Source organism: Edaphovirga cremea (genome assembly GCF_003332275.1).
Classification (GTDB): domain Bacteria; phylum Pseudomonadota; class Gammaproteobacteria; order Enterobacterales; family Enterobacteriaceae; genus Edaphovirga; species Edaphovirga cremea.
On the sequence record NZ_QOVA01000018.1, the window covers coordinates 1 to 57671 of the forward strand.

General features: G+C 54.4%; 30 protein-coding genes (1 of these 30 running past the window's edge). 18 read left to right on the top strand and 12 right to left on the bottom strand.

What is annotated here, in order from left to right; all coding sequences use genetic code 11:
* Nucleotides 1-310: 310 nt before the first annotated feature.
* From DRI82_RS18375 to menE, 8 genes are all read left to right on the top strand, one after another.
* Nucleotides 311-814 (top strand): DUF1097 domain-containing protein, encoded by a 504-nt coding sequence (locus DRI82_RS18375; RefSeq protein ID WP_114195411.1) that lies wholly within the window; start codon nucleotides 311-313, stop codon nucleotides 812-814.
* Nucleotides 815-1011: 197 nt separating this feature from the next.
* Nucleotides 1012-1326 carry a stress response protein ElaB gene (gene elaB / locus DRI82_RS18380; RefSeq protein WP_114195363.1) on the top strand — a complete coding sequence of 105 codons (315 nt, stop codon included), beginning with the start codon at nucleotides 1012-1014 and terminating at the stop codon, nucleotides 1324-1326.
* A gap of 197 nt (nucleotides 1327-1523) precedes the next feature.
* The gene (menF, locus tag DRI82_RS18385) at nucleotides 1524-2852 is read left to right on the top strand and encodes an isochorismate synthase MenF (RefSeq protein WP_114195364.1); all 1329 of its coding nucleotides are present in this window, start codon (nucleotides 1524-1526) and stop codon (nucleotides 2850-2852) included.
* Nucleotides 2853-2964: 112 nt separating this feature from the next.
* Entirely contained in the window at nucleotides 2965-4638 is a 1674-nt protein-coding gene (gene menD / locus DRI82_RS18390) for a 2-succinyl-5-enolpyruvyl-6-hydroxy-3-cyclohexene-1-carboxylic-acid synthase (RefSeq protein ID WP_114195365.1), read from the top strand.
* On the top strand, nucleotides 4635-5405 hold the full coding sequence (menH, locus tag DRI82_RS18395; protein ID WP_114195366.1) for a 2-succinyl-6-hydroxy-2,4-cyclohexadiene-1-carboxylate synthase: 771 nt from the start codon (nucleotides 4635-4637) through the stop codon (nucleotides 5403-5405). The genes menD and menH overlap by 4 nt, the downstream gene beginning before the upstream one ends.
* Nucleotides 5406-5417: 12 nt before the next feature.
* The gene (gene menB, locus DRI82_RS18400) at nucleotides 5418-6275 is read left to right on the top strand and encodes a 1,4-dihydroxy-2-naphthoyl-CoA synthase (protein ID WP_114195367.1); all 858 of its coding nucleotides are present in this window, start codon (nucleotides 5418-5420) and stop codon (nucleotides 6273-6275) included.
* Nucleotides 6275-7249: an o-succinylbenzoate synthase gene (menC, locus tag DRI82_RS18405; RefSeq protein WP_114195368.1), complete on the top strand. Its 975-nt coding sequence runs from the start codon at nucleotides 6275-6277 to the stop codon at nucleotides 7247-7249. The genes menB and menC overlap by 1 nt, the downstream gene beginning before the upstream one ends.
* 1 nt (nucleotide 7250) lies before the next feature.
* Nucleotides 7251-8609 (top strand): o-succinylbenzoate--CoA ligase, encoded by a 1359-nt coding sequence (gene menE, locus DRI82_RS18410; protein ID WP_114195369.1) that lies wholly within the window; start codon nucleotides 7251-7253, stop codon nucleotides 8607-8609.
* A gap of 57 nt (nucleotides 8610-8666) precedes the next feature.
* Here the strand turns inward: menE and DRI82_RS18415 are convergent, their stop codons facing one another.
* Nucleotides 8667-10103: a catalase gene (locus DRI82_RS18415; RefSeq protein ID WP_114195370.1), complete on the bottom strand. Its 1437-nt coding sequence runs from the start codon at nucleotides 10101-10103 to the stop codon at nucleotides 8667-8669.
* A gap of 343 nt (nucleotides 10104-10446) precedes the next feature.
* On the opposite strand from DRI82_RS18415, the gene DRI82_RS18420 reads away from it, so the two are divergent.
* Nucleotides 10447-10989 (top strand): YfaZ family outer membrane protein, encoded by a 543-nt coding sequence (locus DRI82_RS18420; protein ID WP_114195371.1) that lies wholly within the window; start codon nucleotides 10447-10449, stop codon nucleotides 10987-10989.
* 53 nt (nucleotides 10990-11042) lie between these two features.
* Here the strand turns inward: DRI82_RS18420 and tyrP are convergent, their stop codons facing one another.
* The gene (gene tyrP / locus DRI82_RS18425) at nucleotides 11043-12251 is read right to left on the bottom strand and encodes a tyrosine transporter TyrP (protein ID WP_114195412.1); all 1209 of its coding nucleotides are present in this window, start codon (nucleotides 12249-12251) and stop codon (nucleotides 11043-11045) included.
* A gap of 238 nt (nucleotides 12252-12489) precedes the next feature.
* Here tyrP and DRI82_RS18430 point away from each other — a divergent pair, with 238 nt between their 5' ends.
* Nucleotides 12490-13683 (top strand): nicotinamide mononucleotide deamidase-related protein YfaY, encoded by a 1194-nt coding sequence (locus DRI82_RS18430; RefSeq protein WP_114195372.1) that lies wholly within the window; start codon nucleotides 12490-12492, stop codon nucleotides 13681-13683.
* 1069 nt (nucleotides 13684-14752) lie between these two features.
* On the opposite strand, the gene yfaE is transcribed toward DRI82_RS18430, so the two are convergent.
* From yfaE to ubiG, 4 genes are all read right to left on the bottom strand, one after another.
* A complete protein-coding gene (gene yfaE / locus DRI82_RS18435; protein ID WP_114195373.1) occupies nucleotides 14753-15037 on the bottom strand; it encodes a class I ribonucleotide reductase maintenance protein YfaE in 285 nt (94 codons plus the stop codon).
* 2 nt (nucleotides 15038-15039) lie between these two features.
* Nucleotides 15040-16170: a class Ia ribonucleoside-diphosphate reductase subunit beta gene (gene nrdB / locus DRI82_RS18440; RefSeq protein WP_114195374.1), complete on the bottom strand. Its 1131-nt coding sequence runs from the start codon at nucleotides 16168-16170 to the stop codon at nucleotides 15040-15042.
* 88 nt (nucleotides 16171-16258) lie between these two features.
* Nucleotides 16259-18544 carry a class 1a ribonucleoside-diphosphate reductase subunit alpha gene (nrdA, locus tag DRI82_RS18445; RefSeq protein ID WP_114195375.1) on the bottom strand — a complete coding sequence of 762 codons (2286 nt, stop codon included), beginning with the start codon at nucleotides 18542-18544 and terminating at the stop codon, nucleotides 16259-16261.
* A 487-nt stretch (nucleotides 18545-19031) separates the two neighbouring features.
* Nucleotides 19032-19754, bottom strand: coding sequence for a bifunctional 2-polyprenyl-6-hydroxyphenol methylase/3-demethylubiquinol 3-O-methyltransferase UbiG (gene ubiG / locus DRI82_RS18450; protein WP_114195376.1), 723 nt, complete (start codon nucleotides 19752-19754; stop codon nucleotides 19032-19034).
* 252 nt (nucleotides 19755-20006) lie between these two features.
* Here ubiG and gyrA point away from each other — a divergent pair, with 252 nt between their 5' ends.
* Both gyrA and rcsC read left to right on the top strand, forming a co-directional pair.
* Entirely contained in the window at nucleotides 20007-22685 is a 2679-nt protein-coding gene (gene gyrA / locus DRI82_RS18455; RefSeq protein ID WP_114195377.1) for a DNA topoisomerase (ATP-hydrolyzing) subunit A, read from the top strand.
* A gap of 158 nt (nucleotides 22686-22843) precedes the next feature.
* The gene (gene rcsC, locus DRI82_RS18460) at nucleotides 22844-25708 is read left to right on the top strand and encodes a two-component system sensor histidine kinase RcsC (protein ID WP_114195378.1); all 2865 of its coding nucleotides are present in this window, start codon (nucleotides 22844-22846) and stop codon (nucleotides 25706-25708) included.
* A gap of 100 nt (nucleotides 25709-25808) precedes the next feature.
* Here the strand turns inward: rcsC and rcsB are convergent, their stop codons facing one another.
* The 3 genes from rcsB to DRI82_RS18475 are packed head-to-tail and all read right to left on the bottom strand — an operon-like array spanning nucleotide 25809 to nucleotide 30332.
* Entirely contained in the window at nucleotides 25809-26459 is a 651-nt protein-coding gene (gene rcsB / locus DRI82_RS18465) for a response regulator transcription factor RcsB (RefSeq protein WP_114195379.1), read from the bottom strand.
* Nucleotides 26452-29154, bottom strand: a complete 2703-nt coding sequence (gene rcsD, locus DRI82_RS18470; protein ID WP_114195380.1) for a phosphotransferase RcsD — start codon at nucleotides 29152-29154, stop codon at nucleotides 26452-26454. The genes rcsB and rcsD overlap by 8 nt, the downstream gene beginning before the upstream one ends.
* Nucleotides 29155-29177: 23 nt before the next feature.
* Nucleotides 29178-30332, bottom strand: a complete 1155-nt coding sequence (locus DRI82_RS18475; RefSeq protein ID WP_114195381.1) for an MFS transporter — start codon at nucleotides 30330-30332, stop codon at nucleotides 29178-29180.
* Nucleotides 30333-31111: 779 nt separating this feature from the next.
* Between DRI82_RS18475 and DRI82_RS18480 the strand changes: the two genes are divergently transcribed.
* The 4 genes from DRI82_RS18480 (at nucleotide 31112) to DRI82_RS18495 (ending at nucleotide 53818) form a co-directional block, all read left to right on the top strand.
* Nucleotides 31112-48751 (top strand): Ig-like domain-containing protein, encoded by a 17640-nt coding sequence (locus DRI82_RS18480; protein ID WP_114195382.1) that lies wholly within the window; start codon nucleotides 31112-31114, stop codon nucleotides 48749-48751.
* A gap of 250 nt (nucleotides 48752-49001) precedes the next feature.
* Entirely contained in the window at nucleotides 49002-50297 is a 1296-nt protein-coding gene (locus DRI82_RS18485; protein WP_245956880.1) for a TolC family outer membrane protein, read from the top strand.
* 183 nt (nucleotides 50298-50480) lie between these two features.
* Nucleotides 50481-52637, top strand: coding sequence for a type I secretion system permease/ATPase (locus tag DRI82_RS18490; protein ID WP_114195383.1), 2157 nt, complete (start codon nucleotides 50481-50483; stop codon nucleotides 52635-52637).
* An 11-nt stretch (nucleotides 52638-52648) separates the two neighbouring features.
* Nucleotides 52649-53818, top strand: a complete 1170-nt coding sequence (locus DRI82_RS18495; protein WP_114195384.1) for a beta-barrel domain-containing protein — start codon at nucleotides 52649-52651, stop codon at nucleotides 53816-53818.
* A 112-nt stretch (nucleotides 53819-53930) separates the two neighbouring features.
* Here the strand turns inward: DRI82_RS18495 and DRI82_RS18500 are convergent, their stop codons facing one another.
* Nucleotides 53931-54776: a DMT family transporter gene (locus tag DRI82_RS18500; RefSeq protein ID WP_114195385.1), complete on the bottom strand. Its 846-nt coding sequence runs from the start codon at nucleotides 54774-54776 to the stop codon at nucleotides 53931-53933.
* Between the two features lie 408 nt (nucleotides 54777-55184).
* Between DRI82_RS18500 and DRI82_RS18505 the strand changes: the two genes are divergently transcribed.
* Together DRI82_RS18505 and DRI82_RS18510 are read left to right on the top strand one after the other, a co-directional pair.
* Entirely contained in the window at nucleotides 55185-55586 is a 402-nt protein-coding gene (locus DRI82_RS18505) for a DUF2541 family protein (RefSeq protein WP_114195386.1), read from the top strand.
* Nucleotides 55587-55735: 149 nt separating this feature from the next.
* Nucleotides 55736-56428: a hypothetical protein gene (locus tag DRI82_RS18510; protein WP_114195387.1), complete on the top strand. Its 693-nt coding sequence runs from the start codon at nucleotides 55736-55738 to the stop codon at nucleotides 56426-56428.
* Nucleotides 56429-56716: 288 nt separating this feature from the next.
* Here the strand turns inward: DRI82_RS18510 and DRI82_RS18520 are convergent, their stop codons facing one another.
* A complete protein-coding gene (locus DRI82_RS18520) occupies nucleotides 56717-57571 on the bottom strand; it encodes a tagatose bisphosphate family class II aldolase (protein WP_114195389.1) in 855 nt (284 codons plus the stop codon).
* 9 nt (nucleotides 57572-57580) lie between these two features.
* Nucleotides 57581-57671, bottom strand: the final stretch of a protein-coding gene (gene agaF, locus DRI82_RS18525) for a PTS galactosamine/N-acetylgalactosamine transporter subunit IIA (RefSeq protein WP_114195390.1). Its footprint extends 344 nt past the window's final position; the window shows 91 of its 435 coding nt (coding positions 345-435); the start codon falls outside the window, past its right edge — the gene reads right to left on this strand; it ends in the stop codon at nucleotides 57581-57583.

The window sequence follows — 57671 nt, forward strand, 5'->3', positions numbered from 1 at the left end:
CCGGGTAGCCCGTTTACGGGCCGTAAGTAATCCATAGATGCAAATGTCAGATCGCGATGCGCCTGTTAGGGCGCGGCTGGCAAGAGAGCCTTATAGGCGCATATGAAAAACCTCCGGCTATGCCGGATGATATTTATTATGCGTGGAAGAATTTTAAGCGCAAAAAATCAGCAAAGTTGCTTTTAAATGTGATTTATATCTCGTTTTTATGAATGTGAATGAAATCGTCAATCATAAATTGTGATCCGTGTTGTTTAAATTTTCTCTGCAAGGGGTACACTGCGCGCTTTCATTTTTACAGGTCAGACTGATGAACGTACTTTTGATGATCGCGATGACTACCGGTCTCCTTTCAGGCGTATGGGGATGGGTTGCGGTGAGCCTGGGTTTATTGAGCTGGGCTGGTTTTCTCGGCTGTACGGCCTATTTTGCCTGTCCGCAAGGCGGGTTACGCGGGTTGCTAATCAGCACGCTGACGTGTTGCAGTGGTATTTTTTGGGCGATGGTGATCATTGCTGGCAGTGCGATACGCCCGGAATGGGCGATCGGCGGCTATATGATCACCGGGGTGATCGCATTCATGATGTGTATCCAGGCGCGTCAGCAATGGCTGGCTTTTGTACCCGGCACCTTTATTGGCGCCTGTGCAACGTTCGCGGCTGATGGGAATTGGCGGTTGGTGCTGGCCTCGTTGCTATTGGGTCTGATCTTCGGTTATGCAATGAAAAACAGCGGGCTTTGGCTGGCTGCCAAATTTGGCAAGGCGTCGATCAGCAAACCAGCTCTGGCGGAATCCGTAAAACCTTTGCGCTGATCGTCACACCTATCTGTTAAAACGACGGGATGAATAAACGAAAACGGCGACAACAGTAGGCTGCAAAAAGTGAAATCGGCTCGGAAGGTTCTTAAAAAGGAGGGGATAGATCAGGTTTAGGGCGGATAAAGAGCAGAGCGACGGAATATTGACTATGGTTAACGGGACACCACGTTTAACCACTTAGGGAGACAGCCATGTCCGACCATACGGAACCGCAACCACAACAAACGACGCTCGATGATGATTTGAAGATGCTGTCCGATACGCTGGAAGAAGTGCTCAAGTCATCCGGTGACAAATCTGATCAGGCCTATTTAGAGATAAAAGGCCGTGCCGAGCATGCCTTGCATCAGGTCAAAACGCGCCTGAGCCATGCCTCTGATACTTACTACATCAAAGCCAAACACGTCGCCTGCAAAGCTGATGGTTACGTGCGTGAAAAACCGTGGCACAGCGTAGGCATTGGTGCGACAGCGGGTTTGATTGTCGGCCTGCTTTTGCGCCGTTAATCCGCTAACGTGCTGCAAAGCCGCCGCGACAACCGTTGTGGCGGTTAGCTTTTCCTGCCAATATCTCCAGTCTGCACAAATATTTTGTCAATCTTCGTGATTGAGTCCACTGAAATCTAAGAAATGTTTCTCGCTTCTTTTCTTATTAATCTGGCGACGTATAATTCCCCACACTAGTTTTGGTTATTGAGGTGTGGGTGAAGTACATTTCAGGCTTATTGCGGGAAGTCAGGCAATTGTTGTGCACAGATATGCCCGCTACAGCTGGACTGCGGCAGTTCACGGTGAGTTCACCGGCGATGGTCAGCGACAATATGCTGGAATGGCTGGCCACCCAGTCGCTGTTCCCCAAGTTTTTTTGGCACCAGCGCGAAGGAAATGAAGAGGTCGCAGCTTGCGGCCAGATAAAAGTCTTTGATGACATCAAACAGGCTAATGACTTTATTTCGAGGTACTCAGCGGTTCTGGACGATACCTTCCGTATCTGGGGGCTAAATGCTTTCGATTCGGTAGTGGTCGAGGGGCAGCCGAGATCCTGCTATCTGTTCTTACCCCGCTTGATGCTATGCCGACGTGATGGACAGGTAACCATTACGCTGACCTTGTTCAGTGAAAATTCGCTGCGTGATGATGCCCATCAGGCGCTGCTGTTTATTGATGAGTTGAACGCCCGAAAGCCTTTGCTTGCGCATCATCCCGCCGTTATCCACAGTCACCACTTGCCAGACTATAATGGCTGGCGCCAACGAATTGAATTGGCACTGGATGCGATAGCACAACAACAATTCGAGAAAGTTGTTCTGGCGCGCAAAACCGTCCTGACGCTGGAATCTCCGCTCAATGCGGCTAATTTTATGGCTTCGAGCCGGGCCGTTAACCACCATTGCTATCATTTCATGCTGGCGCTAAATCCGCACTACGCTTTTCTGGGATCCAGCCCGGAGCGACTCTTTTTGCGAGAGACGCGGCAATTGTTAACCGAAGCGCTGGCAGGAACTGCCGCAAATGCTGATGATGATTTGCAGGCGCATGAGTTAGCCGAGTGGCTATTGCATGACAGCAAGAACCAGCGGGAAAATCTGTTGGTGGTTGATGATATTTGCCAACGTTTACAAGGGCTGGTTGAGGCGTTGGATGTTATGCCTGCCGAGATCCTGCGATTGCGCAAGGTGCAGCATCTGCGCCGGGTGATCAATGCCAGTCTGCGTCGTACGGACGATGCCGACTGCCTGATGCGCCTACAGCCTACCGCCGCTGTGGCGGGTCTGCCGCGCAAAGAGGCGCGCGACTTTATTCTGTCCTGCGAACCTTTTTCCAGGGACTGGTATGCGGGCTCGGCAGGCTATCTTTCTGCCGTTCGATCTGAATTCACGGTCGCCCTGCGTTCAGCCTGCGTGACTGGCAATCAGTTACATCTTTATGCCGGTGCGGGAATTGTTGCCGGGTCAGATCCAGAGCAAGAGTGGCAGGAGATCGAGAACAAAGCCGCAGGATTACGCACGCTTTTGGAGCGCGCTGATGACTGATAACACTTTTTATAGTGTCAGGTCAAAGCAGCATCAATATACTTAAATGAAATGCGACGGCTAGACATCGCTTTTCTTATTTCTGCCAACCGTACTGAAGAGTGGGCGAATCATGTCAATCAGTGTATTTAACCGCCGCTGGGCTGCCCTGTTACTCGAAGCATTGACGCGCCATGGCGTTCAGCACATATGTATCGCCCCCGGTTCCCGCTCAACACCCTTGACCCTGGCGGCGGGCGCAAACAACGCCCTGATTTGTCATACGCATTTCGATGAGCGGGGGTTGGGGCACTTGGCGTTGGGCCTGGCAAAAGCCAGCCGTCAGCCAGTTGCCGTGATTGTCACTTCCGGTACGGCTGTGGCCAATCTTTATCCTGCGTTGATCGAGGCGGGGCTGACCGGTGAGAGGCTAGTCTTATTGACAGCCGATCGTCCGCCAGAATTGATCGATTGCGGTGCCAACCAAGCCATTCGCCAACCCGGCATGTTTGCTTCCCACCCTCGCCACAGTCTCGATTTACCGCGTCCTACGGTGGATATTCCGGCCCGGTGGCTGGTATCCGCAGTGGATAACACCATGTCAGAGCTGACTTATGGGGCATTGCATATCAATTGCCCCTTTGCCGAGCCGCTGTATGGCGGTGATGAGCAACAGCATCATGAATGGTCAGACGCGCTGGGTGATTGGTGGCATTCGCAGAAGCCCTGGTTAACCCAGGCGCAGCCACAACATTTTGCCGAACAACATGACTGGTTCACCTGGCGGCAAAAGCGCGGGGTCGTGATTGCGGGCAGGATGTCAGCGGAAGCCGGGAGTAAGCTGGCGCAGTGGGCGGATGAACTGGGTTGGCCATTGATCGGTGATGTTCTCTCGCAAACCGGCCAACCTTTACCGTGTGCCGACTTATGGCTGGCAAACCCGCAAGTGGCTGAAATACTCAATCAGGCACAACTCGTGATTCAGTTTGGCGGGAGCCTGACGGGTAAGCGTCTGTTGCAGTGGCAGTCCCAGTGCCAGCCGCAAGAATATTGGCTGGTTGATGAACTTCCCGGGCGCCTTGATCCGGCTCATCACCGTGGAAGGCGCTTACAGTCAGATATTACTGCCTGGTTGCAACAACATCCGTCGCAACCCAGCGCGCCTTGGGCTGAAGCGCTCAGTGACTTTGCCGGAAACGCCTGGGTATTAGCGAATGATACGTTGAAAAACCATTTTGGTGAGGCCAGTCTGGCGCATCGATTGGCGGAGTTGCTGCCAAAGCAGGGGCAGTTGTTTGTCGGTAACAGCCTCATCGTGCGTCTGATTGATGCCTTGGCGCAGCTTCCTGTTGGCTATCCGGTTTACAGCAATCGCGGTGCGAGTGGGATTGATGGGCTGATTTCGACGGCGGCAGGGGTGCAACGCGCCCGTGCCATACCCACGCTGTTTATATTGGGCGATATTTCTGCCCTGTACGATCTCAATGCGCTGGCATTGATGAGGCATTGCCCGGCTCCGATGGTAATACTCGTTGTGAATAATAATGGCGGGCAAATTTTTTCTCTCTTGCCGACCCCGGCGCAAGAGCGCGAGCGTTTTTACTGTATGCCGCAAGACGTTGAATTCAGCCATGCAGCAGCGATGTTTGGTTTGCGCTATGCCGCGCCGACCAACTGGGAACAACTGACAACTGCCGTGAACGAGGGCTGGCGACAGGCGGGAGCAACGCTAATTGAACTGAACGTTGCGTCAAGCGAAGGCGCTGAAACGCTCAGATCATTAGTCCAAAAGATGGCGTTGCAATGAGTTTGGCATGTCAAATTCACTCAACGAATGAGACCGGTAAACCCTGGCTGGTTTTCCTGCATGGGTTATTGGGTAGCGGTGAGGACTGGCAGCCCGTTCTGCCTTACTGCCAGCAGTGGCCCTGCATGACCATTGATTTGCCGGGGCACGGAGATTCCGTGTCCCAGATTACCCCGAATTTTGAGGATACCTGCGTTCAGTTACGTGAAACACTGCAACAGCAGGGCATCGAGCGTTACTGGCTGATTGGTTATTCGCTGGGGAGCCGCATCGCGATGTACTTCGCTTCCCAAGGGGGGAATTCGGGTTTGCAGGGGGTAATCATAGAGGGTGGACATCCCGGGCTGACTGAAGAGGCTGAACGGGAGGCACGCCTGAACCATGATTCCCTGTGGGCTGAACGTTTTCGCGCGTTTCCGTTAGGGGACACGCTTGAGCAGTGGTATCAGCAACCCGTTTTTGCCGATCTGACAGCGCAGCAGCGACAGACGCTGGTCGCGTTACGCGGGCGGAACAGTGGGAAAGCCATAGCCTCGATGCTGATGGCGACGTCGCTGTCCAAACAGCCTTTTCTGTGGCCGATCCTACAGAAAACTGCACTGCCTTTGGTCTGGCTGTGCGGTGAGCACGACAACAAATTTCAACAACTGGCTCAGCACTTTGCTTTGCCTCTGCGCAGTATCGCAAATGCCGGTCATAACGCGCATCGCGCAAATCCAGCCGGGTTTGCCAGCCAGTTGATTTCATTCATTTCGTCACCCCGATAAAGGAAGCACATTATGCTTTACCCGAACGAAGAACAACTCTATGCAGATGTGGAATGGCAGGACTGTTCCGAAGGTTTTGAGGATATCCGCTACCATAAATCTGCCGATGGCATTGCCAAAATCACCATCAACCGACCACAGGTGCGCAATGCATTCCGTCCGCTGACGGTGAAAGAGATGATTCAGGCGATGTCGGACGCGCGCTATGACGACAATATTGGGGTGATCATTCTGACGGGAGAAGGTGAAAAAGCCTTCTGTTCTGGCGGCGATCAAAAAGTGCGCGGTGATTACGGCGGTTATAAAGACAACAGCGGCGTTCATCACCTGAATGTGCTGGATTTCCAACGTCAGATCCGCACCTGTCCAAAACCTGTGGTCGCAATGGTTGCGGGATATTCCATTGGTGGCGGACATGTTTTGCATCTGATGTGCGATCTGACCATTGCTGCCGATAATGCAATTTTCGGCCAGACCGGTCCGAAAGTCGGCTCTTTTGACGGTGGATGGGGCGCATCTTACATGGCGCGTATTGTTGGTCAGAAAAAGGCGCGTGAAATCTGGTTCCTTTGCCGCCAGTACGATGCCAAACAGGCATTGGATATGGGGCTGGTGAATACCGTGGTACCGCTGGCAGATCTGGAAAAAGAGACTGTGCGCTGGTGTCGCGAAATGCTGGAAAACAGCCCAATGGCACTGCGTTGTCTGAAAGCAGCACTGAATGCGGATTGCGATGGCCAGTCCGGTTTGCAGGAACTGGCGGGCAACGCCACCATGCTGTTCTACATGACTGAAGAAGGACAGGAAGGGCGCAATGCTTTCAATGAGAAGCGCCAGCCTGACTTCAGTAAATTCAAGCGTAATCCCTAATGCGTAGCGCAACGATCTATCGCTACAGCGTGCCGATGGATGCCGGGGTGATACTGCGTAATCAGCGGTTGAAAACCCGTGATGGCCTGTTGATCCATCTGGTCGACGGTGCGTTGCAAGGTTGGGGCGAAATAGCCCCTTTACCGCAATTCAGTCTTGAAACGCTTGAACAGGCGCAGGCAGTGGCGATTGCCAATGCTGAATGCTGGACGAGTGGACGAGATGAGTTGGATGAATCCCTGCCTTCGGTGGCATTTGGTTTCAGTTGCGCGGTGGCCGAATTGCAGCAACGACTCCCGCAGCAAGCGGACTATCGCAAAGCGCCGCTGTGTACCGGCGATCCGGACGAGCTGTTTGACATGCTCAGCGCACTGCCGGGCGAGAAAGTTGCCAAGGTTAAAGTGGGGCTGTATGAGGCCGTTCGCGACGGTATGGTCGTCAATGTTTTGCTTGAGGCGATGCCCGACCTGACCTTGCGGCTGGATGCCAACCGCAGTTGGACGCGCAGTAAAGCGGACGGTTTTGCCAAATACGTCAATCCTGCGTTGCGTGGTCGCATAGCGTTTCTTGAAGAGCCCTGCAAGACCCGCGAAGAGTCACGGGATTTTGCCAAAGAAACAGGCATTGCCATCGCCTGGGATGAGAGCGTGCGCGAAAGCGGTTTTGTGGTACAGGCTGAACCGGGACTGGCTGCAATAGTGATAAAACCCACACTGACGGGCAGTCTGGCGCGTTGCCAGCAATTAATCGAGCAGGCGCATGCAGCGGGATTGGTGGCGGTTATCAGTTCGTCGATTGAGTCGAGTCTTGGGTTAACGCAGTTGGCGCGGATGGCCGCCTGGCTGACGCCCAATACGGTGCCCGGTCTTGACACGCTGGATTTGATGCAGGCGCAAGTGGTGCGCAGTTGGCCGCAAAGCCCCCTGACACTGCTTGCCGCTGAACAGCTTGACGTGGTGTGGCACCGTGTCTGATATGGCTGCAATCACGGACTGGCCATGGTGCCACTGGGCGCAATCCAGACCTGAACAACCGGCGCTATACCTCGATCGACAGGTGCTTACCTGGCGTCAGGTACAGCAAAAAGTAGAGGGTTTGGCCGCAGGTTTTGCACGCCAGGGTGTTACGCCCGGTTGCGGCGTAGTGTTGCGCGCACCCCATGGCGAAAGGATGCTGCTGGCTTATCTGGCGCTGGTGCAATGTGGTGTGCGGTTGTTACCCGTTAATCCTCAGTTGCCGGCTGAATTATTGGCGAAACTGCTGCCGGATTTGAACATCGATTTTGCTTTTGATGATTACGATACTGCTGTTTTGCCATCACTGCGCCGGTTACAGTTTTCCCCGTTGCCTGCCAGTCAGGGGGCGGACTGGCAGCCCCAGCGAATCGCGACCATGACGCTAACGTCCGGTTCGAGTGGTTTACCCAAAGCGGCGGTACACACCAGCACGGCACACCTTGCCAGTGCTGCGGGCGTATTGGCGGTGATGGATTATCAGCCGGGTGATCGCTGGCTGCTCTCATTACCGCTGTTTCACGTCTCAGGCCAGGGTATCGTCTGGCGTTGGCTGTATGCCGGAGCCGGACTGGTAGTGCGGAACATGCACCCACTGGAGGAGGCACTCCGGGATTGCACTCATGCCTCGTTGGTTCCCACACAACTTTGGCGTCTGCTCCAGCAGTCTGGTCAGACTTTGGCGCTCAAGCAGGTTCTTCTCGGCGGCGCAATGATCCCTGTTGAGCTGACCGGTCTGGCCGAGGCGCAGGGCATCTGCTGCTGGTGCGGTTATGGCATGACTGAAATGGCCTCAACGGTCTGTGCAAAACGGGCGGATGAGTCAGCGGGCGTCGGCTTCCCATTGCCTGGCCGCGAGGTTCGCCTGGTTGAGGAGGAGGTCTGGGTTCGCTCGCAGAGTGCGGCGCTGGGTTATTGGCGCAACGGACAGATAGCCAGTTTGACGGATGATCAAGGCTGGTTCCATACCCGCGACCGCGGTGTTTTTGACGGCGGGGAATTACGCATTCTTGGTCGGCTGGATAATCTGTTTTTCAGTGGCGGGGAGGGCATACAACCGGAGGATATTGAGCGGGTATTATTACGCCATCCCTTGATCCATCAGGTATTTGTTATCCCGAGGGAAGATGCGGAATTTGGTCATCGTCCAGTGGCGGTGCTGGATGCGGATGAGGCACTGGATATGAACGATTTGCCGCTGTGGCTGGCCGATAAACTGCCGCGGTTTCACTGCCCCGATCGTTTCTATTCGCTACCCGAAGCGCTGAAAAAAGGTGGTATCAAGATTCCCCGGCAGCAAGTGAAAGAGTGGTTTCAATAATCACCTTGCGGGGACGTGAAATATCCCTCTTCCGGCAAGGGAAGAGGGATAAGCGGCTTATGCGATACCCAATGCTTTTGCCACACCTGCACCGTATTCAGGATCTACCTGGGTGAAGAGGGCGATTTGCCTGCGTTGGATCTCTTGAGGAACCTGTGACAACTCCCCGGCAATACGCGTGAACATACGCTGATGTTCTTCTTCGCTCAGTAATCTGAACAGGGCGCGAGGCTGGCTGAAGTAATCACCATCCTCACGTTGGTTCCAGTGATCAGCCGATCCTTCCAACGTCAGTGGCGGCTCGCGGAAATCAGGTTGTTCCTGATAACGACCAGTGCTGTTTGGCTCATAAGTTACGCCATTACCGCTGTTGCCATCGATACGCATTGCGCCATCACGGTGATAATTGTGGAACGGGCATTTTGGCGCATTCACCGGGATCTGGTAGTGGTTTACGCCTAAACGGTAGCGCTGGGCATCGCCATAGGAGAACAGCCGCCCCTGCAACATTTTATCTGGCGAGAAACTGATGCCGGGAACCACGTTGGCAGGGTTCATCGCCACCTGTTCAACTTCTGTAAAATAGTTAGCAGGGTTACGATTCAGTTCAAAATAGCCCACTTCGATCAGCGGATAATCGCCATGCGGCCAGACTTTGGTCACATCGAATGGGTTGTAAGGCACTTGTGAGGCTTCGTTTTCTGGCATAATTTGCACGGAGAGCGTCCAGCGCGGGAAATCACCTTTCTCAATCGAATCAAATAGATCGCGCTGTGAACTCTCACGATCCTGACCGATTAATTTTTCCGCTTCGTCATCCATCAGATTTTCGATGCCCTGATGGGTACGGAAATGGAACTTGACCCAGAAACGTTCGTTATCGCTGTTGATAAAACTGAATGTATGGCTGCCAAAACCGTGCATGTTACGGTATGACTTGGGCAGTCCGCGATCGCTGAAATCGATGGTCAACTGATGCAGGGATTCGGGAAGGTGCGAGAAGAAATCCCATTTATAGGTCGGGTTACGCAGGTTGGTGCGTGGGTCGCGTTTCACCACATGGTTCAAATCCGGGAATTTGAGCGCATCACGCAGATAGAAGACCGGGGTATCATTACCCACCAGATCCCAGTTTCCTTCTTCGGTGTAAAACTTCATGGCGAAACCGCGGATATCCCGTTCGGCATCCGCCGCGCCGCGCTCGCCTGCTACGGTAGAGAAACGAACAAACATCTCGGTTTGCTTGCCAATTTCGGCGAAGATTTTAGCGCGTGTGAACCGGGTGATGTCGTGGGTAACGGTAAAAGTGCCGTATGCGCCAGAACCTTTGGCATGCATGCGTCGCTCCGGAATAACTTCGCGATCAAAATGAGCCAGCTTTTCAAGAAACCAGACATCCTGTAATAACATAGGGCCACGCGGCCCGGCGGTTACCACGTTGTTGTTATCAACGACCGGTGCACCTGCTGCGGTCGTAAGTCCTTTCTTGGTCATTCATTGCTCCTTAATTGCACATTTACATGAAACAGAACCAAACCGATTCTGTGGAGAACGCTTGCGATTAGAGATTCTTTATTCAGGAGGAATTATGCTCTTTGGCACTGTTGAGACTCTATCTCACAGTTGTAACTGAGTTGTTGATCTCAGGCAAATAGCCCTGACTTATCGATTTAATCGATTTTCATGCGATGTATCTTCAAAGCGAATATTTTTACATTTACTTGAAATTCGGAACATTTTTGGACTCTTTTTAGAGCATTAAAAACCGTTGAAAAGGGGTACACTCAGCCGCGCAGGTTAAGCATCAATTCTGGTGGCTAAAAAAGGATCAACAATAATGAACAAGACTCTGATTGCATTGGCAGCGGCGATGGCATTGGTCAGTGCGTCTGCAAATGCAGTTAATTTCACCGGTGAAGCGGGTGAGCATTACACCAATCTGGCAGTGGGTTTTGGTACCACCACTCCGGGTCTGGCGGTCAGCGCCAATTGGGCCCATAGCGATAACGACGGTGATATTGCGGGATTGGGACTGGGGCTGAATGTTCCGCTTGGTCCGATTCTGGCAACCGTGGGCGGCAAAGCGCTCTATCTGAATCCGAGTGACGGCAGTGAAGGGTATGCACTGGCGGTAGGCGGCGGTTTGCAATTGCCATTGGGCAGCCATTTTACCGTATTTGGTGAAGGCTATTATGCGCCTGACTCCCTCTCCAGTGGGGTCAATGACTATGTGGAAGCCAATGCGGGCTTGCGCTGGAACGTCATTCCTTTACTGACGGTCGATGCAGGTTATCGTTATATCGAAATGGCTGGCAAAGATGGCGATAAAAACAATGTGCTGGCCGACGGCCCCTACATTGGTGCTGCACTGAATTTCTAATTCACATGCGTTATAGACTGAGGCGCTGTTCAGAATCGCGCCTCAGTCCCTGTTTATCCCACTTCTGGCAGTAAACCGCTGACAATACCCGCCTGAATCAGAATCACCGCAAGTCCACAGGTGAATACCGTTGCCAGCGCCAATGAACCGCCCCGAACGCGATATTGGCGTGGATGCTCTTTTCTTGTCTGCCAGACCAGCAATGCGGGCAGCAAGAGAGCAAGTATCGCCAACGCGATGGCGGCAAAGCCCAACGCCATCACAAACCCTTGCGGATAAAACAGCGCAAAAATTAACGGCGGGGCAAACGTCAGAACGCCGGTCTGCATCCGACCGCGCACGCTGTCCTGACGTTTAAACAGATCGGCCAGATAATCGAATAACCCCAGAGCAACGCCAAGGAAAGATGTCGCCAGCGCCAAATCCGCGAATAAATGTACGGCGAGTTCAACGCGCGGACTGGCAACGACATCACGCACGGCCAACAATAAGCCATTCAGACCAGACTGTTGCGCCAGAATACCAAAGAAGGTGGCGGAACTCAGGCTGCCCAGCGTCGCCAACTGCCAGAAAATATAGGCCACCAGCGGAATTGCACTGCCAATGATAAATACCCAGCGCAGCTTGCGAATGTCGCCACCCATATATTTAACGATGCTGGGTACGCTGCCGTGAAAACCAAATGAGGTGAAAATCACCGGGATGGCCGACAGCGCGAGTCCCTGCTCAAGAGGCAACGTAATCAGATTGGTTTTATCTATGTGCGGCATCATGACGAAAAGCATAATCAGCAACATTAAAATCTTGGCGCTGAAGAGAATACGGTTAAAGAGATCAACGGTGTGCGTGCCAATGCACACGACACTGCCCGCAACCAGCGTGAAGAGTAAAACGCCGAGCGTAAGAGGGAAGGGTTTGCCGGTCCATTGGCTAAGGCTGGCAGTCAGTAATTCGCCAGCACCGCTGATGTAGGCGGCGGTCAGCGCATACATCAAAAACATCATGCTAAAACCGGTGATCCATTGACCCTGGGTGCCAAGATAACGCTTTGCCAGCGTACTTAAACCCGTATCTGCGGGTTGATGCTGATACACCTCAACGAGCAGCAATGCGGTGTAGCACATCAATAGCCAAAGCCCACAAAGTAAGAGCAACGTTACACCAAAACCGACGCCCGCTGCTGCCAGCGGCATCGCCAGCATTCCTGCGCCAATTGTGGTTCCGGCCACAATGAAAACACTGCCAAAAGTACGATTTTTCACCTTTCCCTCTGCATATGAAAAACTATTCAGGATTTTGACTGGCAGCAGGGTAGAGGATCGCTGTGGGCTCGTCAAACTGACGTTACAACGCCTGTAATCTTTACTTTACGCTTAACCCGCGGTCAGGATCGCAAAACGGTGATATTTATACTGAAACAGCATGTCGTGACGTTTAAAAGATTGTATTTGGCTTGAGGGATTTCTAAAGTGTCAGAAGACAAACGAGTTGGAGAGAAAAATGCTTAGGGTGGAAATGCTCAGTACCGGGGATGAAGTTTTGCATGGTCAGATTACAGATACCAATTCCGCCTGGTTAGCCAATTACCTTTTCGAGCAGGGTCTGCCGATGAGCAGCCGCGAGACCGTAGGGGATGATCTTGCTGCATTGATCGACGTTCTTACCGAGCGCAGCCATATTGCTGATGTCTTGATCGTGAACGGTGGATTGGGTCCAACCAGTGACGACCTGAGTGCATTGGCTGCGGCCAGGGCATGTGGTGTTGAGCTGGTTGAAAATCCTGAGTGGATTGCCCGCATGGAGGCATTTTTCGCTGAACGTAAACGCGTTATGTCGCCGACCAACCGCAAGCAGGCACATATCCCGGCCAATGCTGAAATGTTGGATAACCCGGTGGGCACGGCCTGCGGTTTCACGTTTAAATTGAACCGCTGCCAGATGTTTTTTACGCCGGGGGTTCCGTCCGAATTTAAAGTGATGGTTGAGCAGCAGATCGTGCCGCGTTTGCGCAGGCAATTCCCTGCGGTGGAAGCGCCGTTATGTTTGCGTTTAACCACATTTGGCCGTTCTGAGAGTGACTTGGCCAATGAGTTGGATGCTTTGCCTTTACCTGCTGGCGTCGTGATGGGGTACCGTTCTTCATCGCCGATTATTGAGCTTAAGCTGACCGGCCCCGCCACACAGCGTGCGGCGATGGAGCAGGCGTGGGAGCGGGTAAGGGAAGTCGCTGGTGAGAGCACCATTTTTGAAGGCGTAGGTGGATTACCGGCTCGTTTGGCCGAGCGTTTGCTAAGCCAGAATTTGCGTCTGGCGATCAGTGAGCGTTTCACTGCGGGATTGCTCTACTGGCAATTGCAAGCCGCGTCGGTTCCGCTGGCGGGTGGGGAGTTATTGCCTGATGAGTGTGAGGATAATCTGGAGAGCCTGTTGGCGCGTTCACATATGTTGGCAGAGCGCACGGGCACCCAGCTTGCTCTGGCGATAGGTCCGCAATGCGGCGAGCTGTTGAGTCTGGTTCTGCACACGCCAGCCGGTACGTTCGGGCAGACGATCCGTTACACGGCAAAACGCCACGGTGACCGCTTGCGGCAGGAAACTATCGCGATGGTGGCGATGGATATGTTAAGGCGGTATTTGAACGGCTGGCCGCCGGTTGGGGAGTATCCGTGGTTGGAGCGGGTTGAGACTATATAAGTTTTTTTTTGCGCGGCGGCGCAGGCGCTTTTTGGTGGTTGAGGGGGCAACGTGTCCCTTTTACACTCTAGAGTGGTCACTATTAGATGTTTTTGACGTTTAGGGTGGAATTCAGATTCAATATCAAAAAATAGCTTTGTTGGTTGATTGCTTTGGCTTGGGTTTTCTTTCTTTCAATGTGAAGATCGGCAATCAAGTAGGGGGCGAAAGCGCGCCCCCTGCACCCGCGCTTTCCGCAGCATAAATTGCCCACTGCGTGGGTACCTTCGGTTGTCATTCCGGCGGACGGGCCGGCTTTAGGCTACAGTCCCTGTAGCCGGACGCCTTTCGCCGCCGTCCTGGCGGCTCATCCCTGCCTCCATTCCGCCCTCAGCAATTCATGATGCTCGGGGGAAGGTCAAAAACAAAGACAAAAGACAAAAGACAAAAGACATAATCAAAAGAGAAAATGAAAACATCAAGATTTTCTCAATTCATTATCATTTTTTTATCTGTTGTTGTTTCCGTTGACCTTCACAGAGCGTCATGACTCGCTGAGCGAAGAACGCAGGCAGGGGCGAAGCGCCATGGATGGCGCGGAGAGGCGTCCGCCGCCAGGGACTGGTGGCTAAAGCCGACCCGTCCGCCGGAGAGATGAGCGAAGGTATCGGCGCAGCCGACGAGAAGTGTAGCGGAAAAGCCCGGGTTCAAAGGGTCGCGGCGACTGGCGACCCTTTGTCGGTTGAGGCTTCGAGGCTCAAGTAGAAAAATACATTTATATCAACCGAAACCTGCTCCAAGCCTGCTTTTAAACAATAGTTCACGCATGACCCAAACTAAAGCCGACCCGTCCGCCGGAATGACAACCGAGGGCACCCGCAACGCGGGCAATAAGTGCTGCGGAAAGCGCGGGTGCAGGGGACACGCTTTTGTCCCCTGCTTGATTGCCGATCTTCACACTGAAAGAAAGAAAACCCAAGCCAAAGCAATCAACCAACAAATCTATCTTTTGAAAGTCAGAAATATCAATCTAATATCAACTAAAACCTGTTCTGAACCAAGCAACCGCCAGCCTGTGGCTTAACGCGACCTAAGAAGGCGCCTGGCTCACGCCCATGAGCCCAATCTCAATATCCCCATCCGGACTACAACAGCATGGCAAAATCTCCCCATCCTGAATAAACGCCAACGGCTTCTGATGATAAACCACGCTGCCCTTCAGCAGTCGCATGCGGCAAGAACCGCAGTAACCCTCGCGGCACTGGTATTCAACAACAACATTATGGCTTTCCAGGACATCGAGCACGGAACGGGGGGATTCATTGCAGGAGAGCTGCGTACCGCACGTACGCAGCGTAATAATTGGGTAATCCATAATTACAGCTGGAAATCGCTCAGGTCATCAGCATTGACTTCAGAGTCAATCTGACCAACCAGATAAGAGCTGACTTCCACTTCCTGTGGCGCGACCTGAACATTGTCAGACACCAGCCAGGCGTTGATCCATGGAATCGGGTTGGAACGGGTTTTGAATGGCAGATCCAGCCCTACAGCCTGCATACGGATGTTGGTAATATATTCCACATACTGGCAGAGAATATCGCGGTTCAAACCAATCATTGAACCATCGCGGAACAGATAATCCGCCCACTCCTTCTCTTGCTGCGCAGCCAGCACAAAAAGATCGTAACTCTGCTGCTGGCACTCTTTGGCAATGTCAGCCATCTCAGGATCGTCTGCGCCGGAACGCATCAGATTAATGATGTGCTGGGTACCGGTCAGATGCAGTGCCTCATCGCGCGCAATCAGTTTGATAATCTTGGCGTTGCCTTCCATCAGTTCGCGCTCGGCGAACGCAAAAGAACAGGCAAAACTGACGTAAAAACGGATGGCTTCCAGCGCGTTGACACTCATCAGGCACAGATAGAGCTGCTTCTTCAATTCACGCAGGCTCACCGTCACGGTTTGACCATTTACCTGATGCTGACCTTCACCGAGCAGATGGTAATAGCCGGTCATGGCAATCAGATCGTCGTAGTAGCCCGAAATATCTTTCGCACGTTTCAGGATCTCTTCATTGGTCACGATATCATCAAACACCAACGCCGGATCGTTCACGATATTACGGATAATATGCGTGTAAGAGCGTGAGTGGATGGTCTCGGAAAATGACCAGGTTTCGATCCAGGTTTCCAGCTCTGGAATGGAGATCAACGGCAGCAGCGCCACGTTCGGGCTGCGGCCCTGAATGGAGTCCAGCAGTGTCTGATACTTCAGGTTGCTGAGGAAAATGTGTTTCTCGTGTTCCGGCAGCGCTTGGAAATCGATACGATCGCGGGAAACGTCAACTTCTTCTGGTCGCCAGAAAAACGATAGCTGCTTTTCGATCAGCTTCTCGAAAATTTCGTGTTTTTGCTGGTCGAACCGGGCAACGTTAACGCATTGACCGAAAAACATCGGTTCGAGCAGTTGGTCGTTTTTGTTCTGAGAAAATGTAGTGTAAGCCATTTACATACCCTGCAGGAGCGGCCAGACAGCCGCCCCAGATAAAAAGTGAGATCCATGGTGCCAGACTATTTCAACTGGCACCGGCGGATTAGATCTTACAGGCACCGCCTTCACAATCATCGTCAACCGATTCGGCAATCATATCTTCTTGTACATCATCGGCACCGTCACGGGTGTTTTGATAGTACAACGTCTTCACGCCGAATTTGTAGGCAGTCAGCAGATCTTTGAGCAATTGCTTCATCGGGACTTTCCCTGCCGGGAAGCGCGACGGATCGTAGTTGGTGTTGGACGAAATCGCCTGATCGATAAACTTCTGCATTATGCCGACCAGATACAGGTAACCGTCATTGTTCGGCATATCCCACAGCAGTTCATAGGCACCTTTCAGGCGCTCATATTCCGGCACTACCTGACGCAAAATGCCGTCTTTCGAGGCTTTCACGCTGATGTAGCCGCGTGGCGGTTCGATGCCGTTGGTAGCATTGGAAATCTGCGAGGACGTTTCAGACGGCATCAGCGCAGACAGCGTTGAGTTACGCAGCCCTGATGTCTTGATCTCCTGACGCAGCGCTTCCCAGTCGTAATGCAGCGGTTCATTGCAGATCGCGTCCAGGTCTTTCTTGTAGGTATCGATCGGCAAAATACCCTGGGCATAGGTGGTTTCGTTGAACCACGGGCATGCGCCTTGCTCTTTCGCCAGTTCGTTGGAGGCTTTCAACAGATAGTACTGAATCGCCTCAAACGTTCTGTGCGTAAGATTGTTGGCGCTGCCATCGGAATAACGCACGCCGTTTTTCGCCAGATAGTAGGCGTAGTTGATGACACCGATACCGAGCGTGCGACGACCCATTGCGCCGCGTTGTGCCGCCGGGATTGGGTAGTCCTGATAATCGAGCAGTGCATCGAGCGCACGCACGGCAAGCGTAGCCAGCTCTTCCAAATCATCCAGGCTATCGATGGCACCCAGGTTGAAGGCGGACAGCGTACACAGCGCAATTTCGCCATTCTCGTCGTTCACATCCAGCAGTGGTTTGGTCGGCAGTGCGATTTCCAGACACAGGTTGGACTGACGAACCGGCGCAATGGCAGGATCGAACGGACTGTGCGTATTGCAGTGGTCAACGTTCTGAATGTAGATACGGCCAGTGGACGCACGTTCCTGCATCATCAACGAGAACAGCTCAACCGCTTTCACGCGCTGCTGGCGGATGCTGCTGTCTTTTTCATACTGGGTATACAGGCGTTCAAACTCTTCCTGATCGGCGAAGAACGCATCATACAATCCAGGCACGTCAGACGGGCTGAACAGCGTGATGTCTTCGTTTTTCACCAGACGCTGATACATCAATTTGTTGAGCTGCACCCCGTAATCCATATGGCGCACGCGGTTGCCTTCAACACCACGGTTGTTCTTCAGGACCAACAGGCTTTCAACTTCCAGATGCCACATCGGATAGAACAGCGTTGCAGCACCGCCACGCACACCGCCCTGGGAGCAGGATTTCACTGCGGTCTGGAAGTGTTTGTAGAACGGGATACAACCAGTGTGGAAAGCTTCGCCGCCACGGATTGGGCTACCCAGCGCGCGGATGCGCCCGGCGTTGATACCGATACCCGCACGTTGTGAAACATATTTCACAATGGCGCTGGACGTCGCGTTGATGGAGTCCAGACTGTCGCCGCACTCGATCAGCACGCAGGAGCTGAACTGACGCGTCGGTGTACGAACGCCTGACATGATCGGCGTTGGCAGTGAAATCTTGAAGGTCGATACCGCATCATAAAAGCGCTTGATGTAATCAAGGCGCGTATCACGCGGGTAGGCAGAAAACAGGCACGCGGCAACCAGCATATAAAGGAACTGTGCGCTTTCGTAAATCTCACCGGTGACCCGATTCTGCACCAGATATTTGCCTTCCAACTGCTTGACTGCGGCGTAGGAAAAATTCATGTCACGGCTATGATCGATAAAAGTGTCCATCTGCTCGAACTCTTCGGACGTGTAGTCTTCCAGCAGATGTTTATCGTATTTGCCCATTGCAACCATACGGCTGACATGCGCCAACAGGGCTGGCGGTTCGAACTGGCTGTAGGCTTTTTTACGCAGATGGAAAATGGCCAGACGCGCAGCGAGATACTGATAGTCCGGCGCGTCGCGGGAGATCAAATCCGCCGCGGCTTTGATAATGGTTTCATGGATATCGGCAGTCTTGATGCCATCATAAAACTGAATATGGGAACGTAATTCTACTTGGGAAACTGAGACGTTATGTAACCCTTCTGCGGCCCAGTCGATAACCCGGTGGATTTTATCAAGATTGATACGCTCTTTGCGGCCATCACGTTTAGTAACAAGCAGACTTTGGTTCATGGGACGTTTTACCTTAAAGGTTTAGAAACCGATCAACACCAGGCTGCGTCCGATGAGCTGGAGCGTCAACGAATTATAGTGCGTTGGTCAGGATCTAAACACAATATATTGTGGGTGTGTGATATTTCGATAACAAGATAGTGGCTTGAAGCGTCATTTGCAAGTGAACAAAAAGGGGGTGATTTGTGGATAAGTTGGGGGTGAAATCCTGGAGCAAGGGCGCAGCTCCCATCGTTGCTGGGGTGGCGGGCCTGTCAATAAGTTCTGTACCAAATTGGTATATTTTTTCAAAAGTTGATCAACTGCCGGTTTATTAAACGTTAGAAAAAAACGCTATATTGATTCAGTTAACTATTCTAAAAAGCACTTTTAGACGTTTGGCGCGGCCAACTGCCTATTTATTCAGGATAATTCGAAAATTGACTTTTTCACCGCGTGAAACTGACTCCCCGAACCGGTTCGGGGAGCTGAAATGCGTCCATAATGACTAGTCGGCAAACTGGGTATGCACCATGTAATTCACATCAACGTTCGGCCCGAGTTTGAATTGATTGGTCAGCGGGTTGTAATGCAACCCAATGATATGGCGTTCTACCAGCGGCGTGTGATCCACCCAGTGGAGCAACTCGGAAGGCTTGATGAATTTCTTCCGGTCATGGGTCCCTTTGGGCACCATATTGAGAATATATTCTGCACCAATCACTGCCATCAGCCAGGATTTGTTATTGCGATTGATGGTTGAGAAAAAGACGTGACCGCCGGGTTTGACCAGACGTGCGCAGGCGATGACCACCGAGGATGGATCCGGTACGTGTTCCAGCATCTCCATACAGGTTACGACGTCATACTGATGCGCATGGGTTTCAGCATGCCCTTCAACCGTTTCCTGAATGTAATGGACCTTCACGCCGCTCTCAAGTGCGTGCAGACGCGCAACCTGCAACGGCTCGGTGCCCATGTCGAGACCCGTTACCTCTGCACCTTCACGCGCCATGCTTTCAGCCAGAATTCCACCGCCGCAGCCAACGTCCAGTACTTTCTTGCCAAAAATTCCATCCCCGCGCTCAAGAATATAATTCAGACGCAAGGGGTTGATGCGGTGCAGGGGCTTGAATTCCCCTTCCAGATCCCACCAACGGGAGGCCACGGCTTCAAACTTGGCGATTTCCTGCTGGTCGACGTTTTGTGCTGCCTTTGGTTCTGCCTTCATGAGCGTTTACGACTCCTTCATCACGATATGCAAGATTATACATATTCCGACAGATTTGGCGCAGTTTTGTGAACTATGGGGAATATCCCGGCGAGAAGTCGGCAAGGTAGGACGGAACGGGCAAAAAATGACCATAAGCCGCTGCGAATAATGCAGTTGATTCCCACGAATGTGCCGTTTGTGGTATAGTTTTGCACCTTTGCCTAACCAGGCAGCGGGCAGATGAATAATCAGTAGAGGGATAGCAGCTCCATGAGCGACCTTGCCAGAGAAATCACACCGGTCAACATCGAAGAAGAGTTGAAAAACTCGTACCTGGATTACGCAATGTCCGTTATCGTCGGACGTGCGCTTCCTGATGTACGCGATGGACTGAAACCGGTGCACCGACGCGTACTTTTCGCAATGAATGTTCTGGGTAACGACTGGAATAAAGCCTACAAGAAATCGGCCCGTGTGGTCGGTGACGTAATCGGTAAATACCACCCGCACGGCGACACTGCGGTATACGACACCATTGTACGCATGGCGCAGCCTTTTTCCCTGCGTTATATGCTGGTGGATGGTCAGGGTAACTTCGGTTCGATTGACGGCGACTCCGCAGCAGCAATGCGTTATACCGAAGTGCGTATGTCGAAAATCGCGCACGAACTGCTGGCGGATCTTGAGAAAGAGACCGTGGATTTTGTGCCTAACTACGATGGCACAGAACAGATTCCGGCAGTAATGCCAACGAGAATACCGAACCTGCTGGTTAACGGTTCATCCGGTATTGCCGTCGGTATGGCGACCAACATTCCTCCGCACAACCTTTCCGAAGTGATCAACGGATGTCTGGCTTACATTGATGACGAAAACATCAGTGTTGAAGGGCTGATGGAGCACATTCCGGGGCCGGACTTCCCGACGGCGGCGATCATCAATGGTCGTCGTGGAATCGAGGAAGCCTACCGTACCGGGCGCGGCAAGATCTACATCCGCGCACGCGCAGAAGTCGAGACCGATGCCAAGACCGGGCGCGAAACCATTCTTGTTCACGAGATCCCGTATCAGGTGAACAAGGCGCGGCTGATCGAGAAGATCGCCGAGCTGGTGAAAGAGAAACGCGTTGAAGGTATCAGCGCGCTGCGTGATGAGTCCGATAAAGACGGCATGCGCATTGTAATCGAGATCAAACGTGATGCCGTGGGCGAAGTGGTTCTCAACAACCTCTATTCCCTGACCCAGTTGCAGACGTCGTTTGGTATCAATATGGTTGCCCTGCATCAGGGACAACCCAAGATCCTCAACCTGAAAGACATTTTGTCTGCATTTGTGCGCCACCGCCGTGAAGTGGTCACCCGCAGAACCATTTTCGAACTGCGTAAAGCGCGCGATCGTGCCCATATCCTTGAGGCACTGGCCATTGCGCTGGCAAATATCGATCCGATCATTGAACTGATCCGCCGTGCGTCTACGCCTGCCGAAGCGAAAGCCGGGCTGGTTGAGCAATCGTGGGAACTGGGCAACGTGTCTGCCATGCTCGAACGCGCCGGTGATGATGCTGCCCGTCCTGAGTGGCTGGAAGCACAGTTCGGTATCCATGAAGGCCGCTATCACCTGACCGAGCAGCAGGCACAAGCCATTCTGGATCTGCGTTTGCAGAAACTGACTGGCCTTGAGCACGAAAAACTGCTGGATGAGTACAAAGAACTGCTGACGCAGATCGCCGAGTTGCTGTTCATTTTGCAGAACCCGGATCGTCTGATGGAAGTTATCCGTGAAGAGCTGAATGCCATCAAGGATCAGTATAACGATGCACGTCGCACCGAAATCACGGCCAACACCTCTGACATCAATATCGAAGATCTGATCAGCCGTGAAGACGTTGTGGTTACGCTGTCGCATCAGGGCTACGTGAAATACCAGCCGCTGACCGACTATGAAGCCCAGCGTCGTGGTGGCAAAGGCAAATCTGCTGCGCGTATCAAAGAAGAGGACTTCATTGATCGCCTCCTGGTCGCCAACACCCATGACACTATTCTGTGCTTCTCCAACCGTGGCCGTCTGTACTGGATGAAGGTGTATCAACTGCCAGAAGCCAGCCGTGGCGCGCGCGGGCGTCCGATCGTCAACCTGCTGCCATTGGAAGCGAACGAGCGTATTACGGCGATCCTGCCGGTTCGTGAATACGAAGACGGTCTGAACGTCTTTATGGCGACCGCCAGCGGTACCGTGAAGAAAACCGCCCTGACCGATTTCAGCCGTCCACGCAGCGCCGGTATCATTGCGGTGAATCTGAACGACGGTGATGAACTGATCGGCGTCGATCTGACCGATGGCACCAACGAAGTCATGCTTTTCTCTGCCGCGGGTAAAGTGGTGCGTTTCCTGGAAGAAGAAGAGGAAACCCTGGCAGACGGTACTGTCAGAGTGAAAGGTGTGCGTCGTATGGGCCGTACCGCTGCGGGCGTTCGTGGTATCAAGCTGGGCGCGGGCGATCGGGTGGTTTCCCTGATCATTCCTCGTGGTGAAGGCGAAATCCTGACCGTGACGCAAAACGGTTTTGGCAAACGTACCGCCGTCGACGAATACCCGACCAAATCCCGTGCTACCCAAGGCGTAATCTCCATTAAAGTGAGTGAGCGTAATGGGCCGGTCGTGGGTGCAGTTCAGGTAGAGGCCACCGACCAGATCATGATGATCACTGATGCCGGTACGCTGGTTCGTACCCGCGTGTCTGAAGTGAGCGTGGTTGGCCGTAATACCCAGGGTGTTACGCTGATCCGTACCGCGGAAGATGAACATGTGGTTGGTCTGCAACGTGTCGCAGAACCGGTAGAAGATGAAGAGCTGGACAGCGTGGAAGCGGTTGAAGGCGAAATCATTGAAGAAGGTGATGTTGACGCGATTGATGAAGCGGATGACGAAATCCCGTCTGACGATGAGTAATCGATTCTGTTAGATGTGTATATACCCTGAATAATGCGAGTTGCAGATATGACGGGTATGGAAGCCAGCCAATCAGGCTGGCTTTTTTTATGCGGTGTCGGTAGTGTATCCGCATCGCTCCATCGCTGGTTCTATCCTGACTCTCTAATGGTATTCCATTGAAATATCTGGCCTCATTTCGCACAACGTTGAAAATCTCCCGTTACTTATTCCGGGTATTGGCCCTAATGCTATGGTCATTGGGCGCGTTGCTGACCACCTTTTATATTCTTAATATCTTTCACGAAAAAGAGTCGGATATTCGTCAGGAATATAATCTCAATTTTGATCAGGCGCAGGGCTACTTCAGACATTCGACGGAAATAATTCGTGATATCAAATACATTGCCGAGAACCGCCTGAATGGTGCGGTCAACGGGCTGGATATCCTCAACGGTGTTTTCACCAGCAAAAACAAGCAACCCGAATTTTTCCCGCTCTACACAGAATCTGACTGTTCCCAGTTGAACGACAATTATCGCAGCTCCCTCGAATCGCTGAGTAATACCATTCACTACTGGAAAGACAATTTTTCCGCGGCGTATGATCTGAACCGGGTCTTTTTTATCAGTGGTGAAAGCCTGTGCATGGCTGATTTCGGCGTTGGCAATGCGCCGATGGATCGCGGCAACGTATTGAAATCACTGCATGAGCGCATCCTTCAATTCCGTAACTCCAAAACCCCGGACAAAGACAGCAAACTGTTTTGGATCAGTCCTGGGCCACGTCCCGACGTAGGTTATCTGTACGTGCTGGCTCCGTTGTATGTTGGCAACAAGCTTGAAGCACTGATCGGTATTGAGCAGACGCTACGTCTGGAAGACTTTGTTACGCCGAGTGCGTTGCCTATCGGGGTGACGCTGCTTGACCATAATAACGAACCTTTACTGCGGTTCAGTGAAGGTGAGCGTTATATGTCACTGCTCGGGCGCTACCCCGAGGACAATGCATTTTTTGGTTACGTAAACAACTATAACGATCTGATTCTGAAAAAGAATCTGACGCCTTCTTCGCTGAGTATTGTCTATTCGTTGCCGGTAAAAACGCTGGTTGAAGGCTTCAGGATATTGATTCTGAATGCCATTCTGCTCAATATTTTCTCTGGGGTGGTGCTGTTTACCCTGGCCTGGCTGTTTGAGCGGAAAATGTTCCTGCCCGCCGAAGAGAACGCTTTCAGGCTTGAGGAGAATGAACAATTCAACCACAAAATCGTCGCCTCTGCGCCAGTGGGGATTTCGATTCTGCGCATCAGCGATGGGGTTAATCTGCTCAGTAATGAGCTGGCGCATAACTACATCAGCATGCTGACGCACGAAGATCGCCAGCGCATCACGCGGATTATCTGCGATCAGCAGGTGAATTTTGTAGATGTTATTACCAGTAATAACAACAATATACAGCTCAGTTTTGTACATTCACGTTACCGCAATGAAGACGTGGCGATTTGCGTGCTGGTGGATGTCAGTGCGCGGGTGAAGATGGAGGAGTCGTTGCAGGAGATGGCGACGGCAGCCGAGCAGGCCAGCCAATCAAAATCCATGTTTCTGGCGACGGTCAGCCATGAACTCCGCACTCCGCTGTATGGCATCATCGGTAACCTCGATTTATTGCAGACGATTGGTTTACCGCAGGGCGTCGATCGGTTGGTGAATGCGATGAATAATTCGTCCAGCCTGTTGCTCAAAATCATCAGCGATATTCTCGACTTCTCGAAAATTGAATCCGAGCAATTAAAAATAGAGCCGCGTGAATTTTCCTGCCGTGAAGTCATTAACCACATTACGGGCAACTATCTACCGCTGGTGGTGAAGAAACGCATCGGCCTTTACTGCTTTATCGAGCATGATGTTCCCGAGTTCATTTCAGGCGATCCGGTGCGCTTACAGCAGGTCCTGTCGAACCTGTTGAATAACGCCATAAAATTCACCGATACCGGATGTATCGTGCTGCACGCCAGAACCTGTAATGACTATCTGGAGTTTCGCGTGCGCGATACCGGCGTTGGTATTCCGGCGCGTGAAATTTCGCGTCTCTTTGATCCTTTCTTTCAGGTTGGGAGTGGGGTGCAGCGGCATTTTCAGGGTACCGGGTTGGGGCTGGCGATTTGCGAAAAGCTGATCAATTTGATGGACGGCGATATCGCTGTGGAATCAGAACCCGGTCTTGGCAGTCTGTTTACCGTACGCATTCCGTTGTATGAGGCGAAGTATGCCGAAAAACCTTCTGCGACGTTGTGGCAGGGCAAACGTCTGCTGCTTGAAATTCATAACAGCCAGCTTGAAAATTATCTCAGTGAGTTACTGACTGCGCGAGGTGCGACCGTTGAGCGTTACTATCCTGAACAGGAAACTTACAGCGGGGATGTGCTGATATCGGACTTTCCGGTGATCCACAACGATACGCTGTGCGCACAAATCCATTTTTCCATCGATCACATTGGCCCGGCTATTGAAACCTCCCCGGGTTATTGGGTGCACAGTACATCGACGCCGCTCGATATTATTATTTTGCTCAACAGGATCTATCTGCTGGAAGACAGCAGCAGTTTGACCATGCTGCAATTGCCGGTTCTTAACCGGAAAACCCAGCGTGAGAATAGTGAGATAACCTTGCTGGTCGTGGACGATCATCCTATTAACCGTCGTTTACTGGCCGACCAACTGGGCTCGTTGGGCTACCAGATTATCACTGCGCATGATGGCCTTGATGCATTGGATGCATTTAATAATAATCAGATTGATATTGTGCTGACCGATGTGAATATGCCGAGAATGGATGGCTACCTGTTGACCCAGCGACTGCGGCAGATGGGATGTGTCTTGCCAGTGATTGGGGTAACGGCGAATGCGTTGGCGGAAGAAAAGCAGCGCTGTATCGAAGCGGGCATGGACAATTGTCTGTCGAAACCGGTAACACTGGATACGCTCAGAACAACGCTGACCTATTACAGTGAGCGGGTTCGTGAAACGCGGGATACTGAATAACCTGTCTGTAAATCAAAAACTGTCTTGTAAATCAAAAAGAAAGAGGGTGCGGTATCTGCCGCACCCTCTTGATAGGCGTCACACTTACGTAACCCGTCGCTTAATCTTTATCTATTGGCGTCATACTGACCGACGAAAGGTAGTTAAGCAGAGCAATGTCGTTATCAACACCCAGCTTCATCATTGCTGATTTTTTCTGGCTGCTGATGGTTTTTATACTGCGGTTCAATTTCTTGGCAATTTCGGTAACCAGGAAACCTTCGGCGAACAGGCGCAGAACCTCACTCTCTTTTGGCGACAGGCGTTTGTCCCCGTAACCATTGGCGCTGATCTTTTCCAGCAAACGCGCTACGCTATCAGGCGTGAATTTTTTGCCTTTCTGTAGAGCGGCCAGCGCTTTTGGCAGATCGGTAGGTGCACCCTGTTTCAGCACGATACCTTCAATATCGAGATCCAATACAGAGCTCAAAATCGCCGGGTTATTGTTCATGGTAAGAACAATGATCGAGAGTTGTGGGTAATGACGTTTGATATATTTGATCAACGTAATGCCATCGCCATATTTTTCACCGGGCATGGAAAGATCGGTGATCAATACATTGGCGTCGAGTTTGGCCAGATTGTTAATCAGGGCGGTAGAATCTTCAAACTCACCCACGACATTCACCCACTCGATCTGCTCAAGTGACTTTCGGATGCCAAACAGAACAATAGGATGGTCATCGGCAATAATTACATTTAAGTTATTCATTTTCTTGGCTACCTTGCTGCAGCAGTCTGGTGATAAAGTGATCAATCTGACGTATGTCATTTTCGATCATCAGCATATCCGTTGCGATAATATGCTGTTCTAAGGTTTCACAAAAAAGTTTGCCAGGTGTCAGATTCAGCATGGCGAACACCCCTTTGAGGCGATGCGCAGTCTGAGAAAGTGACTTAAAATCCTGTTGTTGGCTTTCATTATACAGTTTCTCCAGATCTTCCGGTACTGTCTCGACAAACAGTGCGAAGTAATCGCTCCCCGCCAACTGTTTTTTGTAGAGATCGATATCATCGATGCGGAGTCCTTCAGAAGATGAACCGTCAACCGTTGCAGCTATTTGCTGCTCGATCAACAGCAATATAGCGTCAATTACCGCACTACCAATATTGTAATTGACGCGGATGTAATGCTTCTCCAGTTGCTGAAACCCTGGCTCATCACTGGCCAGCAGCAGGGTATAACGATCGCAGTTCTGTGGATTATCCGTCAGCATCACGTCATAATCGCGATTAACTTGCCGCTCATCGCCAGTAATGCATATCGCGCCGTAAGCATTAAGCAAACGGGTGACAATCGACTGAACCTCATCAGATGTAATATCCAGCAGGACTGTCACGTCATCCAGCAGTTTTTCGCTTTCCTGTGACTCTTTTGGCAGTAATTCTACAGGCAACTTCACGGTATAGCGTGTACCTATATCGACTTTGCTGCGGATCTCCAATTGACCGTTCAATTTCTTACACAGTTGATTACATAAGAAAAATGTCAGGCCAGATCCATGGCTAAAACGGTCAACCAATGTCTGGTTCAGGAAAGGATAATTGAGGTTGCTGATCTCTTCTTTTGAAATACCGCTGCCGGTATCATTAATATGAATAAGCAATTGCTCCGGATTCTGGGAATCATTCTCCACAATCAGAGAAATTTTACCAAATGACGTAGTGACAATAGCGTAATCCAGCAGCAGTGACAGCACTTTCTTCAGCGCCTGCGCGTCCCCAACATAATGCTGTTCAAGATCAATTTGATAGTGGTTGAACAGCGACAAACCTTTACGATTGATTGCGGGTAGCGCCTCCAACAACAACTCATCGATCAGGGTATGCAAAACAAACGGCTGATGTTCTGGCTGCCAATCCTGGGTTTCAATTCGCGTCAACAGCGTGATGCTGTCAATCAGCGTCAAGGCTGACTGGGATTCGACCACTAAACTTTCGATCAAACGGCTTTGCTCGTGGGGATCGCTGGTTTGCTGGATCTTTTGTGCCAGCGAATTCAGGGTGTTGAGCGGCTGATTCAATTCAATGCCCAGATTATGCAGCATCAATTTCCGCGCCTGTAAATTCTTGTCGAATTCACGGCGTGCCTGCTGCAACTTTTTGTTCACCATCACTTCCTTGTCCTGATCGTGCAGCATGAACAAATGGGTGTCGGGGCTGAATTTACTGCGGAACATACGAATTTCGTACACTTCGTTATTCACCGTCGCCTGAATCACCCCCTGATGCTGTTCAGCCATATGGGCAATTTTTTGCAGGCTAAGGTGGGGGAGAAGGTGATCGGCTATTTTATTGCTGGCGATGACCGAATTGGTGGCGAAGTTATATACCAATAATCCGACGGGCATATTGGTAATGATCTCCTGGTTCAGCGCATGTTCCGCTTCCAGTTTTGCCGCCATGTTTTCGCTGGGGCGAATAAATTGATGACGCAAAAAATAGATACCCGCCATCGCCATGACCAGCAAGGCTAAATTGATCAGCACCAGCCAGAAGTTATTGCGTACCAGATCCAGCGTCAGGCTCAATAACGGCACCTGATAGACTATCCGCAACGGCGAGTTATCCAGTGGCGCAGAAAACTGCAACTGCCAGCCGATACGACTGACGAGGGTTTCGTTGCTGTCACCGTCTATCAAATCACCTTCATTGATAGGGGTGGAATCTTCCACCAGAGAGAAGTTGGCCCGCGCCATGTTCACCGGAATGAGATCGTTAACCGGTAGATCGAACGCGATAACGGTAGCCAGGTGACCGGGATTATTAAAAGTGGTGCGAAGCGAGAAATAGTAGTCGTTGGCAAAACGAGACTTTCTCAACTCAGAGAATGTTTCGCGCTCATCAAGCGTATTGGCCTGCTGCAACATCTCGGCACGGCGCGATTCTGCCGACACCGTCAGGTAGCTCTCTTTGAAGCGCGAAGTCAGTTCTTGCAACGGTTGGGTGGTGATCAGTATCAGGCTATTGTCCTGACCATTCAGATAATACATGGAGAAATTCTGGTTTTTGGCCCCCCACTGCATATCGAGATAATTCGATATTTTCAGCGTCAAATCCAGCGTCGAACTGTCGTGGCTGCCGAAGATCACCGCATCGGTTTTTTTACGCGCTTTTTGTATGTAGTAGACATCCGGCCGCAGGCGAATTTCCTGCACGCCTCCCGCTTCTCCATCGGTCAATTGTGTGCCGGTGAAGTTGTCGTAAATCTGATACGTATTGAAGCGATAAGTGTCGATCCGCTGCTGAAAGCGGCTGGCAATATTGGTGACCGCGTACTTTTTATCACTCAGATAGGCATTGGTATAATTGTAGCCATACAGCCCGAGCGCCATGCTCAACAGCAAGATAAACAGCCAGAAAAATCGCGTGATACTGGATGACGTCAGCGATAAATATTTATTCATAACGTTAATCGATTATTCCTTCATTATCGCGTAACGGTGCGGGCACTGGCCGTCACCACTAACAGCAATGCCGCCACACAACCGAAAGCAATCGGCAGGGAACTGAGTTGGGCAATAAAACCGATCAGCGCCGGTCCGGCGAGAATACCTGCGTACCCAAGCGTGGTCACGGAAGCAATCGCCAGATTGGCGGGCATCGCGGTCTGGTTGCCTGCGGCACTGAAAACAATCGGAACCAGATTCGACGCGCCAATTCCGACCATCACAAATCCCAGAATGGCAACCATGGCATTATTAATGCTGATAGCCAACACAATACCGGCGCTGGCGCAGAGGCTTCCCAACAACAGCACGCGATAACGGCCCAGGGCATTGACTATGCGATCGCCGTTCAACCGGCCCAGCGTCATGGCAATGGAGAACGCCGCATAACCAATTCCGGCCTGTTCGGTAACGAAACCATGTGAGGAGATCAGAAACAGGGCGCTCCAGTCAAGCATAGAACCCTCGGCCAGAAACATCACGAAGCACAGGAACCCCAGGAATACGACCCAACCGCGCGGCAATACCAGCATCGGACCTTCCTGATGTTCGTTACGATCGCGCCATAAATGCCGACTGGCGAGCAGGGTCAGTAACACAATCAGGACGACGGTGGAAATGATAGCACTGAGCGCCGAGAATCCAGCCCACAATAGTGCGCTGACACCCAATGCCCCCGCGATGCTGCCCACGCTGAAAAAACCATGGAAACCCGACATCATCGCGCGGCCGCTGGCTTTTTCAACGCCAACCGCCTGAATGTTCATCGCCACGTCAAGCATACCAATCGAAGCGCCGAAGAACAGCAGAGCCAACGCCATACCGTAGGTACTGTCCATCAGAACCAGCAGGGGCAGATCCAGGCAGATAAACGCGGCAGCGACCAGTATCACCGTCCTGCACCCCAGTTTGCCTGTCAGGATGCCGGTTAGCGGCATTGCCAGCATCGATCCGGCACCAATGCACAGCAGCAGTAAACCCAGGGCACCATCATCGATCAACAAGCGCTGTTTAACGAACGGTACCAACGGCGCCCAGGCCGCCATACCCAGTCCGGCAATAAAAAAAACCAGGCGGGTTGCCATCTGCTGCGGTACGCCGGGTTGATCCTGTTCATTACACAATGTGGTGGTCATCTGCTCTGCATGTTTCCATATCTTGGGGAAGATAGATCGAAATGAGTTTCGTTTTATCATAATCCGTTAACCGGATCGAAAAGAATCATTAGGGTAAGCACTGCGCTCAGGATTTTGAGCATGATTCCGTTATGGCGTGGCGTTCCAGCCACATTGCAACATTTGGCCGGGATTGAGCCATCATGGTTTGTATCCTAGCAGAAAGCGACATCTCGGGTTATTCCCATTCATCTGATTTATAGATCTTCTTTTCGCCACCTTTTTGACCTCTGGCACATAGCGACAGAGCTTGCATAAAAGATAAATAGTGCTGAAGTTTTTTAACTTTAGATAATTTAACTATTCCTCGTGTTTTTCATTAACACTCTTAATTCATGCGGTCACTTGAGAATTAAGATCTTGAAAATAATAAAATTAACTACATCCCCATTATCATGATGTCTTTTTTTGGTTAGTTATTTTTATATAATTAGTTTTACTAATTAATATTTTTTCTCGTTTTGATTACTTTTTTTTGCGGCAATTAATCAAAACGCTATTTATATCTATTGAACCCCTGAACTGAAACGATGGGTCAGTTTTGCGTTAAGCCTACATTTTTCAGGGTAAAAAAAGAGAGTTTAGCTGCACGTATTTTGTCGTTACCCGCCAGGTCGAAGAAAAGTAAGTCACCGCAATACATGATTTTTTCTGATTGTTCCTGCCGTGCCCTTTCATTTTAAGAAGGGATAACTCTCGGCATGGAATTTTTAAAGATGATTTGGTTCAAGGGGTAACACATGGCTCAACTCAGCAGCAAAGTAGATATTCTCGCGCGCAATTCTGGCAACGTCATTTCACAAGTCGCAGACGGAAATCAAACTATATCATTGAATCAATTGAGTATTGTGCGGATCCATGGCACCCGCGATTTGGTGCTTAATTACGAGCGCATCGGAAACGATTTGGTTCTGCACATGAAAGACGGTACTACCGTTCGCTACAGAAGCTTTTTTCTGACTGATGCTGAAGGTCGTCATAGTGAGCTGGTTTTTGATGATGGTACCCACGCGCCTGAACATGCGGTATTTGCTGCGTTAGGCGCGCCACCCGCAGAGCCTGTAGCTCTGATCCCACAATATGAAACCATTGATAACGTCGGTGCCCTGGTCTTTGACAGCAACTCTTTCTCGCCAGCCGCTTTGGCCGCCATACTGGGTTTTGTCGCCCTCGGCGCAGGCGTTACCATCGCCTCACACAACAGTGGCGGTGGGAGCGGGAGTAATACCGAGACCCCCGGACAACCTGAAGAGCCGTCTGCTCCGACTATCACGATTCGCCCCTTCGCTGGCGATAACATCCTCAATGCCGCTGAATCCCAACTACAACAGGTACTTAGCGGGACTACCGACGGCGTTGAGGCCGGGCGTACGATTCAAATTACACTCAACGGAAAAACCTACACCACTACCGTGGACGCCGAGGGTGCATGGAGTCTGAATCTGTCCGCTGCGGATCTGCAAACGTTGGCCGATGGCACCTATGTGATCACCGTGACGGTGACCAATGAGTCTGGCGAGAGCGCAGAACAGAGCGTAACCATGGTGGTAGACACGACGCCACCAATCCTGACCATCAATCCGGTGGCCGGGGACGATATTCTCGATGCGGCAGAGACGGGTCAGCCCCAGATTATCAGTGGAACGGCATCCGTTTCTGAAGCGGGCAAAACCGTTACCGTTACTATGAACGGCGCGAATTACACCGCAACGGTAGGTGCAGACGGAAATTGGAGCCTGACTATTCCGGCAGGGGTGCTGAGTGGTCTGGGAAATGGCGGTTATTCGCTGACGGCGACGCTGACGGATTCCGCAGGAAATTCAACGCAAATCACTCATGATTTTACTGTCGATACCACAGTCGAAACATTGCCAACACTGACTCTTGATGCGTTTACCGGTGATAACGTGCTGGATGCCGCAGAGCGTCAAGTGCAGCAACCGTTGAGCGGCAGCACGACAAACGTCGAGACCGGGCAGTTCGTGTTGATCACCCTTAACGGCAAAACGTATTCGGCGGAAGTGCAAGCCAGCGGCAACTGGAGCATCAACGTGCCCGCCGCCGATCTGGCGCTGCTGGTCAACGGCGACACCACCATCAGCGCAACGGTCACCGACGCTTCCGGCAATCCGGCGACAGCCAGCGAAACCCTGACGGTCAATACCGATCTGGGCGGGCTGTCACTCGATCCCATCTCCGGTGATAACCGACTGAATGCGCTGGAAGCGGGCAGCGAGCTGTCGGTCTCCGGCACCTCGGCGAATGTCGCCGAAGGCGCGACGGTCACGGTGACGCTGAACGGTAAAACCTACACCGCGATTGTCGGTGACGATGGTCGCTGGACGGCGACCATTCCGGCTGCCGATCTGGCGCTGTTGCCGGACGGTCAACTGACCGTTACCGCGACAGCAACGGACGAAGGCGGCACGACGGTCAACGGCTCGGCACAGCTTGGCGTATTTATCACCGACCTGCCGGAAGCGACACTCAATCCGCCGTTTGGCGACGGCATCCTGAACGGGGACGAAACGCAGACGTCGCAAACCCTCAGCGGCAGCACCGGTGTAACTGGCGACGGCCAGACAGTCACCGTCAATATCGGCGGTCAGGACTACAGCGGCACAGTGGACGGCGACGGCAACTGGACGATCAGCGTACCGGCCGATGTGTTGCAGGCGCTGCCGCAGGGCGATAACCCGCTCTCGGTGGTGGTGACGGACGCGGCAGGCAACAGAGACACGCTGCCTGCCGTGGTCAATGTCGACACCGTTGCCCCGACGCTGATCGTCAATCCGGTGACCGGCGATGGGGTGATCAACGCGGCGGAAGCGGCAGGCGCGATCGCCATCACCGGCTCGGCCTCGCTCTCCGAAGCCGGTCGCACTGTTACCGTCACCCTGAACGGCCAAAGCTACACCGGCGTGGTGCAGGATAACGGCACCTGGAGCGTCAGCGTTCCGGCCGGTGCATTGGCGGGTGCGGAGAATGGCAGCTATCCGCTGACTGCAACGCTTTTAGACTCGGCGGGTAACAGTACCGAGGTGACACAAAACGTCACTCTCGATGCCGATCCGGCGTCCCTGCCAACCCTGACGCTGAACGCCTTCGCGGGCGACAATCTGCTTAACGGTGCGGAGCAGCAGACCGCGCAACCGCTGAGCGGCAGCACGACAAACGTCGAAGCCGGACAGTTCGTGCTGATCACGCTTAACGGCAAAACGTATTCAGCCGAAGTGCAGGCCAGCGGCAACTGGACGATCAACGTGCCCGCTGCCGATTTGGCGCTGCTGGTCAACGGCGACACCACCATCAGCGCAACGGTCACCGACGCTTCCGGCAATCCGGCGACAGCCAGCGAAACCCTGACGGTCAATACCGATCTGGGCGGGCTGTCACTCGATCCCATCTCCGGTGATAACCGACTGAATGCGCTGGAAGCGGGCAGCGAGCTGTCGGTCTCCGGCACCTCGGCGAATGTCGCCGAAGGCGCGACGGTCACGGTGACGCTGAACGGTAAAACCTACACCGCGATTGTCGGTGACGATGGTCGCTGGACGGCGACCATTCCGGCTGCCGATCTGGCGCTGTTGCCGGACGGTCAACTGACCGTTACCGCGACAGCAACGGACGAAGGCGGCACGACGGTCAACGGCTCGGCACAGCTTGGCGTATTTATCACCGACCTGCCGGAAGCGACACTCAATCCGCCGTTTGGCGACGGCATCCTGAACGGGGACGAAACGCAGACGTCGCAAACCCTCAGCGGCAGCACCGGTGTAACTGGCGACGGCCAGACAGTCACCGTCAATATCGGCGGTCAGGACTACAGCGGCACAGTGGACGGCGACGGCAACTGGACGATCAGCGTACCGGCCGATGTGTTGCAGGCGCTGCCGCAGGGCGATAACCCGCTCTCGGTGGTGGTGACGGACGCGGCAGGCAACAGAGACACGCTGCCTGCCGTGGTCAATGTCGACACCGTTGCCCCGACGCTGATCGTCAATCCGGTGACCGGCGATGGGGTGATCAACGCGGCGGAAGCGGCAGGCGCGATCGCCATCACCGGCTCGGCCTCGCTCTCCGAAGCCGGTCGCACTGTTACCGTCACCCTGAACGGCCAAAGCTACACCGGCGTGGTGCAGGATAACGGCACCTGGAGCGTCAGCGTTCCGGCCGGTGCATTGGCGGGTGCGGAGAATGGCAGTTATCCATTGACCGCGACGTTGTCGGATGCGGCAGGCAACAGCACCGAGGTGACACAAAACGTCACTCTCGATGCCGATCCAGCCTCTCTGCCAACGCTGACGCTGAACGCCTTCGCGGGCGACAATCTGCTTAACGGCGCGGAGCAACAGACCGCGCAACCACTGAGCGGTAGCACGACCAATGTCGAAGCCGGACAGTTCGTGTTGATCACGCTTAACGGCAAAACGTATTCAGCCGAAGTGCAGGCCAGCGGCAACTGGAGCATCAACGTGCCTGCCGCCGATCTGGCGCTGCTGGTCAATGGCGATACCACCATCAGCGCAACGGTCACTGATACTGCGGGTAATCCGGCCACTGCCAGCGAAACCCTGACGGTGAATACCGAGCTGGGCGGGCTGTCTCTCGATCCGATCTCCGGCGACAATCGGCTGAATGCGCTGGAAGCAGGCAGCGAGCTGTCGGTCTCCGGGACGTCAGCGAATGTCGCCGAAGGTGCGACGGTCACGGTGACGCTGAACGGTAAAACCTACACCGCGACTGTCGGTGATGACGGTCGCTGGACGGCGACCATTCCAGCCGCGGATCTGGCGCTGTTGCCAGATGGGCAACTGCCTGTTACCGCGACAGCAACGGATGAAGGCGGCACGGAGGTTAACGGCTCGGCACAGCTTGGTGTATTTATCAGCGAGTTGCCGGAGGCGACACTCAACCCACCGTTTGGCGACGGCATTTTGAACGGTGACGAAACCCAGACGTCGCAAACCCTCAGCGGCAGCACTGGCGTAAGTGGCGACGGCCAGACAGTGACCGTGAATATCGGCGGTCAGGACTACAGCGGCACGGTGGACAGCAATGGCAACTGGACGGTGAGCATTCCGGCGGATGTGCTGCAGGCACTGCCGCAGGGCGATAACCCGGTTGAAGTGACGGTCACCGATGCCGCAGGAAATAGCAATACCCTCGACAGTTCGGTCAATGTCGACACCATCGCCCCGACGCTGATCGTCAATCCGGTCACCGGCGACGGGGTGATCAACGCGGCGGAAGCGGCGGCGGCGATCGCCATCACCGGAACGGCGTCCCTCTCCGAAGCCGGTCGCACGGTGACTGTCACCCTGAACGGCCAAAGCTACACCGGCGTGGTGCAGGATAACGGCACCTGGAGCGTCAGCGTGCCAGCCGGTGCATTGTCGGGTGTGGAGAATGGCAGCTATCCATTGACTGCGACTTTGAGTGACACGGCGGGCAATGAGACTTCTGTCAGCCAGAATGTGGTGCTGGATGTCGATCCGGCCTTCCTGCCAACCCTGACGCTCAACGCCTTTGCGGGCGACAATCTGCTTAATGGTGCAGAGCAACAGACCGCGCAACCGCTGAGCGGCAGCACCACCAACGTCGAAGCCGGGCAGTTTGTGTTGATCACGCTGAACGGCAAAACCTACAGCGCCGAAGTACAGGCCAGCGGCAACTGGAGCATCTCTGTTCCGGCTGCCGATCTGGCGCTGCTGGTCAACGGCGACACCACCATCAGCGCAACGGTCACCGACGCTTCCGGCAATCCGGCGGCAGCCAGCGAAACCCTGACGGTCAATACCGATTTGGGCGGGCTGTCGCTCGATCCGATCTCCGGCGACAACCGACTGAATGCGCTGGAAGCGGGCAGCGAGCTGTCGGTCTCCGGCACCTCGGCGAATGTCGCCGAAGGCGCGGTGGTCACGGTGACGCTGAACGGTAAAACCTACACCGCGACTGTCGGTGACGATGGTCGCTGGACGGTGACCATTCCAACTGCCGATCTGGCGCTGTTGCCAGATGGTCAACTGACCGTCACGGCCACTGCCACCGATGAAGGCGGCACGGTGGTCAACGGCTCGGCGCAGCTCGGGGTATTTATCAGCGAGCTGCCGGAGGCGACACTCAACCCACCGTTCGGCGACGGCATTTTGAACGGTGAAGAAACGCAGACGTCGCAAACCCTCAGCGGCAGCACCGGCGTAAGTGGCGACAGTCAGACCGTCACGGTGACTATCGGCGGTCAGGACTACAGCGGCACGGTGGACAGCAACGGCAACTGGACGGTGAGCATTCCGGCGGACGTGTTGCAGTCGCTGCCGCAGGGCGATAACCCGCTCTCGGTGGTGGTGACGGACGCGGCAGGGAATAGCAACACCCTCGACAGCTCGGTCAATGTCGACACGATCGCCCCGACGCTGATCGTCAATCCGGTCACCGGCGACGGGGTGATCAACGCGGCGGAAGCGGCGGCGGCGATCGCCATCACCGGAACGGCGTCCCTCTCGGAAGCCGGTCGCACGGTGACCGTCACCCTGAACGGCCAAAGTTACACCGGCGTGGTGCAGGATAACGGCACCTGGAGCGTCAGCGTGCCAGTCGGTGCATTGTCGGGTGTGGAGAATGGCAGCTATCCATTGACCGCAACGCTTTCAGACTCGGCGGGTAATAGCACCGAAGTGACGCAAACCGTGACTCTCGACGCAGATCCGGCGTCCCTTCCAACCCTGACCCTCAACGCTTTCGCGGGTGACAATCTGCTTAACGGTGCGGAGCAGCAGAACGCGCAACCGCTGAGCGGCAGCACGACCAACGTCGAAGCCGGACAGTTCGTGTTGATCACGCTTAACGGCAAAACGTATTCAGCCGAAGTGCAGGCCAGCGGCAACTGGAGCATCAACGTGCCCGCCGCCGATCTGGCGCTGCTGGTCAACGGCGACACCACCATCAGCGCAACGGTCACTGATACTGCGGGCAATCCGGCCACTGCCAGCGAAGTCCTGACGGTGAATACCGATCTGGGCGGGCTGTCGCTCGATCCGATCTCCGGCGACAATCGACTCAATGCGCTGGAAGCAGGCAGCGATCTGCCGGTCTCCGGCACCTCGGTGAATGTCGCCGAAGGTGCGATGGTGACGGTGACGCTGAACGGCAAAACCTATACCGCGACTGTCGGTGATGACGGTCGCTGGACGGCGACCATTCCGGCGGCGGATCTGGCGCTGCTGCCGGACGGGCAGTTAACCGTGACGGCTACCGCCACCGACGAAGGCGGCACCGTGGTCAATGGCTCGGCACAGCTCGGCGTATTTATCACCGACCTGCCGGAGGCGACACTCAATCCACCGTTTGGCGACGGCATCCTGAATAGTGAAGAAACGCAGACGGCGCAAACCCTCAGCGGCAACACCGGTGTAACTGGCGACGGCCAGACTGTCACGGTGACTATCGGCGGTCAGGACTACAGCGGTACGGTGGACAGCAACGGCAACTGGACGGTGACAGTACCGGCAGATGTATTGCAGGCACTGCCGCAGGGCGATAACCCGCTCTCGGTGGTGGTGACGGACGCGGCAGGGAATAGCAACACCCTCGACAGCTCGGTCAATGTCGACACCGTTGCCCCGACGCTGCTCATCAATCCGGTGACCGGCGACGGGGTGATCAACGCGGCCGAAGCGGCGGCGGCCATTGCCATCACTGGCTCGGCCTCGATCTCCGAAGCCGGTCGCACGGTGACCGTCACCCTGAACGGCCAAAGCTACACCGGCGTGGTGCAGGATAACGGCACCTGGAGCGTAACCGTTCCGGCGGGAGCACTGGCAGGTGCGGAGAACGGCAGCTATCCATTGACCGCGACTTTGAGTGACACGGCGGGCAATGAGACTTCTGTCAGCCAGAATGTGTTGTTGGATGTCGATCCTGCCTCTCTGCCAACCCTGACCCTCAACGCGTTCGCGGGTGACAATCTGCTTAACGGCGCAGAGCAACAGACCGCCCAGCCGCTGAGCGGCAGCACGACCAACGTTGAAGCCGGACAGTTCGTGCTGATCACGCTTAACGGCAAAACGTATTCAGCCGAAGTGCAGGCCAGCGGCAACTGGACGATCAACGTGCCCGCCGCCGATTTGGCGCTGCTGGTCAACGGCGACACCACCATCAGCGCAACGGTCACTGATACTGCGGGCAATCCGGCCACTGCCAGCGAAACCCTGACGGTGGATACCGAGCTGGGCGGCCTGTCGCTTGATCCGATCTCCGGAGACAATCGGCTGAACGCGCTGGAAGCGGGCAGCGATCTGTCGGTGTCGGGTACGTCAGTGAATGTCGCCGAAGGCGCGATGGTCACGGTGACGCTGAACGGCAAAACCTACACCGCGACTGTCGGTGACGATGGTCGCTGGACGGCCACCATTCCAGCCGCGGATCTGGCGCTGCTACCGGACGGTCAACTGACCGTGACGGCCACCGCCACCGATGAAGGCGGCACCGTGGTCAATGGCTCGGCACAGCTTGGGGTATTTATCAGCGAACTGCCGGAGGCGACACTCAACCCACCGTTTGGCGACGGCATTTTGAACGGTGAAGAAACGCAGACGCCGCAAACCCTCAGCGGCAGCACCGGCGTAAGCGGTGACGGCCAGACGGTGACGGTAAATATCGGTGGTCAGGACTACAGCGGCACGGTGGACAGCAACGGCAACTGGACGGTGACAGTACCGGCAGATGTATTGCAGGCACTGCCGCAGGGCGATAACGCGCTCTCGGTGGTGGTGACAGACGCCGCAGGAAATACCAATACCCTCGACAGCTCGGTCAATGTCGACACCATCGCCCCGACGCTGCTCATCAATCCGGTGACTGGTGACGGGGTGATCAACGCGGCGGAAGCGGCGGCGGCGATCGCCATCACCGGCTCAGCGTCGATTACGGAAGCCGGTCGCACGGTCACCGTTACATTGAACGGCCAGAGTTACACCGGCGTGGTGCAGGATAACGGCACCTGGGGCGTCAGCGTTCCGGCCGGTGCGCTGGCGGGTGTGGCGAACGGCAGCTATCCGCTGACCGCAACGCTATCAGACGCAGCGGGTAATAGCACCGAGGTGACACAAAACGTCACTCTCGATGCCGATCCTGCCTCTCTGCCAACCCTGACCCTCAACGCTTTCGCGGGCGACAATCTGCTTAACGGTGCGGAGCAGCAGACCGCGCAACCGCTGAGCGGCAGCACCACCAATGTCGAAGCCGGGCAGTTCGTGTTGATCACGCTGAACGGCAAAACGTATTCAGCCGAAGTACAGGCCAGCGGCAACTGGAGCATCAACGTGCCGGCTGCCGATCTGGCGTTGCTGGCTAATGGCGACACCACCATCAGCGCAACGGTCACTGATACTGCGGGCAATCCGGCTACGGCCAGCGAAACTTTGACAGTGAATACCGATCTGGGTGGCCTGTCGCTCGATCCGATCTCCGGCGACAACCGGCTGAATGCGCTGGAGGCGGGCAGCGATCTGTCGGTCTCCGGCACCTCGGCGAATGTCGCCGAAGGTGCGATGGTCACGGTGACGCTGAACGGCAAAACCTACACCGCAACTGTCGGTGACGATGGTCGCTGGACGGCGACCATTCCGGCGGCGGATCTGGCGCTGCTGCCGGACGGTCAACTGACTGTTACCGCGACAGCAACGGACGAAGGCGGCACCGTGGTCAACGGCTCGGCACAGCTTGGCGTATTTATCACCGACCTGCCGGAAGCGACACTCAATCCGCCGTTTGGCGACGGAATTTTGAACGGTGAAGAAACGCAGACGCCGCAAACCCTCAGCGGCAGCACCGGCGTAACTGGCGACGGTCAGACGGTCACGGTGACTATCGGCGGTCAGGACTACAGCGGCACGGTGGACAGCAACGGCAACTGGACGGTGAGCATTCCGGCAGATGTATTGCAGGCGCTGTCGCAGGGCGATAATCCGGTTGAAGTGACGGTCACCGATGCCGCAGGAAATAGCAACACTCTCGACAGTTCGGTCAATGTCGACACCATCGCCCCGACGCTGATCGTCAATCCGGTCACCGGCGACGGGGTGATCAACGCGGCGGAAGCGGCGGCGGCCATCGCCATTACCGGAACGGCCTCGCTCTCCGAAGTCGGTCGCACGGTCACCGTCACTCTGAACGGCCAAAGCTACACTGGCGTGGTGCAGGATAACGGCACCTGGAGCGTAGCCGTTCCGGCGGGAGCGCTGGCAGGTCTTGGCGATGGCGAACATACGTTGACGGCCACGCTGACGGATGTCGCCGGAAATCTCGCTTCGACCGATCTGACTTTTGATTCGGTAATCAACGGCGTCCCTGTACCTGTCATCAACATACCTTTTGGCGACAGCTATCTGAACATGAATGAATCACAGCAGGATGAACAGATTACGGGATCAACCGGTGTCACCGGGGTGGGCCAGGCTGTCGTGGTCACACTCAACGGGCAGGAATATGAGGCGACAGTGGATGCCAACGGTCAGTGGCAGGTCACTGTTCCAACTGAAGCGCTCCAGGTATTACCAGCCGGAGCTCAATCCATTAACGTCGTGGCGACCGATGCGGCAGGTAACGTAGGCAATAGCTCGATTCAGATCACGGTCGATCTGATCGCGCCGACGCTGTCGATTGGAGTGATTGCCGGTGATGATGTGATCAATGCGGCTGAGATTCTGCAACCGGTGATAATCAATGGCACCGCTTCTGTCACTGAAGCTGGTCAGAATGTTGAGATCACGTTCAACGGCGGTACCTATCAGGCACTGGTTCAGCCAAATGGCGACTGGAGCTTCACCTTACCGGGCAACGTGCTGCAATCACTGGCGGATGGCGGCTATCAGCTTTCAGCCACGCTGATTGATCAGGCGGGCAACGCCACAACGCAAATCCATGACTTTATCATTGACGCCAATGCGGCAAACTTGCCGACGCTGTCGATTGGTGTCGTCTCGGGCGATGATTACATCAATGCGCAGGAATCGTCGCAACCGCTCACCATCAGCGGTACCTCAACCGGGCTGGAAGTTGGCAGAACCGTCACCGTGACACTTAACGGGCTGGATTATACGGCCACGTTGGTGACTGGCGGTGGTTGGAGCCTGAGCGTGCCTGCCGATGCGGTTTCGGCATTGCCGGACGGTGCACAGACGATCGCGGCCAATGCCAGCGACGCCAGCGGCAATCCGGCGTCTGCCAATCATCAAGTGATGGTCATTGCCGCGCCTGCCGATCAACCACAATTAACCATCGGTGTCGTGGCAGGTGACGACATCATCAATGCGCAGGAGAGCGAGAGTGCAGTCACGATCAGCGGCAGCACGCAGCGCGTGGCTGAAGGTCAAACCGTTACTGTGACCCTGAACAATAAAACCTACACCGGCGAAGTCCAGGCAAATGGCAGTTGGAGCGTAACGGTACCTTCTGGTGATGTCGGCCAATTGCCACAGGGGCAAAACACCATTACCGCGACGGTGGATGATGTTGCGCAGAACCCGGCCAATGCGACCCATAATGTGCAGGTGGATACCGTGGCACCGCTGCTGGAAGTTGATGTGCTGGCAGGCGACGGCATTCTTAACTTGGCGGAAGCCCTGTTGGGTCTGGTTGTCGGTGGGACGTGCGAAGCGGGTTTGACGGTCACCGTCACGCTGAATGACAAAGCGTACACCGCTACTGCCAATAACAGTGGCGAGTGGAGTCTGACTATCCCGAGCGGCGATCTGTTGTTGCTGAGTGATGATCCTGTGCAGGTTGGGGTGAGTGTGACCGATACGGCAGGCAACACCACTGAACAGGTGCTCGATCTCGCTGTGGCAATCAACGTGCTGCCCGTGTTGCAGTTTGGCACGCTGTTTGCGGATGGCCTGCTGAACGAGGCCGAGGCGCTGGCCGCTGGCGTCATTAGCGGCACCAGTAATCTCGCGTTGGGTACAGCGGTCGAGGTCCATATTGGTGACTTGACGTTTACGGGTACCGTCGCGGCCGGTGGGGTGTGGAGCGTCAATATTCCAGCGGGCGAGTTGAGTGTTTTGCCGGATGGCGCACTGCAAGTCAGCGTCAATGCCGTCGATGCGGCCGGAAATCTGGGATCGGCCAGCGCCAATCTGGATGTACTGATCAATAACTTGCCGACCGTCACTATTAATCAGCCGTTTGGTGATGGACTGCTCAATGCGCTGGAAGCCGGGGTTAATCAGATACTTACCGGCACCACCGGTATCACGGGTGCAGGTCAGACGATGACCTTGACTATTGGCGATCTGACCATTGCCCCAACGGTGGGTCTGGATGGAAACTGGCAGGCCACGCTGACGCCACTGCAATTGTTGGCGCTGGGTGATGGCAGTCATACGATTAGCGTGACGGTAACCGATCGTGCAGGCAATGAAGATACCAACACGCTGGCCTTCAGCGCCATTGTTGATAACTTGCCCGCGCCGCAGATCAATCTGGCCTTCACTGACGGCATTATCAACGCCGCCGAAGCGCTGGCAGGCGGTGTTCTGAGCGGGATTACCGGCGCTACCGGTGCAGGGCAACGCGTTTCCGTGAATATCAATGGTACGGGTTATCAGGCCACGGTCGAGGTGAACGGCGACTGGTCGCTGGAATTACCAGCTTCTGTGCTGACGACGTTAGCGGATGGCGTCTGGCCGGTCACGGTAACCGTCACGGACAGCGTGGGGAATACGGCTGGCACGACCGGTAGCCTGGAGGTGCTAATCAATAACCTGCCGGATCCGGCCATCAACCTGCCATTTGGCGACGGTGTTCTGAATTTCCTGGAAGCGTTGGCCGGGCAGACCCTGAGTGGTGTCACAGGCATCACTGGCGCTGGACAGCAAGTGACGGTGTCGATCGATGGGCAAACGCCAATCGCGGCAACCGTGCTGGATAACGGCAGTTGGACTCTGGCCTTGACCGACATTCAACTGCGCGCCCTGATCGGTACCGACCATCAGTTCACCGTGACGGTTACCGATCGGGCGGGCAATGAGGAGAGCGTCGATCTGCCGTTTACCTCCTTGCAGCAACTGCCAATCCCACAAATTACCCTGCCATTTGTTGATGGCCTGCTGAACATTGCCGAGGTCAATGCGCCAACAGTGATAAGCGGCGTCACAGGGATCATTGGCAACAATCAGGATGTGAAGCTGTCGATCGACGTAGGGGGAATTCAATATACCGCCATAGTTGCGCCTGACGGCAGTTGGAGCCTGGCGCTGCCTGCCGGGGCGCTGGCCTATCTGACCGACGGTCAGCACAGCATTAATGTGACAGCCACCGATATCGCGGGGAATACGGGAACGGCGTCGCTTAATTTCGACAGTCTGTTGACGCTGCCGACACCGACGATCGCGTTGCCATTTACCGATGGCTTCCTGAACGCAGTCGAGGCCGCTGCAGGAACGACATTGCAGGGAACGACGGGGCTGATTGGTGCTGGTCAGGTGGTGACTATTACGCTCGGAAGCAACAGTTACGAGGCCACCGTCGATACGCAGGGCAACTGGAGTCTGCCGGTAACGGGCGGGATTCTTTCCGCGCTGACTGATGGCAGCCAGAGCATCGGCGTAGACGTCACGGATCGAGCAGGCAACAGTGCGGGCACCAGCGTTCAGGTTGATGTGGCAGTCCATAATCTGCCAACTGTCACCCTGAATGATTTTGCCGGTGACAATATCCTGAACTTTGCCGAAGCCAATCTGACGCAGTTGATCAGCGGGACGACAACGAACGTGCAGGTCGGACAGAACGTCAATATTACGCTGGGAACACTGACGTTGACTGCGCAAGTGCAGGGCAATGGCACCTGGAGCGTGGCGGTGACACCGCTGCAATTGGCGCAATTGACCGGGAGCCCGACGCTGTCTGTCTCCGTGACGGATCGCGCTGGCAACACCGACACCGACAGTCAGGGCATCACATTGAATGTCACACCGCCAGCGACGTCCCTCACCATCGATCCGATCAGCGGCGATAACATTATCAACGCCTCTGATACCGGGCTAACGGTGGCCGTCAGCGGTACGGTGACGGGCGCAACGCCGGGTCTGCAAACCATCGTCTTGCTGGTGAATGGGCTACCAACCGGTATCAGCCTGCCTATCATCGGCAACACCTGGACGACCACCTTGCCAGCAGCACTGTTTGCTGACGGCACGGTGTCGGTCACGGCGCAACTGGCAGGCGTAGGGACGCCTGCCAACGCCAACGTCAGTGTGCTGGTCGATCGCGAACTGCCCACGCTGACGCTGAATAACTTTGCCGTCGACAATACGGTGAACAATCTGGAGTCCAAAGTTACCCAATTGGTCAGCGGGGTGGCCTCCACGGAGGATATTGGCCGTACCGTTACGGTGACCCTGGAGGGTAAAAACTATTTTGCCACCGTTCAGGCAGGGGGGATCTGGAGCGTCGGAATTCCGGCGACCGATCTGCAAGCGCTGACACAGGGCGCACATCAGATCGTCGCCAGCCTCAGTGATGCCGCGGGCAACAGCGTGCAGCAAACCCTGCCGATCGTGATTGATACCGTGGCACCGTTGCTGTCGATTGACGTGCTGGCGGGCAACAACGTCCTGAATCTGGCTGAGGCGATACTCGGACAGGTGTTGACCGGCAGTGCACCGGGCGCGGAAGGGCAAACCATTACGGTCAATCTTGGCGTGAAAGTGTTGACGGCGGTGGTTCAGCCAAACGGCACCTGGAGCGTCAATCTGCTGCCTGATGATTTGCAGGCGCTGGCCGACGGGCCGCTGGTCGTCGGCGTTACCGTTGCCGATACCGCAGGCAATGAAACCAGTGCCAACCTGACGCTGAACATCGCGTTGAATACGGCCTTGGGTCTGGTGGTCAATCCGCTGTTTGGTGATGGATTCCTGAACGCCGCAGAGTCACTGGTCAGTCAGACCATCACCGGTATCGCGCAAAACGCCGGTGTCGGTGCGCAGGTGAAAGTGAATGTGGCGGGCACGGAATTGACCGCAGATGTGGGTACTGGCGGCGTGTGGAGTCTGGTTGTGCCACCGAATTTGCTGGCGCTGCTCAACAACGGTTTGTTGCAGTTGGATGTGTCGTTAACTGACGGCAACGGCAATCAGGTCAGCCAGTTGGTGGATCTGAACGTGCTGACGCATAACCTGCCAATTATCGGTGCCCTGAATCCGATCTTTGGTGGCGATGGACTGCTGAATGCGACCGAAGCCTTGCTGACCCAAACCGTCGGCGGGGTGATTCAGAATGTCGCGCCGGGTGCCCAGGTTACCGTCACGCTCGGCACCAAAACCTACACCACCACGGTGCAGGCCGGTGGGGTGTGGAATCTCGACATTCCGCCACTGGATCTCGGGGCGCTGCTGGATGGCAATCTCAATCTGGGCGTATCGGTCAAAGATGCCGCCGGTAATATCGTCAGCACCAACGTCGGCGTGGGGGTCTACGTGCATGACCTGCCACAGATCTCGCTGAATCCGATCTTTGGTGACGGCATCCTGAACGCGACCGATCTGCTGTTGAATCAAACCATTACCGGCACGGTGAGGAATGCTCTCGCGGGCACCATAGTCAGTATCGGCATTGGCGACAGTACGATCACTGCCATTGTGGATCCCAGCGGGCACTTCACTGCGCAAGTTGCACCGGACATTCTCGGTACGCTGGTCAGCGGTAATCTGACCGTCAGCGCCACGGTGACTGACCCGGCAGGTAACACCAATTTCGCGTTTGGTGGGGTGTTGGTGGATGTCAGCCTGCCGACCATCCAGCTTAATCCGCTGTTTGGCGATGGTTTGCTCAATGCGGCGGATGCGCTCACCACCCAGGTTATCGGCGGTGTGATTGGCAACGTTGCAGCGGGAACGCAAGTCAGCGTGACGCTGGGTGGAAAAACATTCCTGGCAACAACGGCAGCCAATGGCGCATTCAGCGTCACCTTGCAGCCTGCCGATCTGGCGGCGCTGCTGGATGGGCCACTGAATGTCGGCGTTGCGGTAACCAGCAACACCAGCAACACCGGCAACGTGGCCAGCGCCAGCGTCAGTGCCAATGTGATCATTCACAATTTGCCGACGCTGGTGCTTGATCCGCTGTTTGGCGGTGATGGATACCTCAACGCGGCTGAGGCCCTGCTGACCCAAACCATCAGCGGCACGGTGACCAATGCGGTTGCTGGCACGGTGGTGAACATCAGCGTGGGTAACAGCAATCTGACGGCAACCGTGGGTGCCAACGGGAAATTCACTGCGGCGGTTTCAGCCGATCTGCTGGGCACGTTGCTGGATGGCAACCTGACCGTCAGCGCGTCGATCACCGATCCGGTGGGTAATAAAGCCGGTGCCAGCGCGGGCGTGGTGGTCGACATCCATTCTCTGCCTTCTCTGGTACTGAATCCGATCTTTGGCGACGGCATTCTGAGCGTGGTGGATCTGCTGACGGCACAAACCATCAGCGGGGTGGCGAATAACGTTCCTACCGGTACCCAGATCGCCGTGACGCTGGGCAGCCACAGCTACACGGCAACCGTGGGCGGCGGCGGGGTGTGGAGCCTGTCCGTACCGACGCTGGATCTGAAATCGTTACTGGACGGTAATTTCACCGTCTCGGCGGCGGTGACCGATCCGGCGGGCAACTCGACAACGCAACAAGGCTCGTTCAACGTCATCGCCAACGCCTTGCCGACGCTGACGCTGAATCCGATCTTCGGTGATGGTCTGTTGAATGCAGCCGATGCGTTGCTCAATCAAACCATCAGCGGTACCTCAACCAATGCGCAAGGTTCGACGGTCAGGGTCACTTTGGGTTCGCAGGTTCTGAATGCCACGGTGCAATCTGATGGTACCTGGAGTTTGTCGGTTCCACCGCTGACGCTCGCGGCGCTGACTGATGGCAATCTGACGGTCGGCGCATCGCTGACCAATGCCGCAGGCCATACGGCGGGAGCCAGTCTGGGTGTGGATGTCGGGATCCATAACCTGCCGTCACTCTCTCTGGGTAACTTCTTCGCAACGGACGGCTGGCTGAATCTCAGCGAGGCGGGTTCAGCCCAGACGGTGAGCGGTACGGCACTTAATGCGGCGGGCGGAACCATTCAGGTCACGCTGGGCACGCACACCTACACCACGCAGGTGAACGGCAGTGGCGGATGGAACGTGTCGATTCCGTCGTTGGATCTGACTGGCGTGCTCGATGGCGTATCGAAAATTGGCGTGAAAGTCACCGATCTGGTCGGTAACTCCAGCTCGCAGCAAGTGGATTTCAGCGTCAAAACCCACGCCCTGCCGCTGTTGGGAATCAATCCGGTGACCAGTCTCGGCAACCTGTTGCTGCTGCCGGTCAATGGTCTGGTCGTTTCTGGCAGCAGTCTGAATGTTCAGCAGGGCGCGAAAGTCAGCGTCACCTTGCTGGGCAATACCTTGCTGGGAACCGTGCAGGCCAACGGCGACTGGAGCGTGAAATTTGTAGGTAACTTCCTCAGTAACCTGAATTTGCTCAATCTGTTGTCGACGCTGATAGCCGCTTCGGTTACCGATCTGGCAGGGAATGGCGTCTCGGTCAGCGTGGGTCTGGGGGCCGGTTCGCCGCTGCCGGCACAAACGCTGGCAACCAGCGAAATGCTGTCCACCGAGAGTCTGATGACGGCTGACACCGCTTCCGTAGTTCAGCACGCGCAGGTCGCCCACACTATTGCCGAGGTTAGAAGTGATGTCAGCGAAAGTTCGGTGGTGACGTCGGCGTTTACCGAGAGCGATCTCAGCAGCCAGCAGACTACCCCTGCTGAAAGCACGCTGACGGCACCGCTGGTTCAGCCGGAAATCACTGCGCCAGACGCGACGGCCAGCGGAACCGAAATCACCGACACCGTCTACAGCATTGGCGGCATTACGGTGCAACTGGATGCGGGCGTAGTGGACGGTGTGGCGATCGGCGGCAGCGGCAATGATGTCATCGAAGCCTTCACCACCGACTTCCTGCATATCGATGGCGGCGCTGGGCTCGACACACTGATGCTGGCGGGGACGCACCAGACGCTGGATCTCACCTCCCTTGGCCTGAAAGTGGAGAACATCGAAATCTTCGATCTGGGTAAAACCGGGACCAATAGTCTGGTGCTGAATTTACATGAGGCGCTGACGATAACGGACAAACCGGAAGACGATCTGATCATCAAAGGCGCTGATGGAAATCAGGTGACATTAACGGGCAACAACGAGAGTACGTGGAGCACGACGGGCCAGCGTGAAATCGATGGTTTGACCTTCGATGTTTATCACAACTCGTCGCTGGACAGCGCCAATACGCTGGGCGATGTGCTGGTTCAGCACGGAATCCAGGTACATCTGGTGTAGCAGATAGCCCCCGGTCGCCTCAGGCTGCCGGGGGTTTTTCTTTCTTTACCATACCCCGGCCATGCAACTGCATAAGGACGGTGGGAAAGGCGAATACGCGGTATGGCATGCCGTGAATGAGGGCAGGGAAGCGTCCAATAAAAGTCTCGGAAAACGTGTGGTGTCGGTAATGGCGAAGCAAACAGGTAGGCAGCGTGCCGGGATAGTGCCCGGCAGCTTGGGGGGAGTCATTCTGCTCGCGTTGGGGACGATGGTGCAAGCCGCAGATAAACAACCGGAATTCAACTGGCAGGCCGCACCGACGCAAGAGATGCGCAACAGCCTGAGCCTGCGGGAAGCGATTTTGCGCGCCTTTGCGCGTAATCCGCAAATAGCCCAGGCTGCGGCGCAAATCCGCGTCGGCGGCGGGGATCTTGATGTGGCAAAAAGTGCCTGGTATCCACAAATTTCACTGCAAGGAACGGCTGGGAAATCCCGCCAGACTGACTCGGCAGGTAGCCTGGATAGCAACGCGTCTGGCGGCATCCAACTGAGCCAGTTGTTGTATGACTTTGGTAAAACCGGCGGCAGTATTGATGAACAGGAGCAGTTATCAGAATCGTATCGTTATGCCTTGTTCAGCACCATGACCGATGTCGCACTGAGTACGCTGAGCGCCTATTTGCAGGTGAAACGTTATCAGGCGCTCACCCTGGCGGCGCGGGACAATATTGACTCACTCGAACGGGTGCGCGGAACCGCTGAACTGCGCGCCAACGCCGGGTTGAGTTCGCAGTCGGACGTACTACAGGCGCAGACCCGCATTGCCGGTATGCGCGCCACACTGGAACAGTACCGGGCGCAGCAGCGATCGGCGCAGGCGCAATTGACCGTGCTGACCGGCGTGGTGTCCGACAATCTGCCAGATCTGCCCGAAAGCTTGTTGAAACAGACTATCACGCTGAACAAAATCCCCTATGAAAACAGTGCATTGGTGCGCAGCGCACAGGCCAGACAGAAAGCAGCCATTGAACGCGTGCGCCAAAGCGAAGCGCAGCATTGGCCAACCATCAAAGTCCAGGCTGGCCGCACCCGCTACGAAAACGACAACGGGCCTTCTTACTGGGATGACCAGTTACAACTGGCGGTCGATGCGCCGGTTTATCAAGGCGGTGCCGTCAGCGCCAAAGTACGATCCGCCCAAGGGGAGCGCGCCGCCGCTCAGGCCGAAGTGGAAAAAGCCAAGCTGGATATCAATCAGAAAGCCTCCACCTCCTACGCCGACATGATCGGTGCCCAACAGCGGCAGCGGGCAGGTGACGATCAATTGCTCAGCGCCACCCACACCCGCAGCGTCTATCAGGACGAATACAAACTCAGCAAGCGCAGCCTGAATGATTTGCTGAGCGTCGAACAGGACGTTTTTCAGGCCGATACCATGCGCCTGAGCGCGCTGTACGACGGTTGGGACGCCACGGTGCAGTACGCCGCCGCGGTCGATAATTTGCTCGATATGTTAAGCATTGATCGGCAAGAGCAAGCCGGAGATTCCCTCCCTTCCCTTTAAAAAGATAGTGGGGACTACTGCGCTTCGCCATTCCGGGCTTACGCAGTGCTCAAAATCCTCACGTACTACGTGTACGCTCCGGTTTTTGCGCGCTGGGTGCACCCGGACTGGCTTTGCTCGCTACGTCCTAAGCATTGATGGTGGGGCGATTGGTAATAAAAAGTTTAAACAGACAGGGGTTATATGACGGAACAACAAAGGGTACCCATTACGACCGATGTCTGGATCAGCGCAATGGTCAGGGCGGCGGCGGCTTTCGGTAAGCCGGTCGATCCACTGTTTTTGCGTCAGCAGATGCGCTGGTTTGAGCAACTGGGCTGGGCGCGCCAACTGGAAAGAATGAGCGGGCTGGTGGGTCTGCAAGTCAGCATTGTGAAGCGGGATCGGGTGCGCTGGAGGACGCAAGTGCTGCCGGTGATCGTTACACTCGAACAGGGCAGCATCGCGGTGATCGAAGGGCTGGATGATGAGGGCCAGGCGATCTATTGGCTCAATGACGGTGGTGATCTGACGCGCAAAGCTGATTTGGCTGAACTGCTCGGGCAGAGCGACGGCAACGTGGTGCTGGTCGGGATTGCTGCCCGTGGGCGCGATAAGCGTATCGACGAATTTGTGCAGCCTTACCGCAAGCACTGGTTCTGGCATAACTTTCGCGGCGCGGGGCGCAAAATCGCCGAAATCTCGCTGGCATCGGTGGTCGGCAATGTGCTGGCGCTGGCCGGAATTCTGTTCTCGATGCAAATTTATGATCGGGTGATCCCGGCGCAATCCTTCCCTACGCTGTGGGTGCTGTTCTTTGGCGTGCTGCTGGCGGCGGCGGTGGAGTACGGTATCCGCCTGATGCGCACGCAAGTCTCCGATCTGATGGGAAAACGCATCGACCTCAACGTCTCGTCGATGTTCTTTGTGCGGGCGATGAACATCAAAAATGAGGCGCGGCCAAAGTCGACCGGATCGTTTATTTCGCAATTGCGCGAGATCGATCAGGTGCGTGAACTGCTGACCTCAACCACCGTTGGCGCAGCGGCGGATATGCCATTTGTCCTGCTGTTTCTGGTGATCATGGCGTTTATCGGCGGGCCTCTGGTGATCATTCCGCTGCTGGCGATCCCGCTGATTGTTATTCCTGGCCTGCTGATCCAGATCCCGATGGCCAGGCTGGCGAAAGAGGGCATGCGCGAAGGGGCGCTGCGCAATGCGGTGCTGGTCGAGGCGATTGAAGGCATTGAGGACATCAAGGCGTTGCAGGCCGAACCCTATTTCCAGCGCCAGTGGGAGCAAACGCATGAAGTGGGCGCGGCCATCGGCATGAAACAACGGCTGTGGGGCGCGCGGCTGACGGGCTGGGCGTCCACGGTTCAGCAGCTTACCTATGCCGGAATGCTGGTTTTCGGGACTTATCTGGTACTGAGTGGGGATATCACTACCGGTACGCTGGTCGCCAGCAGTCTGCTCTCTTCCCGTACCATTGCGCCGTTGATGCAGCTCACGATGGTGTTCTCACGCTGGCAGCACGCCAAGAGCGCAATGAAAGGATTGGACGAGTTGCTGAAAAAGCCCCTCGATCGCCCGGATGATGAGGATCTGGCGCACTGTCCGGCGCTATGCGGCCACTATCAATTACATAATTTGCAGTACAGCTATGATCCCGAACAGGGGCCGAATGTGATTGGCGTTGGCAAGCTGGAGATCAAGCCCGGTGAACGGGTGGCGATTCTCGGCAAAGTCGGGGCAGGAAAATCCACGCTATTGAAACTGCTCTCCGGTCAGGCTTCCGCCAGCAAAGGCAAAGTGATTATTGATGGCGTGGATATCAGCCACATTGAACCTGCGGATGTACGTCGGCAGCTCGGCTATCTGTCGCAGGATTCGCGGCTGTTTTTTGGCAGCCTGCGGCAGAATCTGATGCTGGGAAATCCCCATGCCAACGATCAGGAGATGCTTCAGGCGCTGCGGATCAGCGGCGCGCTGAGCATGGTTCAGCAGGATGCCGCCAGCCTCGATCGCATTATCAACGAAGGCGGGCGCGGACTGTCCGGCGGGCAGCGGCAGATGGTCTTGATCAGCCGTATGATTTTGCGCAATCCACAGATTGTGCTGATGGACGAGCCGACCGCGTCGATGGACGAACAATTGGAAGAGTACGTCATCCGCCAGATGCACGGTTGGCTGACCGGGCGCACGCTGGTTCTGGTGACCCATCGTCCGGCGTTGTTGAAACTCGTCGATCGGATTGTGGTGATGGACAACGGTCGCGTGCTGGCCGACGGGCCGCGCGACCAGATTTTGGCCAGCGCATTGCCGAAACCCGAAAACACTTCCCGTCAGGGCGCGGCATAAGGAGCAGCGGCATGTCCAATTCACTTTTGCAGGATGACTTTGACCGCCAGCATCGGCGCGTTTCCGGCATCATTTGGTTGTCTCTGGTTGGACTGATCGTTTTTTTCATCTGGGCCTATTTTGCCATTCTTGATGAAGTGACGGTGGGCACGGGCAAAGTGACGCCATCCAGTCGTGCCCAGCAGATCGAGACTTTCGACGGCGGGGTGATTAAAGAGTTACTGGTCCAGGAAGGTTCGATCGTCGACAAAGGGCAAATTCTGGCGCGTCTGGATCCCACCCGCTTCCAGTCTAATTACGGAGAAGCGGCGTCGCGCGTGCTGACGCTGAAGGCGTCATCGGAACGCCTGCGCGCGGAGCTGACGGGAGCCGATTTGCAATTCAGCGCAGATGTCATGAAAGCGCCTGACGTCGTGGCGCGCGAACGCCAGCTTTATCAGTCGCGGCGGCAGAATCGGGATGAAACGGTAAGCAATTTGCAACAATCGCTGAAACTGGTGAATCAGGAGCTCTCCATGACTGAACCGTTGGTGGCAAAAGGCGCGGCGGGGCAGGTCGAGGTGATTCGCCTGCGTCGTCAGGCCAGTGATATTCGCGGCAAAATTGATGAGGCCAAAAACCAGTATGCGGTGCGGGCGCGTGAAGAGCAGGTCAAGAATAATGGCGATCTGGATGCTGAAATGCAGGTGATGGCCGGTAAAGAGGATCAAGTGACCCGCTCTGAGCTGTTTTCACCGGTTCACGGCATCGTAAAAGATATTCAGGTGACTACGGTGGGCGGCGTCTTGCAGCCCGGTGGCAAACTGATGGAAATTGTTCCCATCGAAGATCAACTGTTAATTGAAACGCGCATTAATCCACGCGATATCGCTTATATTCGCCCCGGTTTGGCGGCCACGGTTAAGATCAGCGCCTACGACTCATCGATTTATGGCAATCTCAACGGTAAAGTGGAGACCGTTTCCCCGGATACCTTGCAGGACGAGGTAAAGCGCGATCAATTTTACTACCGCGTCTATGTCCGCACCGACCGTGCGACGCTGACCAATAAAAGTGGCCGTGAATTCCCGATTGTGCCGGGCATGGTGGCGAGCGTGGAGATCAAGACCGGTCAGAAAAGCGTATTGGATTATATGATTAAGCCGTTGAATAAGGTCAAAGAGTCTTTACGCGAAAGGTAAAGAAGTTAAATCCTTTTAAAATAGTTTTAAGTTAACGCCTATTTTCGAATAATATTTTTGTCGGATGTTTTATATTCTGCTGCATTAAGTAAAATTAATGCAGCAGAATATATTAGCCAGATTTGGTCACTAAAACGCCGGTCATAATAACGGCGCTGGCGGCAATGCGCAGTCGGCTGGGTCTCTCTTTTAACATCCACACGGATATCACCATGGCAAAAAGTACGCTGGTTTCGCGTAGTGCGGCGACGAGGGCGATGGGTGTCGTTTTCATGGCCCAAATCACTACGCCATAGGCCAAAAGTTGCATTGCTCCGCCCATAATACCTGGCCGCCAACTCTTACGGATTTCACGGAAAATAATCCGCCGGTGACGCAGCCACAGCAGAATGAACATCATCAGGCCATTGAGCATGAACAGCCAAAGAATATAACTGATGGGATCGGTCGTGGCGCGGCCTCCGGCACCGTCAGAGAGCGTGTAGCAGGCGGTGAAAGTGGCCGTGATCAACGCGCAGACTATGGCTTTGCCGGGCATTTTATTGCTGCTTCTGCGTCCGTCAAAGGCCATCATGAGCACGCCGCCAATCAAAATTATCGCCCCCAGCAAGGCCACCGGCTGCGGAATTTCCGCCAGAATCAGCCACGAAAGCAGCGCACTCAGCAGAGGCGCCACGCCGCGGGAAATAGGATAAATTTGGCTGAAATCAGCTAGTTCATAAGCCTTGCTTAAGAACAGACAATAACCGGTATGGAAGCCAACGGATAATAACAACCACGGAAGTGCGTTAATGGAAGGCAAATCGACAAAAAATATACCCGCCAGCGAAATAACCCCAGAAAAAATAACGATAACTGAGAGCGCAATAAAACGATCGCCGCCAATCTTCACCAATGCATTCCAACTGGCGTGAAGTATTGCTGCACCCAAAACGGCGAAAAATACCATCGAGTCCATGTGCTCTCCCTGTACTGAAGCCAGTTTTCCGTATTGGCTCAGATAATTAAGTACGGATGACAATACTATTTAAATTTGATGACAATCACAACATGCTAAAGTTTTATCTGATCCTTGAGTAACCGATGGTACGCCACGAGTGAGGCCGGGGTACTATGCAGGTCTTGAGCGAACAAGGCAGGCAGCAAAAGTCATGTCTGGCGTTTAACGCTATTGGCAATAGAATTATTCACCAAATAAATATTATTAAATAATTCATTATTTATATGGCATGAATAATATTCTGGTCATGAGCTTATTCAGAGTGTAATAATTAAATGGCAGGCGGAAATTTTAATGTTTTATTGGTCGTTTCTTTTAGCGACTCTCTTCGCCATAGCGTTTTCTAACATTCTGAGGGTATTTTTGATGAAATATTATCGTGGGGCTTTATGCGTGTTGGCCGGGCTGGCAATGATCTCCTCGGCATATGCCAACGACCACAAGGCGCTGGGAGTGATCGCCTTTCCGCGCAACGATACCAACGACTTAACGCTCAAACTGCCGGTGTGCCGGGTGGTGAAGCGCATCCAGCTTGAAGTCGGGCACGGCGATGTGCATATCGATGGCGCAACGGCCTATTTCAAAGTGGGAGGCGGCACCAGCCAGAATCTGAGTGTCCCGGCAGATATAAAAGAAGGTTCCACCACCGATTGGATCGATATCAATAGTGATAACGATAATCGTCGCTGCGTCAGTAAAATTACGTTCTCCGGACATACGGTCAATTCTTCGGATATGGCCAGCGTGAAGATTTGGGGCGATGACTGATATTGAGGTTTGATGGCGTGAGAGCCCATTAATATGGGGTTCCACGCCGGAAACGCCGAAATTTCCGTGACGTATAATTTTGACGTTCGGCTATCTGTACGTAAGACCAGCGGTTCGTCATGGAGACACGCTATTAGCATGGAGCAGTTATGTACTACAGCAATGAAGTCATACGTTATTTGCAGTCTAATAAAATCCTCGCACTGAAGCTCGACCACGCATTAACGGGCGTCGGAAAAGCGGTATCCAATCAGATTGACACAATAGGAGCAGGCGCAAAACGCGCGTTGTTTTACACATCCTGCTTTACTGATGAATATCAGGACGTCTGTCAGCAACAAAAGATCGAAGATATTCGATTCAAAAATGGCGTTATCCACCTTCTTAAACATGGCAACTTCGTCTATGACATGCTTAAAATCTATTTCGAAGAAATATTTAAATACAAAACATCCGATCAAATAGATCACATAAAAAAAATTCTCATGGCGGTAAATATCCACATCGCCGCCAGCTATCTAACCAAAGCAGGATTCGTTTTAGCTACCGCTACATCCGTCGCTGTTGGCATGAATCTTAAACTTGATCTGAGTGTCTTAGCAGGAAATACGGCTGGCATTACGTTAACGGTAGCTGGCCTATATGGTGTTGTTCAGAAGGCAGCAGATAGCGCCCATCGACTTCATTTTACCTATCCGGTTTATTACGCCGCGTTATACGCACAAAAATTAGAAATGATGTATTTCCTGATAGAACCATTATTTGAGCGGGCTGGTGCGCTGAAAGCACAGTGGGCATCGCATAGTGATATTGCTGAAATTATCACCAGGATGATTCGATAACCATGATGAATTTTATCAGAAGATTTTTTAAGAGATTGTTCAAGTCATTATTTTCGATGTACGGCCCCGCATTACTAACACTCTTGTTCGCAGTCGTCTTGGTGCATTTTTTCCCTGATGGCCCTATATGGCCTGTACCCATATTCCTCGTATTCATGCTGGTTATTTTTGGTCGCTACGTGAAATGGTGAACTTCTGACAATGACAGGTTATATCTATTGTCAGAATCAAAAGAGGAGGCAAGGGCCTCCTCAGATTTGTTGGGAAGGGGGGAGGGTACTTAAAAAATCACAGGCGTCCGGCGCTGCCGCAGATCCTGATCTTTTCTTCCACCACCTCTCTCATTGCCTCTTTGCCGGGTACGATATATTTACGCGGATCGTTGGCATCCGGGTGCTCGATAAAATAGCGTTTCACCGCATCGGCAAAGGCAATTTTCAAATCGGTGGCGACGTTGACCTTACACACCCCCAGTTCAATCGCCTGATGCACCATCTGTTCAGGAATTCCCGAGGCGCCGTGCAGCACCAGCGGGATATCAACCTGGGCGCGGATCTGCGCCAGCCGCTGGAAATCCAGATGCGGTTCGCCCTGATAAAGCCCATGCGCCGAACCAATCGCCACCGCCAGCGAATCGATACCCGTGCGAACCACAAACTCGCGGGCGGCGGCGGGATCGGTAAAGAAGCTGTCTCCAGCCGCCACGCTCAGATCGTCTTCTTGTCCACCAAGGCGACCCAATTCTGCCTCAACGCTGACATCGTAGCGATGACACAGACGCACGACGGCGGCGACTTTCCTAATATTCTCTTCGAAAGGCAGGTGCGAACCGTCAATCATCACCGAACGCACGCCAGCCACGACTTTTGCGCGGATATCCTCGAGCTCTTCATGATGATCCAGATGCAGCGCCAGCGGCAGATTATGCCGGTGCGCGGCCTCCTGGCAGATGGAGACCAGATAGTCGGTTCCGGCATAACTGAACGTGCCGGGCGTACCCGCCAGAATTACCGGCGAAGCCAGCGCTGCCGCCGTTTCCACCACCACCTGCACGGTTTCGAGATTGTGAACGTTGAATGCCGGAACCGCGTACCCTTCGCGCTGGGCTTTCTTCAGCATTTCCCGGTTTGAAATCAAATACATAATAACCCCTTAAATGCCATCCAGATGGACGTGCCCGGCACGTTGTTTCTGCTGTTCATGCCACAGGCTGGTCAGCCCACGGCGTCCACATTCCAGCGCC

Excerpts from the sequence above, each read along its gene's own strand:
- DRI82_RS18375 (WP_114195411.1), top strand. The coding sequence starts at position 311 with ATGAACGTACTTTTGATGATCGCGATGACTACCGGTCTCCTTTCAGGC.
- elaB (WP_114195363.1), top strand. The coding sequence starts at position 1,012 with ATGTCCGACCATACGGAACCGCAACCACAACAAACGACGCTCGATGAT.
- menD (WP_114195365.1), top strand. The coding sequence starts at position 2,965 with ATGTCAATCAGTGTATTTAACCGCCGCTGGGCTGCCCTGTTACTCGAA.
- menH (WP_114195366.1), top strand. The coding sequence starts at position 4,635 with ATGAGTTTGGCATGTCAAATTCACTCAACGAATGAGACCGGTAAACCC.
- menB (WP_114195367.1), top strand. The coding sequence starts at position 5,418 with ATGCTTTACCCGAACGAAGAACAACTCTATGCAGATGTGGAATGGCAG.
- menC (WP_114195368.1), top strand. The coding sequence starts at position 6,275 with ATGCGTAGCGCAACGATCTATCGCTACAGCGTGCCGATGGATGCCGGG.
- menE (WP_114195369.1), top strand. The coding sequence starts at position 7,251 with ATGGCTGCAATCACGGACTGGCCATGGTGCCACTGGGCGCAATCCAGA.
- DRI82_RS18415 (WP_114195370.1), bottom strand. The coding sequence starts at position 10,103 with ATGACCAAGAAAGGACTTACGACCGCAGCAGGTGCACCGGTCGTTGAT.
- DRI82_RS18420 (WP_114195371.1), top strand. The coding sequence starts at position 10,447 with ATGAACAAGACTCTGATTGCATTGGCAGCGGCGATGGCATTGGTCAGT.
- DRI82_RS18430 (WP_114195372.1), top strand. The coding sequence starts at position 12,490 with ATGCTTAGGGTGGAAATGCTCAGTACCGGGGATGAAGTTTTGCATGGT.
- yfaE (WP_114195373.1), bottom strand. The coding sequence starts at position 15,037 with ATGGATTACCCAATTATTACGCTGCGTACGTGCGGTACGCAGCTCTCC.
- nrdB (WP_114195374.1), bottom strand. The coding sequence starts at position 16,170 with ATGGCTTACACTACATTTTCTCAGAACAAAAACGACCAACTGCTCGAA.
- nrdA (WP_114195375.1), bottom strand. The coding sequence starts at position 18,544 with ATGAACCAAAGTCTGCTTGTTACTAAACGTGATGGCCGCAAAGAGCGT.
- ubiG (WP_114195376.1), bottom strand. The coding sequence starts at position 19,754 with ATGAAGGCAGAACCAAAGGCAGCACAAAACGTCGACCAGCAGGAAATC.
- gyrA (WP_114195377.1), top strand. The coding sequence starts at position 20,007 with ATGAGCGACCTTGCCAGAGAAATCACACCGGTCAACATCGAAGAAGAG.
- rcsB (WP_114195379.1), bottom strand. The coding sequence starts at position 26,459 with ATGAATAACTTAAATGTAATTATTGCCGATGACCATCCTATTGTTCTG.
- rcsD (WP_114195380.1), bottom strand. The coding sequence starts at position 29,154 with ATGAATAAATATTTATCGCTGACGTCATCCAGTATCACGCGATTTTTC.
- DRI82_RS18475 (WP_114195381.1), bottom strand. The coding sequence starts at position 30,332 with ATGACCACCACATTGTGTAATGAACAGGATCAACCCGGCGTACCGCAG.
- DRI82_RS18480 (WP_114195382.1), top strand. The coding sequence starts at position 31,112 with ATGGCTCAACTCAGCAGCAAAGTAGATATTCTCGCGCGCAATTCTGGC.
- DRI82_RS18485 (WP_245956880.1), top strand. The coding sequence starts at position 49,002 with ATGGTGCAAGCCGCAGATAAACAACCGGAATTCAACTGGCAGGCCGCA.
- DRI82_RS18490 (WP_114195383.1), top strand. The coding sequence starts at position 50,481 with ATGACGGAACAACAAAGGGTACCCATTACGACCGATGTCTGGATCAGC.
- DRI82_RS18495 (WP_114195384.1), top strand. The coding sequence starts at position 52,649 with ATGTCCAATTCACTTTTGCAGGATGACTTTGACCGCCAGCATCGGCGC.
- DRI82_RS18500 (WP_114195385.1), bottom strand. The coding sequence starts at position 54,776 with ATGGACTCGATGGTATTTTTCGCCGTTTTGGGTGCAGCAATACTTCAC.
- DRI82_RS18505 (WP_114195386.1), top strand. The coding sequence starts at position 55,185 with ATGAAATATTATCGTGGGGCTTTATGCGTGTTGGCCGGGCTGGCAATG.
- DRI82_RS18510 (WP_114195387.1), top strand. The coding sequence starts at position 55,736 with ATGTACTACAGCAATGAAGTCATACGTTATTTGCAGTCTAATAAAATC.
- DRI82_RS18520 (WP_114195389.1), bottom strand. The coding sequence starts at position 57,571 with ATGTATTTGATTTCAAACCGGGAAATGCTGAAGAAAGCCCAGCGCGAA.